General features: G+C 43.1%; 50 protein-coding genes and 1 tRNA gene (1 of these 51 running past the window's edge). 11 read left to right on the top strand and 40 right to left on the bottom strand.

All coding sequences use genetic code 11. From position 1 onward, the window contains the following. The 3 genes from R7P36_RS11300 to R7P36_RS11310 all read right to left on the bottom strand — a co-directional run bounded on the left by R7P36_RS11300 (window position 1) and on the right by R7P36_RS11310 (window position 3,403). Window positions 1-74 (bottom strand) — tRNA-Cys (locus R7P36_RS11300). A gap of 203 nt (window positions 75-277) precedes the next feature. Then, window positions 278-1,732, bottom strand: a complete 1,455-nt coding sequence (viaA, locus tag R7P36_RS11305; protein WP_213866315.1) for an ATPase RavA stimulator ViaA — start codon at window positions 1,730-1,732, stop codon at window positions 278-280. 9 nt (window positions 1,733-1,741) lie between these two features. Beyond that, window positions 1,742-3,403, bottom strand: coding sequence for an ATPase RavA domain-containing protein (locus tag R7P36_RS11310; protein WP_054576741.1), 1,662 nt, complete (start codon window positions 3,401-3,403; stop codon window positions 1,742-1,744). A gap of 269 nt (window positions 3,404-3,672) precedes the next feature. Between R7P36_RS11310 and R7P36_RS11315 the strand changes: the two genes are divergently transcribed. The 5 genes from R7P36_RS11315 to R7P36_RS11335 all read left to right on the top strand — a co-directional run bounded on the left by R7P36_RS11315 (window position 3,673) and on the right by R7P36_RS11335 (window position 8,465). Then, window positions 3,673-4,188: an NUDIX hydrolase gene (locus tag R7P36_RS11315; protein ID WP_017820203.1), complete on the top strand. Its 516-nt coding sequence runs from the start codon at window positions 3,673-3,675 to the stop codon at window positions 4,186-4,188. A gap of 22 nt (window positions 4,189-4,210) precedes the next feature. Beyond that, window positions 4,211-5,215 carry a low-specificity L-threonine aldolase gene (ltaE, locus tag R7P36_RS11320; protein WP_054578964.1) on the top strand — a complete coding sequence of 335 codons (1,005 nt, stop codon included), beginning with the start codon at window positions 4,211-4,213 and terminating at the stop codon, window positions 5,213-5,215. Window positions 5,216-5,293: 78 nt separating this feature from the next. Then, window positions 5,294-5,614, top strand: coding sequence for a c-type cytochrome (locus R7P36_RS11325; RefSeq protein ID WP_017633643.1), 321 nt, complete (start codon window positions 5,294-5,296; stop codon window positions 5,612-5,614). 212 nt (window positions 5,615-5,826) lie between these two features. Next, on the top strand, window positions 5,827-7,359 hold the full coding sequence (gene yfcC, locus R7P36_RS11330) for a putative basic amino acid antiporter YfcC (protein ID WP_005387492.1): 1,533 nt from the start codon (window positions 5,827-5,829) through the stop codon (window positions 7,357-7,359). Between the two features lie 110 nt (window positions 7,360-7,469). After that, a complete protein-coding gene (locus R7P36_RS11335; protein ID WP_054574303.1) occupies window positions 7,470-8,465 on the top strand; it encodes a succinylglutamate desuccinylase/aspartoacylase family protein in 996 nt (331 codons plus the stop codon). 206 nt (window positions 8,466-8,671) lie between these two features. On the opposite strand, the gene R7P36_RS11340 is transcribed toward R7P36_RS11335, so the two are convergent. Next, the gene (locus R7P36_RS11340; RefSeq protein WP_017820207.1) at window positions 8,672-9,205 is read right to left on the bottom strand and encodes a lipocalin family protein; all 534 of its coding nucleotides are present in this window, start codon (window positions 9,203-9,205) and stop codon (window positions 8,672-8,674) included. A gap of 304 nt (window positions 9,206-9,509) precedes the next feature. Here R7P36_RS11340 and R7P36_RS11345 point away from each other — a divergent pair, with 304 nt between their 5' ends. Continuing rightward, window positions 9,510-9,890: a cystatin domain-containing protein gene (locus tag R7P36_RS11345; RefSeq protein ID WP_005387498.1), complete on the top strand. Its 381-nt coding sequence runs from the start codon at window positions 9,510-9,512 to the stop codon at window positions 9,888-9,890. A 59-nt stretch (window positions 9,891-9,949) separates the two neighbouring features. On the opposite strand, the gene R7P36_RS11350 is transcribed toward R7P36_RS11345, so the two are convergent. From R7P36_RS11350 to tagH, 22 genes are all read right to left on the bottom strand, one after another. Beyond that, the gene (locus tag R7P36_RS11350; protein ID WP_115386666.1) at window positions 9,950-13,006 is read right to left on the bottom strand and encodes an AAA family ATPase; all 3,057 of its coding nucleotides are present in this window, start codon (window positions 13,004-13,006) and stop codon (window positions 9,950-9,952) included. 9 nt (window positions 13,007-13,015) lie between these two features. Further along, a complete protein-coding gene (locus tag R7P36_RS11355; RefSeq protein ID WP_017820209.1) occupies window positions 13,016-14,149 on the bottom strand; it encodes an exonuclease SbcCD subunit D in 1,134 nt (377 codons plus the stop codon). A 358-nt stretch (window positions 14,150-14,507) separates the two neighbouring features. After that, on the bottom strand, window positions 14,508-15,347 hold the full coding sequence (locus tag R7P36_RS11360; RefSeq protein ID WP_213895873.1) for an NAD/NADP transhydrogenase subunit beta: 840 nt from the start codon (window positions 15,345-15,347) through the stop codon (window positions 14,508-14,510). Continuing rightward, window positions 15,348-15,638, bottom strand: a complete 291-nt coding sequence (locus R7P36_RS11365) for a PAAR domain-containing protein (protein WP_005375969.1) — start codon at window positions 15,636-15,638, stop codon at window positions 15,348-15,350. A gap of 11 nt (window positions 15,639-15,649) precedes the next feature. Then, the gene (gene tssI / locus R7P36_RS11370) at window positions 15,650-17,485 is read right to left on the bottom strand and encodes a type VI secretion system tip protein TssI/VgrG (protein ID WP_017820211.1); all 1,836 of its coding nucleotides are present in this window, start codon (window positions 17,483-17,485) and stop codon (window positions 15,650-15,652) included. A gap of 49 nt (window positions 17,486-17,534) precedes the next feature. Beyond that, a complete protein-coding gene (locus R7P36_RS11375) occupies window positions 17,535-18,014 on the bottom strand; it encodes an Hcp family type VI secretion system effector (RefSeq protein WP_005375967.1) in 480 nt (159 codons plus the stop codon). A 208-nt stretch (window positions 18,015-18,222) separates the two neighbouring features. After that, on the bottom strand, window positions 18,223-20,790 hold the full coding sequence (tssH, locus tag R7P36_RS11380; protein WP_017820212.1) for a type VI secretion system ATPase TssH: 2,568 nt from the start codon (window positions 20,788-20,790) through the stop codon (window positions 18,223-18,225). A 10-nt stretch (window positions 20,791-20,800) separates the two neighbouring features. Then, window positions 20,801-21,766 (bottom strand): type VI secretion system baseplate subunit TssG, encoded by a 966-nt coding sequence (gene tssG / locus R7P36_RS11385; protein ID WP_005375963.1) that lies wholly within the window; start codon window positions 21,764-21,766, stop codon window positions 20,801-20,803. After that, window positions 21,763-23,586 (bottom strand): type VI secretion system baseplate subunit TssF, encoded by a 1,824-nt coding sequence (gene tssF, locus R7P36_RS11390; RefSeq protein WP_017820213.1) that lies wholly within the window; start codon window positions 23,584-23,586, stop codon window positions 21,763-21,765. The genes tssG and tssF overlap by 4 nt, the downstream gene beginning before the upstream one ends. Further along, entirely contained in the window at window positions 23,583-24,047 is a 465-nt protein-coding gene (gene tssE / locus R7P36_RS11395; protein WP_017635621.1) for a type VI secretion system baseplate subunit TssE, read from the bottom strand. The genes tssF and tssE overlap by 4 nt, the downstream gene beginning before the upstream one ends. A 7-nt stretch (window positions 24,048-24,054) precedes the next feature. Beyond that, window positions 24,055-24,849, bottom strand: a complete 795-nt coding sequence (locus tag R7P36_RS11400) for a type VI secretion system accessory protein TagJ (RefSeq protein ID WP_318122154.1) — start codon at window positions 24,847-24,849, stop codon at window positions 24,055-24,057. A gap of 10 nt (window positions 24,850-24,859) precedes the next feature. After that, window positions 24,860-26,371, bottom strand: a complete 1,512-nt coding sequence (gene tssC, locus R7P36_RS11405) for a type VI secretion system contractile sheath large subunit (protein WP_064369227.1) — start codon at window positions 26,369-26,371, stop codon at window positions 24,860-24,862. A gap of 52 nt (window positions 26,372-26,423) precedes the next feature. Next, on the bottom strand, window positions 26,424-27,917 hold the full coding sequence (gene tssC, locus R7P36_RS11410) for a type VI secretion system contractile sheath large subunit (RefSeq protein ID WP_005375950.1): 1,494 nt from the start codon (window positions 27,915-27,917) through the stop codon (window positions 26,424-26,426). Beyond that, entirely contained in the window at window positions 27,917-28,447 is a 531-nt protein-coding gene (gene tssB / locus R7P36_RS11415; RefSeq protein WP_005387524.1) for a type VI secretion system contractile sheath small subunit, read from the bottom strand. The genes tssC (R7P36_RS11410) and tssB overlap by 1 nt, the downstream gene beginning before the upstream one ends. A 15-nt stretch (window positions 28,448-28,462) precedes the next feature. Next, complete coding sequence (gene tssA / locus R7P36_RS11420; protein ID WP_017820217.1) at window positions 28,463-29,578, bottom strand: type VI secretion system protein TssA; 1,116 nt, start codon at window positions 29,576-29,578, stop codon at window positions 28,463-28,465. Further along, window positions 29,571-30,365 (bottom strand): PP2C family protein-serine/threonine phosphatase, encoded by a 795-nt coding sequence (locus R7P36_RS11425; RefSeq protein WP_017820218.1) that lies wholly within the window; start codon window positions 30,363-30,365, stop codon window positions 29,571-29,573. The genes tssA and R7P36_RS11425 overlap by 8 nt, the downstream gene beginning before the upstream one ends. Window positions 30,366-30,374: 9 nt before the next feature. Further along, window positions 30,375-31,070, bottom strand: a complete 696-nt coding sequence (gene tagF / locus R7P36_RS11430; RefSeq protein WP_005387528.1) for a type VI secretion system-associated protein TagF — start codon at window positions 31,068-31,070, stop codon at window positions 30,375-30,377. Beyond that, window positions 31,052-34,570 (bottom strand): type VI secretion system membrane subunit TssM, encoded by a 3,519-nt coding sequence (gene tssM / locus R7P36_RS11435; protein WP_213899566.1) that lies wholly within the window; start codon window positions 34,568-34,570, stop codon window positions 31,052-31,054. Before tssM ends, tagF begins: the two co-directional genes overlap by 19 nt. A 16-nt stretch (window positions 34,571-34,586) precedes the next feature. Beyond that, a complete protein-coding gene (tssL, locus tag R7P36_RS11440) occupies window positions 34,587-35,879 on the bottom strand; it encodes a type VI secretion system protein TssL, long form (protein ID WP_005375939.1) in 1,293 nt (430 codons plus the stop codon). 11 nt (window positions 35,880-35,890) lie between these two features. Next, window positions 35,891-37,216 (bottom strand): type VI secretion system baseplate subunit TssK, encoded by a 1,326-nt coding sequence (gene tssK, locus R7P36_RS11445; RefSeq protein WP_080276943.1) that lies wholly within the window; start codon window positions 37,214-37,216, stop codon window positions 35,891-35,893. Window positions 37,217-37,237: 21 nt separating this feature from the next. Next, window positions 37,238-37,693, bottom strand: coding sequence for a type VI secretion system lipoprotein TssJ (tssJ, locus tag R7P36_RS11450; RefSeq protein WP_005375933.1), 456 nt, complete (start codon window positions 37,691-37,693; stop codon window positions 37,238-37,240). Between the two features lie 11 nt (window positions 37,694-37,704). After that, window positions 37,705-38,898 carry a type VI secretion system-associated FHA domain protein TagH gene (tagH, locus tag R7P36_RS11455; protein ID WP_054578971.1) on the bottom strand — a complete coding sequence of 398 codons (1,194 nt, stop codon included), beginning with the start codon at window positions 38,896-38,898 and terminating at the stop codon, window positions 37,705-37,707. Window positions 38,899-39,210: 312 nt separating this feature from the next. Here tagH and R7P36_RS11460 point away from each other — a divergent pair, with 312 nt between their 5' ends. The 3 genes from R7P36_RS11460 to R7P36_RS11470 all read left to right on the top strand — a co-directional run bounded on the left by R7P36_RS11460 (window position 39,211) and on the right by R7P36_RS11470 (window position 42,369). Next, window positions 39,211-41,361 (top strand): serine/threonine-protein kinase, encoded by a 2,151-nt coding sequence (locus R7P36_RS11460; protein WP_318122155.1) that lies wholly within the window; start codon window positions 39,211-39,213, stop codon window positions 41,359-41,361. A gap of 446 nt (window positions 41,362-41,807) precedes the next feature. Further along, the gene (locus tag R7P36_RS11465) at window positions 41,808-42,143 is read left to right on the top strand and encodes an Hpt domain-containing protein (RefSeq protein ID WP_005375918.1); all 336 of its coding nucleotides are present in this window, start codon (window positions 41,808-41,810) and stop codon (window positions 42,141-42,143) included. A 34-nt stretch (window positions 42,144-42,177) separates the two neighbouring features. Further along, complete coding sequence (locus tag R7P36_RS11470; RefSeq protein WP_005375916.1) at window positions 42,178-42,369, top strand: hypothetical protein; 192 nt, start codon at window positions 42,178-42,180, stop codon at window positions 42,367-42,369. 70 nt (window positions 42,370-42,439) lie between these two features. Here R7P36_RS11470 and R7P36_RS11475 read toward each other — a convergent pair whose 3' ends face one another. From R7P36_RS11475 to R7P36_RS11490, 4 genes are all read right to left on the bottom strand, one after another. Next, the gene (locus tag R7P36_RS11475; RefSeq protein ID WP_005375914.1) at window positions 42,440-42,901 is read right to left on the bottom strand and encodes an ATP-binding protein; all 462 of its coding nucleotides are present in this window, start codon (window positions 42,899-42,901) and stop codon (window positions 42,440-42,442) included. Beyond that, a complete protein-coding gene (locus tag R7P36_RS11480) occupies window positions 42,882-44,111 on the bottom strand; it encodes a PP2C family protein-serine/threonine phosphatase (RefSeq protein ID WP_213899568.1) in 1,230 nt (409 codons plus the stop codon). Before R7P36_RS11480 ends, R7P36_RS11475 begins: the two co-directional genes overlap by 20 nt. Before the next feature lie 29 nt (window positions 44,112-44,140). Next, complete coding sequence (locus tag R7P36_RS11485) at window positions 44,141-44,401, bottom strand: hypothetical protein (RefSeq protein WP_017820228.1); 261 nt, start codon at window positions 44,399-44,401, stop codon at window positions 44,141-44,143. Between the two features lie 220 nt (window positions 44,402-44,621). After that, the gene (locus R7P36_RS11490; protein WP_005375905.1) at window positions 44,622-45,236 is read right to left on the bottom strand and encodes a glutathione S-transferase family protein; all 615 of its coding nucleotides are present in this window, start codon (window positions 45,234-45,236) and stop codon (window positions 44,622-44,624) included. Between the two features lie 284 nt (window positions 45,237-45,520). Here R7P36_RS11490 and R7P36_RS11495 point away from each other — a divergent pair, with 284 nt between their 5' ends. Both R7P36_RS11495 and R7P36_RS11500 read left to right on the top strand, forming a co-directional pair. Beyond that, on the top strand, window positions 45,521-46,096 hold the full coding sequence (locus R7P36_RS11495) for a TetR/AcrR family transcriptional regulator (RefSeq protein ID WP_005387553.1): 576 nt from the start codon (window positions 45,521-45,523) through the stop codon (window positions 46,094-46,096). Window position 46,097: 1 nt separating this feature from the next. Continuing rightward, complete coding sequence (locus R7P36_RS11500) at window positions 46,098-46,502, top strand: PPC domain-containing DNA-binding protein (RefSeq protein WP_042604124.1); 405 nt, start codon at window positions 46,098-46,100, stop codon at window positions 46,500-46,502. Window positions 46,503-46,600: 98 nt separating this feature from the next. Here R7P36_RS11500 and nirD read toward each other — a convergent pair whose 3' ends face one another. The 10 genes from nirD to R7P36_RS11550 all read right to left on the bottom strand — a co-directional run. Continuing rightward, window positions 46,601-46,936: a nitrite reductase small subunit NirD gene (gene nirD, locus R7P36_RS11505; RefSeq protein WP_017634206.1), complete on the bottom strand. Its 336-nt coding sequence runs from the start codon at window positions 46,934-46,936 to the stop codon at window positions 46,601-46,603. After that, a complete protein-coding gene (gene nirB / locus R7P36_RS11510; protein WP_318122158.1) occupies window positions 46,937-49,456 on the bottom strand; it encodes a nitrite reductase large subunit NirB in 2,520 nt (839 codons plus the stop codon). A gap of 10 nt (window positions 49,457-49,466) precedes the next feature. Next, the gene (locus R7P36_RS11515) at window positions 49,467-50,303 is read right to left on the bottom strand and encodes an ABC transporter ATP-binding protein (protein WP_213899569.1); all 837 of its coding nucleotides are present in this window, start codon (window positions 50,301-50,303) and stop codon (window positions 49,467-49,469) included. Window positions 50,304-50,314: 11 nt separating this feature from the next. Next, window positions 50,315-51,280, bottom strand: coding sequence for an ABC transporter permease (locus R7P36_RS11520; RefSeq protein WP_005375889.1), 966 nt, complete (start codon window positions 51,278-51,280; stop codon window positions 50,315-50,317). 80 nt (window positions 51,281-51,360) lie between these two features. Then, a complete protein-coding gene (locus tag R7P36_RS11525) occupies window positions 51,361-52,725 on the bottom strand; it encodes a CmpA/NrtA family ABC transporter substrate-binding protein (protein WP_005387573.1) in 1,365 nt (454 codons plus the stop codon). 265 nt (window positions 52,726-52,990) lie between these two features. Further along, on the bottom strand, window positions 52,991-53,572 hold the full coding sequence (locus tag R7P36_RS11530; protein WP_213899570.1) for an ANTAR domain-containing response regulator: 582 nt from the start codon (window positions 53,570-53,572) through the stop codon (window positions 52,991-52,993). A 73-nt stretch (window positions 53,573-53,645) separates the two neighbouring features. After that, window positions 53,646-54,563, bottom strand: coding sequence for a dienelactone hydrolase family protein (locus tag R7P36_RS11535; protein WP_054578976.1), 918 nt, complete (start codon window positions 54,561-54,563; stop codon window positions 53,646-53,648). Between the two features lie 229 nt (window positions 54,564-54,792). Then, window positions 54,793-55,746, bottom strand: a complete 954-nt coding sequence (locus R7P36_RS11540) for a glycosyl transferase family protein (RefSeq protein ID WP_054578977.1) — start codon at window positions 55,744-55,746, stop codon at window positions 54,793-54,795. Continuing rightward, window positions 55,743-56,648, bottom strand: a complete 906-nt coding sequence (cobA, locus tag R7P36_RS11545; RefSeq protein ID WP_054576758.1) for a uroporphyrinogen-III C-methyltransferase — start codon at window positions 56,646-56,648, stop codon at window positions 55,743-55,745. The genes R7P36_RS11540 and cobA overlap by 4 nt, the downstream gene beginning before the upstream one ends. A 20-nt stretch (window positions 56,649-56,668) precedes the next feature. Further along, a protein-coding gene (locus R7P36_RS11550; RefSeq protein WP_213899571.1) for a nitrate reductase crosses the window boundary here: on the bottom strand, window positions 56,669-57,671 show its final stretch. It continues 1,661 nt past the right edge of the window; 1,003 of the gene's 2,664 nt are visible here — the last part of the coding sequence; its start codon lies beyond the right edge, outside the window; its stop codon occupies window positions 56,669-56,671.

Genomic DNA, 57,671 nt, shown 5'->3' on the forward strand with positions numbered 1-57,671 from the left:
TGGAGGCGCCTCCCGGAGTCGAACCGAGGTCCACGGATTTGCAATCCGCTGCATAGCCACTCTGCCAAGGCGCCTTTTATTACGCTTCAGGGCTCTACCCCGTTGCGTTGGTGGCTACTTTACGGATTGAGAGAAGATAGTCAAACAAAAATATTTCATTTTCTGTTCGTTTGATTTCTTTTAAGTCAATTCGACCAAAGTTCGATCTTATTGGCTTAAAACGAAGCAATATAAATCTAGCTTTCAGTTCGTTTTGTCCCATGAAACATTAAGGCGTTTAATAGTTGCTGACCCTTTTTAGCAATCTTCCCACAACATTAGGGTGATAAGACCAAGTGTGATCAAACATCGACATTAATGCAGGATTTCCGTATTTCGATAAGCTAATCGCGTGAAAACGGTTTTTCTTCGCTTTGAGCGCATCCACTTTGGCCAGTAACTCGTCTTGTTGTTTTGGCGCGATAAAGTCGGAAATGACTACCATGTCTGCGTTTTTATATTTATCACCGCTCATCAAGTCGATAGATTTAATCAAAGTTGGCTCTAAGTCTGTACCACCATGGAAGCTATAAGTTAGAAAGTCCGCCGCCTCGCGCAGACCATCTTGTTTGGTTAGTTCGTAGGTAATGTGTTCCGTAGAAAAAATAATGACATAGCAATCACGTTGCTCCGCTAGTGCGATTTGCATCAGAGCATAAGCCATGGCTTTGGCGCATTGCTCAGGAAAGCCACTCATGGAACCGGACGCGTCCACACAAACAATGAAGGGGCCTTTTTCGATATCTACCGCTTTATGGTCAGGTCGGTGAGCTTTAACTTTACGTAACGTGCGCGATTTGCCTTGTGTACGATAGTTCATGAGCCGTTTATCAACTAAGTGTTTATAGAACACAACTTCAAGTTCAGGATACGCCAAAAACATCGTTTCGTTGGGAAGTAGCTTATTTAGATCATCGCTTTCGTGAATACCGACAATATCATCCGTCGCCTCATCACTTTTCTCTTCGACCAATTGAAGTTCTTCAGTGGGCGCACGATTTAGTTCAGGATCATTTACTTGCCCCGCCATACGACCGAGTTGCTCCGCAATTTCTTGCAAGCCTTGGTGCTTCTTCAGAAACTCAGCATGGCGTTTCATCACCGTTAAGTCTGTTTTACTCAACTTGGCAGATGCCATATCCCACAGGCGCCCTACACTTTCAGCGTCACCCGACTCCGTGACTTTATCCATATTACGCATGGTTTCCATACGTTGATACAGGTCATTCAGCACCTTTTCTTTATTGGCTTCAAGCTCGCTTACTTGCGCTTGTTTTATAGCATCGGTGAGGCTTTGGTACCATTGATCACAAAAGTAATGAGGGAACATAGGGTTATTCATCCCTTTGTTCTTTTCCATCATTCGGCGAGCTTGCATGTAAAACGCAGAGTGCCATTCCAGCTTTTTAATCACATCTTCGATGTTTTCAAAAAACGTTTCTTCATCCCAATGAATAACCTCTTGATATAAAGACAGCTCTTGTTGGAAACGCTCTGTCTCACATACCTTGGTGATCCGTTTTTTGACGCTGCCTCGCCACTTTAACAAGTGACCTTTGACCGAAGATTTAACACCTCGGTTTTCTGCCATCATCATGACTTGTGAACGCGCCATCAAATCATTAACTGCGCTATCGATGATGCCGGAGTCGGCCACCATCAGCGCGAGGTTAAGTCCGTCTGCACCTAGCATGTCGTCTCCTTATGAGAAAAACTGATTTAAGTTTTTAAAGCGTTGGATAACTTTTTCACTTTCTGCTTGGATTGATTCAAGTCTCTGACTGACCTGTTGCAGACTCGACTCCATTAGGCGGGGTAGTTCAGGATCAACAAAGCTATGCGGAAGCGCATCATGAAAGTTCGCTTTCACCTTGCGCATATGGTGTTCTGCCTCACTAAGCTGATTTACGGCTTTTTCGCTCTGCGTTAACCACTTTTGGTAAAGCTCTACATCCAAGCCCTCTTGAGTCACTAGGCTAACCAAAATGCCTCGGTTCGCGATATCACGGATAACTAGGTTATTCGCCGCGTCAACATCAAATCGTAAACGGCACATGTTGGTGTTTTGATTGACGTAACCATACACATCACCGCTTCCCTCTTTAATGACTCGATCTAACTCATCTTTGGGTACATAAACCCAGCGGCTATCACCTTTTTCTGATTCTGAAACCGACATGTTGCTTTGCAAGACCACCAATTTAACTAAGTTAACGGCTGCGCCAACTTTGTACATCTTGGCTTTAGAGGTATCAAAGCGCATGGTTTCTTTACGCAAAATGCCCGTTGCCGCTTCAGACGTTAACGTCATGCGGTAGGCATCTTCAAGTTCATGTTGAACATCAACCAAAGACTCTCGGCAGTACTCAATTTCCTGCTCCGCGTCTTGTTGATCAAATGCATGTTTTAAGGCGAACTCTTGAACCACTTCACGTACCACATCTCGCGATTCAGGACTGTTCCATAAACAATCTTGCAGCAGTAGAAGGTCAAGCGGATTTATTTCATCGCGACCATTAAAAAACGCGCTCGCTTTTAACAACTTCACGGCTTTCTTCCAGCGGCGGTCAGAGACATACATATCGGTATTGGCCACATCACCAAACTGAGCTTCAACTTTGCTTTCTAACATCGTTTTAAGCTGGAAAAGCTTTTCGAATGCATTGTCGGTTAACGTCAATTTGTCGAGCTGTTGTTGCCATTGATGATATTCTTCATCAGTTATCGCTAGGCCTTCTGGTACTTGTGCCTCTTGCGATGTGCCCACAGTCAACATCGACTTAAAGTTTTGTTTATTCTGAATTCGATTCACAAACACACGCACCAACATGCGGTCGTAGAGCGCATCCAATCCACTATCTTCATCGGGTAATTCATTGGAAGCCGATACCAACAAGCGCATTGGCACACGCTCGATATCGCTGCCATTTTTGAATGTTTTCTCATTAACCACTGTCAGCAATGTATTAAGAATTGCAGGGCCCGCCTTCCAGATTTCATCCAAAAATACGACTTGTGCAGTTGGCAAATACCCTTTAGTTAAGCGAACATAACGGCCGTTGTCTTTTAGCTCTTGGATACTCAGTGGCCCAAACACCTCTTCAGGGGTTGAGAAGCGCGTCATCAGGTATTCGAAGTAACTGCTGTTATCGAACGCTTGGATGAGTCGTTTGGCAATTAAGCTTTTTGCAATACCAGGGGGGCCTAAAAGAAAAACACTTTCACCAGCAAGTGCAGCAAGAAGGCAGAGCTTGATCGTATGTTCACGCTCATAAACGCCATCCGTTAACGCTTTCGCCAATTTATTGATGCGTTCTGAGAGAAGCGCTTTTTCGGCATTTGAGGCAAATAAGGTTTGTGTCATACGTTCTCCGGCTACTGAAGTGGTATTGCGTTAACATTTTTATACACTTGTTATAACTTTGTTACAAATGTATTTTGTCGAATTCCCCTTATAGCAGATGCTTTTCCCCATCTTGACGAAGCAATCAAAGTTTCCATTTATGAGACATTGCTCACTTAAAGTGCAAACGCTTTCGTCGTGTTGCAGTATTTTTTGCTTTTGTTTCCCACCATTTGTGGTTAATGTCGAAAAACGTCAAAAATGCGGTAACAGCTAGGGTTCATAACTGCATGAGCAAGATAATTCATAAATGGAAGCAAATTTCTCTGATTGAAGAAGACGTTATGCTTCCTACAGGACAGGCAATTACGCACACCACAATCCATCATCCGGGCGCTGCAGTGATTCTCCCTATTACAGCGGAGGGTGAGATTGTCCTTGTCCACCAATTTCGGCCTTCACTTAATAAATGGCTATTGGAACTTCCTGCTGGTACCAGGGAAGGCAACGAAGAGCCACTCTGCTGCGCCAAAAGAGAGTTAGAGGAAGAAACTGGGTTTAGTGCAGAGAAATTCACGTCTCTCGGCCAAGTCACCCCTCTTGCCGGATTTTGTGATGAGATACAGTATCTATTTGTTGCCGAAAAGCTCAACAAAACAAACCGTTACGAGTGCGATGAAGACGAAGTGATTGAGGTCGTCACCTTGTCAATCAAGCAACTCGAAGAAAAGATTGTCGATGGCACGATCACCGATGCCAAAACGATCGCTTGCTTAAGCAAAGCGCGCCTTTGCGGATATATTTAGGACTTTGACCAAGGAGACATTCATGGATTTTCGATCAGATACCGTTACACAGCCCACCCAAGCCATGCGAGAAGCCATGTTTAAGGCCCCCGTTGGGGATGATGTTTATGGTGATGACCCTACGGTCAATGAGCTTGAAAAATTTGCTGCGCAGCTTGCTGGTTTCGAAGCAGCTTTGTTTACCACTTCAGGCACTCAAGCCAATCTGCTCGGTTTAATGGCGCATTGCGAGCGGGGAGATGAATATCTATGTGGGCAACAAGCACATAACTACAAATACGAAGCTGGTGGCGCGGCGGTTTTGGGATCAATTCAACCTCAACCAGTCGAAAATAACCCAGATGGCACGCTACCATTTGATAAACTGGCTGCTGCGATTAAACCAGATGATTGTCACTTTGCTCGCACTAAGCTTCTCAGCTTAGAAAACACAATTAATGGTAAAGTACTACCTCTGTCTTACTTAGCAGAAGCACGTGACTTCGTGAATAAACATAACTTGCAGATGCATCTAGATGGCGCTCGCGTTTTTAACGCAGCCGTTGCACTTGATGTTCCGGTAAAAGAGATCGGTCAGTACTTTGATTCAATGACGATCTGTCTGTCGAAAGGTCTGGCTGCCCCTGTTGGCTCGCTACTGCTTGGTAGCAAAGACTACATCGCAAAAGCACGTCGCTTAAGAAAGATGGTCGGCGGTGGTATGCGTCAATCGGGTATTCTTGCCGCAGCAGGCAAACTTGCCCTTACCGAACAAGTGGAACAGCTAAAACAAGATCACATCAACGCAAAAACCTTAGCGGAAGGTTTAGCAGAACTGCCTGGTTTTTCAGTCAACCCTGAATTTGTTCAAACGAACATCGTGTTCGCGAAGCTTGATCCTCAAGTGGACATAGTAAGTATCGCTGCGAAACTAAAGGAACAAAACATCACGATAACCCCTGGAAATCCAATTCGTTTTGTAACTCATAAAGATATTTCAGCGAAAGACATCGACACTTTCTTATCAAGTATAAAATCTCTACTTTAATTTGATTTTGATCATTGAGCTTCCCCTAAGGGGAAGCTTTATTGTATCGGCATGATTTTTAGCGAATAGATAACCTCCATGCTCAGATTTGTACTTCTAATCTCTTTTATTTTCTCTTCCGCTATCCATGCCGAGCCGTTTGGTGATGCTGATAAAGGTAAAATCAAATCACCTAGCTGTGTCTATTGTCACGGTGTTACAGGCATCGCAACGAACAACACCTATCCAAGCCTTGCTGGTCAAAATGCTCAGTACCTTTACAATGCAATGAAATCTTATCAAGCCGGTGAGCGTAAAGGGCCACTTGCAGAAATGATGGCAGCACAGTTAAAAATGTTAAATGATGAAGACCTTCGTGATGTCGCTGCTTTTTATGCAGAACAGACAGAAATCAAGTGATTAGATCACCTGTAGATGTACTATGAAAGCTCGTGAATCATCCAAACTCAACGCATATTGAAACATTAACCCAACATTTGACCACAAAACAATCAAATTAACTTCACTTCAAATATTTGATGAATTTATAGTTCAACATAAGCATTAATATTGACTTTTTATTCTATTTTATCGATATTTCATGCTTTATTGAATTTGACGTGAAGTAAGTTATGTCTCACACACATGCGCAACCAGCAGACTCGGTTGCTACCCCTAAGTCGTGGCAGATGCCAGATACCCTCATTTTGATCTTCATTGTTGGTATTCTTGCTGCGATTCTTACCTACTTAATTCCTGCTGGTCATTTTGATAGCCAACAGGTGACCTACATGGTCGACGGTGCAGAAAAAACTCGCACAGTTATCGATCCTTCTTCTTTCTCTTATGCAACCGACGAAAACGGTGAATTGGTTTACAACAAGGTTGGCCTGTTTGCTTCTGGTGGTGGCATTGGTCTGATGAACTTCCCTTTCGAAGGGCTAGTTTCTGGCTCTAAATGGGGCAGCGCAATCGGCGTGATTATGTTCATGTTGGTTATCGGCGGTGCTTTCGGCGTTGTAATGCGCACAGGCACAATCGATAACGGTATCCTGCGCCTTATCGATAAGACCAAAGGTAACGAAGCGCTATTCATTCCAGTGCTATTTTTGCTGTTCTCGCTAGGCGGTGCGGTATTTGGTATGGGTGAAGAAGCCGTAGCATTTGCGATTATTATCGCGCCGCTTATGGTTCGCCTTGGTTATGATGGTATCACTACGGTAATGGTTACCTATGTTGCGACTCAAATTGGCTTCGCTACTTCTTGGATGAACCCTTTTTCCGTAGCTATTGCGCAAGGCATTGCGGGTGTACCTGTTTTATCCGGCATGACAGTACGCATGGGGTTATGGGCTGGCTTTACGTTAATCGGTATCGCTTTCACAATGATCTACGCCGCTCGTGTGAAGTCAAATCCTAAACTTTCTTACAGCCATCGCACAGACCAGTATTTCCGTCAGCAAGAGCTTGGCAATCAAGATTCTCGTTGGAACCTAGGTGACACACTCGTTATCCTTACGGTTATTGCGACCACGGTGTGGGTCGTTTGGGGCGTAGTCGCTAACGCATGGTACATCCCAGAAATCGCGTCTCAATTTTTCACTATGGGCTTTGTTGTCGCGATCATCGGTACGATTTTCCGCCTGAACGGTATGACGCTAAACTGCGCAGCTGATGCATTTAAAGAAGGTGCAGCTATTATGCTTGCACCTGCCCTGTTAGTGGGTTGTGCAAAAGGTGTATTGTTGATCCTTGGTGGTGGTACAACTGATGAAGCGAGTGTACTGAACTCAATTCTAAACAGTGCTGGCGGCGTGATTAGCGGGCTTCCTGACGTGGCTGCGGCATGGTTAATGTATGTATTCCAATCTATCTTCAACTTCTTCGTCACTTCGGGCTCTGGACAAGCGGCACTAACGATGCCTCTACTGGCCCCTCTGGCAGACATTGCAGGAGTTACGCGCCAAGTGGCAGTTTTGTCATTCCAACTTGGCGATGGCTTTACTAACGTTATCGTCCCTACTTCGGCATCTCTCATGGCAACGCTTGGTGTCTGCCGTATCGACTGGGGTGACTGGGCAAAATTCTGCTGGCGATTTATTCTATTACTCTTTACCCTATCAAGTATCGTCGTTATCGCAGCTCATATTATGGGTTTTGCGTAAAACGAAGCCAATTGGTAATTAAGGCGAGACATGTTCTCGCCTTATTAATATTCATGGTATGACGACGCTAAGGTTTTAGATTAGCTTATGGTTTTGGAGTGGTAACTTTAATGGCAACACAATTTCTCGATGACGTGATTCAAGGTCATCAAGTGATTCAATCTCTCAATGTAGCAGACCTAAATTCGGGCGAGCATAAGTTTTGGTTTCGCATCGCAACGAATGCTCTCTCTCAGTGGCAACACCTACCTGTGCTAGTGTTCAAAGGTGAAAAACCTGGCAAGAAGATCATGATTACCGCAGGGGTTCATGGTGATGAGTACAATGGTGTGTTAGCAGCGCAGAAAACTGCTCGAGAGCTCATCGGCACTGAAGTCGCTGGTACTGTCACTATTGTTCCAACCATTAACATGCCAGGTATGCTAAACCACAGCCGCGATTTCTATTCCGCAGACCCTGACGCGTCTCCTGCAAACTTAAACCGCTTTTTTCCTGGTGACCAAAACGGCAATGAGGCCCAACGTTACTTATATGCATTGTGGAATGATTTGCTCAAGCCAAATGCTGATTTAGCCATTGACCTTCACACTCAAACCAGTGGTGCGGCCTATCCACTTTACGTGTTTGCAGATTTCCGAATCGAGCAATCATTAGAAATGGCTCGCCTCATTAATCCTGATGCGATTTTAAATGATCCTGGAGATGCTGGCGTCCTTGAAACGGTTTGGAATAACCATGGTGTCCCAAGTATTACTGTTGAAGTAGGTATGGGGCGATACACCGAGCAAGAACTTATCAGTCGAACTGTAACAGGCATTTTTAATGTGCTGAAAAAGCATAACATTGTTGAAGGTGATATGGACCCTATTACGTCATGCTTGGAAGGAAACGAAATCGTCAGTGTGAAAGCGACACACGGCGGCTTTGTACTGCCTCATGTCAGTTTGATGAATTTTGTCGAGCAAGGCCAACTTCTTGCGATTCAATACGACAGCTTTGGCGCTGAGATTAAACGCTACACCGCCCCAACAAGCGGCACAGTACTTAGCCACAATGTTGAATCTATTCGAGCACCAGGTTCCCTGATCGTTCGTTTGATTAAGTAAACCATAACCGTTTGTTGATAGATCAACCTTTCGACGCTCACTCAAATTTATATAAGCCCCATCACGAGTAATCACAAATGATGGGGCTATATCCATTTTGACCACATTAAGTTACGCGGTAACAAATTACTGTTAAGCGAATGACAAACTGAGCTCTTAATTAGGAAGCTTCCCCTCTGTCCGCTTTTTCAGCCACGCTAATGAACTTAAAGCTGTCTTTGTTTCTCTTGTTCAACAAAAATGAGCTCGTCGATAGCGAAACCTTTCTCTTTAGCAACGTACTTAAAGCGCTCCACTACTTTCTCATCAACGTTAGGCGTTCTAGACAATAGCCACAAATAGTCGTGGTTGTAACCGGAAACAAACGCATAGTCATAGTTTTCACCTAGCTCAAAAACAATGTAAGAAGAGTATATTGGCCCAAAAAAGGAAACCTTTAAGTGTCCAACCGTTTTATCTTCAACAAAATAAGCTTTGCCTTCAGCTTCTGACCACTGTCGCTCTTCTTCGGAATATCCACGGTTTATCACCTTAACCCCACCATCCTCGCGAACCTGATACTCAGCGGTAACGTTGGATAAGCCTCGCTCAAATGAATGGTCTAGGCGTGCAATTTCGTACCACTTACCTAGATATGGCTCTAAATCGAAATTATTGACGGGTTCCACCCCATCCGGCTTTGAGGTACAACCAAATAAAGTTGCAAGTGACAAAAGTAAAAATATTTTTATCGATTTCATACAACACCTAAATTTTAATTAGTGATTGATTTTACTCTAGAAGATAACAAATCGATCACTAAGCCGCACCATCACCTTCATAGGTACACATCACAATTCTTCATCAATAGCGCGCTGAACACCGAAACCTCGTCATCTCAGCAAATCGATAACAAGATTGCTCTATTTTTGACTTACAAGCTGACCATGCTTGTACATTTTGTCAGCATTTAACCCTATGCATATAGAAACTTTGCACAACATAGACATTCGTAGGCATATCACCCTCCTATAATACGTTGCGTTATAGACAGAGGTTATTGTTATGAAATTAAAAACAGTGTCAGTTTGTGCACTTTTGGTGTTACTTGCAGGTTGTCAGCAGGAAAAACCGAGCGAAACGACACAATTAACGACCTCGGCAGATGTATGTAATGCACAAGGAAACATGCCAGGTGGGTGGAATGAGTTTAACGCGACCCCTGATGCACAAAAGGCAATGGCCTTTGTTTTAAAGAAAATGGACACAATAGCGTCGTTTAAACAAATACTGAATGTTCACGCGCAAATCGTTAGCGGCGTCAACTATGCTATTGAGTTTGAATTGGATGATGGCTCTGTTTGGAACACGATTGTTTATCGCAACCTCGATGGCGAATATGCGATTACCCAATCGCCAAAAGAAGGCCACTTTTGCGAACAGTAGCGACTTAGTCAGAAAGCCCCTAACAATAGGGGCTTTTTGATCTAACAGTAATCACTGAATTAGACAGCGAAGCGACATTGAGATTTAATCGACACCGTTGAACCAAGTCTTGATGGTTCAACATCAATCCTCTGCGCCATTTGCTCTTTCAGCTCAGAAACGTGAGAAATAACACCGATCATGCGCCCAGTCTGTTGCAGGTCCACTAGCGTTTGAATAGCAAGATCTAAAGACTCTGGGTCTAAACTACCGAAGCCCTCATCAATAAATAAAGTGTCTAAACGGATACCGCCACTATAGGATTGCACAACATCCGACAAACCAAGTGCCAGAGCAAGCGCTGCCATAAATGATTCACCGCCGGAAAGTGTCGCAACATCACGCGTTTTTCCTGTGTAGCCATCTTCAACCATTAAATCTAAGCCGCGACCCGCAGCGCCTTTGAAGCCCTCTGTTTTTCGAGCAAGAATATAGCGCCCTTTACTCATAAGGCTTAAGCGTTGAGAGGCCTGAATCAGCACATCATCCAACAGTACACCAAGAACAAAGCGATGTAGGCTAACCCTGCTGCCTGTTTTACCGCTAGCAACGTCGTACAACGTACCAAAGACTTTGTATTCTTCTTCTAACTTACTATTTTTCTCATGCAACACGGCAATATCTTTACGAACCTTTTCAAGACGTTCAAATATTGAGCGTGTGGTATCAAGTTGATTCCTTACTTCAATATATTGCGCCTGCAGAGTGGTTAACCTATCGTTAAACGACTCTAAATTAGGCCTTTCAAGATCTTTCAATGCATGATTTAAATCATGTAGTGTTTGCTCAAGCTTGGTTTGTGCCTGTTTGAAGCTGTCTATTTCTTGCTGCCAGGCTTGAAGTTCATCATCTCCCACTCGACTACTTAGATAATGGCTTTCATCCTCAAATTTACTCGCCTGTAGTGCCTCATTCCACGCTAATTCTGCTTGGCTAAGTTTTTGCTCTGACTCAGATAACCACTGCTTGTTCGTCGCTAAGTGACTTTCCGCATTTGATTTCTCCAATATCGCTTGCTGTAAAGCGGTTTGCGCCTTTTCTAAGCCTGTGTTCAAACTCAGAATTTGCTCTTTTGTCAGCAAAATTTCACGTTCAAGCAAGTCAGCGGAACTGTATTTTGGGTCAATAGAAGCTTGTAATTGAGCCAATTGTTCTTGGTTCGCTTTAACGGTTGATTCATTTGCCGCCATTTTATTCTGCAGCTCATGAATTTTATTTTCACCCACGACGCAGCGTTGATTAAGCTGTTCAACGTTCTTTTCTAGCTTTTCAATATCAATAGCTTGTAGACGTAGGAGTTGAGCATTGATCGCTTGCAAATCATTTTGAACCGTCGAGATCTCAGATGTAGCATACTCACCCAACTCCTCTTTCAACTGGTTACACTGATTCTGATACTGACTAATGACAACGTTATGTTGTTCTAGCTGATTGCTTAGTTGGTTCAACAAGGTTTGAGCTTCTCGCTCTTTAGCTCTAGCCGCCTGAACTTGCTCTTTTGTAACGGCTTCTTCAACAAACGTTGCGGGGTTAGGATGCGTTTCGCTACCACACACCGGGCATGCTTCACCTGCTTTTAGTCGCTGCGCTAATACTGCCGCTTGAGCGTTGTGCCACTTAAGCTCTATCGTATCAGCGGCTTGTTGACGCTGCATATAGCGCTGACTGGCTTCGTGTAGTGACTGCTGCTTGCCTACAGTTAGCGCATTGAGTTTAGAGAGCTCTAAAGTAAGATCATGCAGCTTTTGTAGATCCTGTAACAGCCGTTGTTTTTGTTTTATTTCCGCATCGATGCTGCCAATAAGCGCAACATCAACTCGTGCTTTCTCTAGCTCCTTCTGTCCCTGCTGGGCCTGTAACGTTAACTTATCTTTTAGTTCTATGTACTGTTTTAACGTTGCTTCAAATTGTTGTTTTTGTTGATAACCCGCCGTTATTTTACTTTCCAAATTGTCTTTCTCGACCAACTTGTTTTTCATACTTTCAAGCTGATACTGCAGTTGCGTTAACTGCGGGACCTTTGCCGCTGCCTCTTTTGCACTTTGCTGCAAGTTTTCTTGTTCTCTCGCAACGACATTAGCTTTTTCGAGACTCTCTTCCAAAGCTACGATTTTTTGCCTAAGCTCTTGCGTTTGAGCTTTTGCATTTTGTAATGAGATGTAGGGCAACTCTATCTTATTGGCATTTTTAGCGTTTTCTAATTGCTGTTGACGAGCTTTTATCGAATCTGCGTGTTCTAGATGCAGCTTGAGTGCGCTTTCTGCTTGCTCTCGTTTCGAAAACTCTCCATTCAAGGTTTCCGCTTTTTGCAATTCAGATTTAGCAGTATTGAGCTTATCTAACGCTGCTTGCTCATTCTTTTTATCAGACTCTAATTGCTTAGTTACTTGTTCCAGTTGTTGTAATAGTTCTTGTTCAGAACTCGCTTCTGCAACTTGTAAAGCACCTCGAATTTGATTATCAAATTCGCCTTTCGCTTTACTAATTGCACTCGCTTTATCTTTGAGCGCGTACTCAATTTTTTTATATATGTCAGTTTGAAAGAGCTGGCCAAAAATTTCTTCACGCTCTTTAGAGCTAGCAAGCAACAGTTCTCGGAATTTTCCTTGAGGCAACACCATAACTTGACGAAATTGAGTTTCATTCAAGCCAATAATATTGCTAACTTCAGTTTTAACCTGAGTCGTCTTGCTGGTGATAAGCGTTTCAGTCTCACCGAGTTCATAAAGAGCCGCAGTGTGCTTTTTAATCGTCATCCCTTCACCACGGGCCTTGGGCGCTTCCTGCTCAGGGGATCGAACAACTCGGTATTGTTTGCCGTGTAACGAAAATTCGAGAACTACTTCGGTTGGTAAGTCTTGCGCGGATAAGTCACACCGCATCTGAATACCTTGTCGCTCATTACCTGTGGTTTCACCATAAAGGGCGAAGCAAATGGCATCTAAGATCGACGTTTTACCGGAACCTGTAGGACCATTAATCAAAAATAGAGGGTTACTGCCAAGCTTCTCAAAATGAATGATTTCAGTTTTTGCAAACGGACCAAAGGCTTGCATGGTTAGTTTAATTGGTTTCATCTTTGGTCCCTATTGCTGTGATAATTGCTTAATAATGTCAGTAACAGCTTGCTCTTGCTCTTTAGACAACTGGCTATCTTGCGCCTCAATAAAAAAATCTCGGAACATATCAATTTCGCTTCGCGCCAACTTTGCTTGCGCCATTTCCTGCTCTACCCCAATTAACATGCCAGGTTTCTCAAGGTGTAAAACGTTTGGATACACTGAACGAAGTTTTTCCATTGGGTTTAAAATCGCATGTTTATCCATCAAACGAACTAACAAATAATCTTCATTCTTGGGGTCTGTTTTCCCTTGCTCAATAACTTTATCCAGCTCGCCCTCTACAATACGCATTTCATGAGGAGCCGTAAGATCAATATGCTTTGCAGAAACGAATCCTTTCTTGTCCAGTTCAACTAACGTGAAACCTTTTCTCTGGTTCTGTTCACCAAAGCTATACTTCATGAGAGAGCCAGAGTAACGGATATGCTCTGCGCCTTTCTTTTGAGGCTGATGCAAATGACCAAGTGCGACGTAGTCAAAATCTAAGAAGTGTTCATGACTCACGCGATCAGAACCACCAATAGATAATGGTCGTTCAGAGTCTGACTCGATAGCCCCATCAACAAAACAGTGACTCACGAGCACGCGCTTTTGCTTAGAGATAAAGCGCTCTTTAATTTGCTCAACAAGCAATTGATGAGCCTCATCATGAGTGGATACCGAGGCTTTGTAGGCAAACCTGACCTGTTCAGGGTCGTTATAAGGCATACCATAAAACGCGACCTCGTCCGCAGAGTCCGTTTTTATGATGATGGGAGTGAGCATATCTTCAAAGTTGCTAACAATATGGAGACCTGCATTTTTCATTTGCTCTGAGCCGAAACCTAGCCTTTCTGCACCATCATGGTTGCCAGATATAAATATCATTGGTGTTTCTAACTCGGTACAAATGCGTTTCACGACTCGATCTAACAGTTCTATTGCAACCGTTGGTGGCACCGAACGGTCATAGATATCTCCCGCCACTACAACTGCATCGACGGGGTTGCGTTCAATATAGTTAATCAGTTGTTCGAGTACTGCTTGTTGATCTTCGAGTAGTGATACGTTGTGGAATTGTCGACCAAGATGCCAATCTGAGGTGTGGATAAACTTCATTCGAATTCACTTTCCGCCAATTCTATGAGTAGGCTTGCTTCTGTCAGAGTCCATGTACCGTTTATAAAAAGGAATGCGTCACGGGTGGGATCTCGAACAAGCCAAAACTCAAGTTATTTTATATCGGTAAGGATATCTTGAGTCGAACAGCTTTTCATGTGGTTTGTGTTCTATGGCTGGCTATTTAATCAGAAAGCGAGAAGAACACTGTAAAAACGCGGTGAGCAAAGCTATTTTGAAAAGCAAGCTGCGCCTAGTCATTGTCCAAACATCATTAAAGGGCCAGTTTCGAGTCAATCCCCCATAACATTTGCATCACTAAAACCTCAGCTACTAGAAGGAAAAGCAATAGCCAGACCTATTCGCTACGCCAATTGTATATTACTCCTACCGCATAGCCATCTGGCTCGATGTCGGCTTGCAAAACGTGAAAGTCTGGGCAGGGGCTGCTTCTTTGAAGCTCATCAATCACTAACGCTTTTAAAACTCCGCCACATGCACCCAATCCGCCAAGTTTTATATCAACAAATTGATACTGAGTTTGATCGGTCACCCACGGAGACAAGAATTGCATTGAGTTTAACCATTGCGGCTCTTCCTCATTAACGGATAAATACAATTGACTGAGTGGATGTTCACAACTTACTCCTAATTGCTTAAACACCTTGTCCACGGCGATGCGTTGTTGTTTGGCATCTAAATCAATTCGAACAACATCAGGCACAAGACCTGAATGTCGAAAAAAACACTTGGTTAAAATGATAGAGCTTTGAGGTTTGACATGCCCTTCTACATCGCTCGTAACCTCTATAGCCAGTATCCAAGTCGCTTGCGTTTCATTAACTTCACGATTTATCCGATTTAGTGCCATCAAAAATGCAGCTTGGCCATAAGGATAAAAGTAAATTTCAGTATTGACAGTTTGGCCAACGAAAATAGAAAGCTCGCTTATCAATGCTTTAAGCAAACTTTTGTCCACCGAAGATGGTAAAAGAACACAGAGATTCCCCTTGATATCAGCTTGCTCAAGACTCTCGCGCTCAGAGCGCACGAGGCTTAATATATGCTCATCTATTGATTGAGCAAAGTCAGGGGGTCGGATTTCCTCGGACAATCTAAAAGAATCATCAGCTATCTCGCGAACGGTGTGTGAACGGCCATTAAAGGATAGAAGATGCGTTTGAAATGCGAGTGGCATCTAGCCTCCGATTAAAACCGTAGGCATACCAGATAGAATTTTGCCACCATGAGACGTTGAATCGCCGACTCTCGCGGCTGGTTTACCGTTGATTGTTACGCTAGAAGAACCTGCAGAGATACTATCCGGAGGACCGATACAAATAAGCTTGTCGCCTTGTCTTGCCGCAGGTATCCCGCCAATCGTTACGTTTGGTGAACCAACAACGACGGGACCACCGACATGCGGTATCTTTCCTGTTTTTTTAGGGCAAAGATGAAAGCTGCCCAAAATTGCGGCTGGTTTACCCACTTTAAATCACCTTAGTTCAATGAAATTTGCCCAGCTTTAAGAGCAATAGCTGAGCCGTTAATGGATATTTTATTACCTTTGATATTGATTTCTCCAGAGCTAGACATCTGAATAGAAGCACCACCTACTTTGATCTCGACGCTCTTTCCTGCATTAAAAGACAGTACTTCACCCGTTTCATTCGAAAAGTTTTTACCTACTTTCAAGCTCGCGTTCTGACCAACCTCTTGATTAACATCATTGGTCACTTTTTCGGTTTTACTGTTTTCAACGGCGATATCAACACAGTCTTCAACTAGCATTTGGAACAGTTTTTCAGCATGAAGATAAATGTGCTCTTCACCAGGCTTATCATCGAAGCGCAACTCATTAAAATTGGATGTACCTTTTTGTACAGAGCGTGATTTATAACCACTCTGAGAACTTTGCTCTGGTAAAGCGTAAGGAGGGAGTTGACTACCGTTATATAGTGACCCCGTAACGATTGGTTGATCAGGGTCTCCGTTGACAAACTCGACGATGACCTCTTGTCCGACTCTAGGGTGAAACACCGACCCCCATCCGTTACCTGCGATATTTTGCGCAACACGAATCCAACATGAACTATTTACATCGTATTTACCAACACGGTCCCAGTGAAACTGAACTTTGATACGGCCATGTTTGTCTATGTAAATTTCACCATCTTTGTTCCCCGTAACTATTGCAGTTTGCAAACCTTTCATCTGAGGTTTCGGATAGTTAACTGAAGGACGAAGGATTGTCTTTGAGTCAACACAACTAAACGAGACTTTGACACCTTGCGCACCGGTGCCACCTTGACCAGTCTGGTTATAAACAGCAGCAGACAAAAAAACAGAAGACAGTACATATTCTTTGCCAACTCGAGATTTATCTTCATGTTTTTTAAACTTGAAGCACTTGCCTACGCTGAATGTTCTGCACGTAGCCTCGCCACGACACAAATATGCATTTTGCTGTAGTGCTTCTATTGCATGCGTGTTTCTCAGTGCGTATTGATCATTGCTCTCCATTTCACCCATGTATTCAAAATACTCGCTTTCAGGCACTGTAAAAAAATCACTTTCACCCTTTGCAGTATTTTTAGGATTCGAAGAAGGCTTGAGCATGTTATAGCCTGACTTTTGACTCGCTTTAGTAGTCAGAATTTGCGTTTCATGCCAAGAAGAAATGTGGCTAGATTTCGCCGTACCTGTATCAAAATCGACTAAAAACTCAGTACCCGGCTTATAAAAACTGATGTCATCAAAAATATTGAGCGTATGGGCAGACTTAGTATGTGTAAAACAAAATGATAGCCCCTCTTCCGATAACAGACGTCGAACAAATTCAAGATCTGATTCTTCATATTGTACTTTGTACGTGTATTTAGGATAGGACTTGGTTAGCTCAAAACTAAAGGCAACACTATGCTCCGATAGTACTTCAGAGATAATTTCCTTTATATCTTTATGCTGAAATATTCTGCAATTTTTTCGATATTCAGCGAAACGTAATTTAGGCTCTATTAATAATTCTATGTTTTTATAATTTTCGCCTTTATGTGTATTAGAAACCCTTTTCCCTTCTAATCTTGCAGCAGAAACGTAACCATGCATATAACGAGGATTTGAAGAAACATCCTCATTATTTTCAAGGGTAATGGTAACTTCCTTACCAATAATTTCGTTTAACTCACTTCGTTGATCATTAAAGTAAGCTTTAGCACGCAATGAAAAAAGTTCTGAGATCTCTTCTTTATACTCAAACGAGTTTAGTATGATGGCATCTTTACCGAATGGGGAAGAAATTCGGATGAAATTGTTATCTTGAGTTGCTCTTTTCATTAAATACTTCTTTCAAAAAAATGCGGAGGAATACTCCCCCGCATGAAAATTACATTTGTTGACCTTTAACACCGCTGTAGCCGTATACCAATGGAGCAGAAGTGTTGTTCTTATCGTCAGTAGGAGTCACTGTCATCATCATTTCTGTGTAAGAAATTGTGATAGTTTCAACTGGACGATCGTCTTGGATAGAAACTGAGTAGTTAGAAATCATCGCATCAGTCAGTTCGATCTTCATGATCTCTTCAACCTTCTCACCCTGCTTAGTAATATGGAAAACCGCTGGTTTACCTTTACCAATCGTCGCTTCTTTAAATAAGTCAGGAGAAGAACGGTCTTGAAGTTTAGTGATAGTCAAATCATATAGACGAGTAGCGCTCGCTTCACGGTCCATCGCTGTACCAGTGTATGATGAGATCTCACGACCTACACTCCAATCTACAGATAGTAGTGTAATCAAATCTTTGTATTGCTCGGCTGTTGCCTCACCCTTAATATCTGCGTATTTAAGATACGTATTAGACTGCATGCTAATCTCCTATAGCATTATTAATTGACATATATCGTAGTAATTTAATTATCTGACGTTTGGTGATAATTAGTGATTAATGTATCAAAAACTTCATTTTAAATACGCCCTGTTATATCTTTAAATAAGATTTAATTTAAGCGTTTTTTATAAAAAATAATAGTTAATATGAACCAACTCCCAATTATTATTGAGAGTGTAAAGGATGTTAAACTATTGAGACATCAAGTCCACTAGTTGTACCTTTAACAATAATTTCATCAAACGTCTTATCATTAAGAATTGCATGCAATATTTCATGAGAAATCTTCGGAAGCAATGTATTTTCTATGGTTGTTTGTACCACACGCGCACCACTGCCAGACTCATTGCTATTGTCTACAATATCATTAATTAGTTCCTCATCAAAAAACAGGTCAGCGTTATAGTGCTTACGAATACGAGTCGTAATTTTATCCAACTTTAATTTTGTTATTTCTATCAATACTTTTCTTGATAGAGGCAAATAAGGTAATACGTTCACACGCCCTAAAAATGCAGGTTTAAAGTCGACCAACAAATCATCGCGTAAAGCATCTTTTAGTGCTGACGGCTCAGGAGATAAATCAGGATCAGAATACAAAGACATCGTCGTTTCGGTCCCTGTGTTCGCGGTCATAATAATAATAGTGTTTTTAAAGTCTATATCTCGACCTTCACCGTCTTTAATTGAGCCTTTATCAAACACCTGATAAAAAATATCTTGAACACCAGGGTGCGCTTTTTCCATTTCATCGAGGAGAATTACACTATAAGGTTTACGTCTAACAGCTTCAGTCAGTACACCTCCTTCTCCATAACCGACATAACCAGGAGGAGAACCTAATAGCAATGAGACTTTATGCTCTTCCTTAAATTCCGACATATTGATAGTCGTGACATTTTCTTCACTACCATACACTTTCTCTGCAATCGCCAAAGCCGATTCGGTTTTACCCACTCCGCTTGGTCCGGTTAGGAGAAATACACCATTTGGTCGTGTCTCATCCGTGAGCTGCGCACTCGCGGTTTTTATCACTTCAGACATGAGCTCTAAAGCGTGATCCTGCCCGACAACTCGCTTACACAAACTTTCTTTCAAACCCAATACTGCTTGGATTTCATCATCCTGAAGTTTACCTAGCGGTATACCGGTCCAATCCGAAATAACTTCTGCGATTAGCGCTTCATTTACATGCGAAAAAACTAAGGGCTGTGAGTTAGCGGAAAGGTTATTTTCAAGCTCTTGTAACTTGTCTCTAGCAGTTTCAGAACCCTCCTGGATTATTTGGGTTCTAAGTGACTTAGCTTCATTTACCCATTCTTTTTCTTTTTCCCAAAGTACTTCTAATTCAATAATGTCATTAGATAGCGCATCAATCTCTTTTCGGACACCTTGCAGCTGCACATCAAGAGATGCTCCTAGCCGACTCTCTTGGCTAAGATGCTCATACTCAGCTTGCTTTGCTTTAAGTTTGTTTCTTTTCGCATCTAGGCCTCCCGGTGTAGATGACTGACTTAACGCAACTCGAGAACAGGCCGTATCCAAAACAGAAACCGCTTTATCTGGCAGTTGACGACCATTAATGTATCGAGCTGACAGTTGGACCGCTGCATTGAGAGCTTGGTTAGTGATATGAACATCGTGGTGTTGTGCCATTACATCAAGTAAGCCTCGTAACATTTCGATCGCGAGTTCAGGGGCAGGCTCATCAACCTTTACGACTTGAAAACGCCTAGTTAAAGCTGCATCTTTTTCAAAATACTTTTTATACTCTGCCCACGTTGTTGCTGCGATCGTTCTGAGTTCACCTCTCGCTAATGCTGGCTTCAGAATATTCGCCGCATCACCTTGGCCCGCTTGCCCACCACCGCCAATTAGGCCATGAGCTTCATCAATGAACAATATAATAGGCTGTGGAGCGTCGTTTACTTCCTTAACAAGGTTCTTAAGCCTGTTTTCAAACTCACCTTTCATGCCTGCGCCGGCTTGCAGTAACGCCAAATCCAGAGACTTAATTGCCACATTTTGCAGAGCGGGAGGTACATCGCCATCAATGATCTTTTGCGCCAAACCTTCAACAACGGCTGTTTTTCCAACACCAGCTTCTCCCGTAAGAATCGGGTTGTTTTGTCGGCGTCTTAATAAAATATCGATCATTAGGCGAATTTCATTATCTCTACCAATCACCGGATCTATTTTACCTTCCCTAGCTTGCTCAGTAAGGTCTGTTGTAAATTGATTCAAGGCGGAATTCGCGTTTGACTGCGCTAAGTCATTCGATCTTGATTGAGGCGCATTACTTTCTTTAAAGTTCAATAAGCGAGATGGTTCTATCTTGTTTAGTTCAGGACTAATCGAACCAGCCATGTTGACTAACGTATCATCAGACAAGTAGGCAAATAAAAGATGGATGCACCCCAACTGTTCTTGATTGAATTCAATGGTTGCAGACAACAAGGCATTTTGCATAACAGTCACCGTATGAGCTGATAGCCCAGGCACCGACTGGCATCCTGTTTTGTATTTTTCTAATGCCTTTTGAATATCGGTTTCAACCTTGATTTTATCGACATCAAATTCGTCAAAAACTTCAGAGTAAATATCGTCAGGATGGCGGATAATCATCATTAACCAGTGAGACATTTCAATACTGTGATGAGTTCGGGAGCTTGCCATCGCAGCTGCCTGTTCAAGTGTTTCCTTAGCCTGAGGAGACAATCTTTCGACCAACGCTGAAAGTGAGAGTGAAGCCATTACATTTCCTTTAAATAGTAATTGTTATAGTTCGATCTTTTGTACGTTCGTGTTTTTTAAGCACAGAACCAATACCTAACTGCCCCTGCTGTTTCGATAAACAAGCTTGTGGTAGCAAACTATGTTTGGTGGTGAGCTGCCACTTCAGTTGTTTATGTTTTCCAATCAACTCATAAGCAGCGTTCTTAATGATTGCTATATTGGGTTGGTTAGGAAGCAATTTACTAACTAGCTGTTTATCTTTTGGCAGAAATTCTATTGTTGTCCCCGCGTTGATGTTCCATGCTTTCGAACCCAAAGACGCTCCTAAACCAAGTTGAGCAAACTGCCCTTCAGGCATAGTTCGGGATGCAAGGCGTGTTTGCTCTTCTTTCGTAAGGTGTAACCATTGTCCTTGAAATTCATGAACTTTTACTTGGCATCCAGATAAACATTCAAGAATACTTTTCAGTCCACCTTTACTTCTCACTGGTGAAGCAAACACACCACCATAGTGCCGGGACAGTGAACTCCCTTTCCCAGTTAATGCCGATTTACAGCTTTCTAACGGCGAACGCGCGCCCTGCGCATGCGCACGAGACTGAACAGTCAGCTGACTCAGTTGCCAACATCGATAATAAAGAGATAATAAGCGATGATTGAAAATATCGTAGAAGTCCACCATAGCCGTATCGCCTTCTTTTTGGCGATGTAAAGCTAATTCACTATAGTGCTGGGGAAGCACACCTTGCTCACCCGTTAGGCCTATTAAATTGGTCTCAATCTCTAACTTGCTGTCATCTATATTTTTCAGTTCACAAAGCTGAGCATTTTCAAAACCTAATGATGGATTAACCTTTAAGTTTAGCTTTTCATGCTTCGGTAACGCATCTGTTCCTATTTGCGCCTCTGCTTGCAGAACTTCGTGTTCAATAAGATGAATCGCTTCAAACAATGGATGTTGCTTTAATTCTCGATAAAATTGTTCCGCGCTCATAGCAACACCTTATCGCCAGTTAATGCGGGCCATAGGTGGAAAGACTTTCCCGTGGACTTAATTCTTATTTCTAACTGCGTAAAAATGTTAATTTCAGCATATTGCGAGAAGTAAACAGATAAAACACTACCTAAGAGAAAGATCTGCTCTTTAGGTAAAATTTGATCAGAAACCGTCAAAATAATTTTTATACCGTGCGCAAATCCAACTTTGCCTTTCTGACTAATTCTTCCTGTAGTAGGCTCAAACTCTAACTTAGTTAAAGCATCGATTACCGCTTTCGTTTCTGCTGTCCCAGAAAATGCATAGAGATTAAGGGTCTGCTTCAAAGTTGCTAAACCATCTTCCTCGGTAAAATGGTTTAAAGTTAAAAGCTTAGTTAACTGCCATCGTGTGCTTTCATCCATTTCTGGCCGAATAGTTTCTGATAAAGAAACTAAACAACGAACAGATTCGAAATTGTCATTTACCTCCGGTAAAGATACTTGCGGCAGCCCACCTCCAAATGGAAGTTTCTGCGCTAAGTTGCGGTTACAGCACTCAGCTTCCACGTACATTAACCAGTTTTCCCGGCTATCCGGGCTGAACAATTGATGTTTTTTATCAACAAAAGAAATGTAAGTTTCTCTACCTGGCTCATCATACCCACCAGCCCAGTTCTTATCCTCACGTCTCATCAACCAATAAATCTCACTAGTGTTTGTATAATGCGTGTGCTCACCAGCGTGATAACATGGCAAATTGTGGTACGTTTTGTTCCAGTTTCTCAACGTTACGTCAGAAATTGAGACAACCTCATTACTTTCAGATTCTTGGTATTGCGGAGACAAGTGGTAATCGTATTCAGTTGGTAGAATACGCTTAGGCTCCATAATACTTTTAAATAAGTTGATTACAGGCACACAACCTACCATTAAGCTTTCTTCGTCCACTTGCTTTGGAAGCCAGTCATCGTTGGTATCAAAGTAAAAATACAGTTCGACTTGCTCTCCAAGATCTAGCTCAGATAATCCAAGTTCGGTGATATCAAAGAACATAAACTTCTCAGGAAAGTGCAAATACTCAACAAGTAATCTTGCTCCTGAAAAGCTTCTTTTACTGTATGGCACAACTTTCTCATCTTCTGAAAATCCTACTTCAGAAAGATGTCTTTTGGTTAAAGGACGAACTTCTTTGCCATCCACAACAACAGATAAACCAATTAGGTTTTGAAACAGCATTTGGTAGAGCTTAAAAGTCAATTGAGATTGACCGTTTAAATAGAAGCGCAGCCGTTCTATCCCCATTTCACCAAGAGGAGTCTCTTCATCTTGAGCCGTGAGCTGTACTTTCAAAACTGAATGAGCATTGCTTTCCCATCGTGAGCCAACTGGCTTGAAAGGCGCATTTTTAAAAACGCCAGAGGTCACATCAACAGGATACATTCTGACCGGATAACAAGTTCTAAACTCGCATTCATGATATCCAGTAGCACCGATAACAACTCGCTCGCCTTCTTCTACATCAAAATAAGAGGAAGTGGAGTTAGAACAGCTCATTTTAATGACTGACATTGACGGGATTGGGGCGTGAAAATCCGGATATAACTGTCCCATCAAAGACTCTGTAAACTGAGGGTAACTATTGTCTAAGCTTTGTCTAATCCTTGCTGTTAGAAATGCGCAGCCTTCTAACAATCTTTCTACGTGTGGATCGTCAACCTGTTCCTCACTAATACGAAGTCTCGCGGCAATCTTGGGATACTGCTCACCAAACTCTTGCCCTTTGTGACGCAAATAAGCTAACTCGCGATTATAGTACTTGAGAAACTCTTCACTCATTTTGCTCTACTCAGTTTCATACCTAAATTTACCGGCTCTACTTCAGAATTGAATCGCACTTCATGAATACTGTTATCAATTAAGCAAGTGGCATTTATCTGTAACCTCAATACCCTATCAATAGCGTTTTTCTCGTCTGAAATCTGGACATGAGGGTTCCTTAACCTCGGCTCAAACTCTTTAATTGCATCATGAACGATGTCGCAAAGCTGATTCTGCCCTTCTTGGCTGCTATAGGGCATTGAGGAAAAATCTGGCAGCCCATAATTCAATATTGAATAACGAACCTCTAAAAGATCATCAGGAATGTTTTTCCATCCAATACGACTATTCAGCATCGACTCTAGATCTCTAAGTAAGCTGCTCAACATCTGTTGCTGGCTTGCAGGGAAGTCTTTCTCATCTCGAGTGAGAGGATCACTATCTATCAATTTGTCGAGCAGAGAAACGGTTAAAGACATGATATTTCTACGCTATTTGTTTCTGTTCTAATAATGTAGTCAAATCACAGATTGGAAGCGCCGAATCACCGACTAACCAACATTTTTGACCCAAGCCAACAAAAGATTCTTGCTCACCAATCTGCTTCCAATCCGTTTCTCGACCTAACTTTTGCGCATCGGTCTCTGAGTCAACATATGTCAACGGCATATGGCCTTCGCCTTCACCAAGTCCATCGATATCAAACTCGACAGGTCGCCAAATACTCTCTAACAATGAAGTAGGTGCTTTAACTTTTAGCGTATGGATGCTCGATATGGGTACAAGAAAATAGTTACCTGCTGTAGAAAACAGTTCAATGTAACCACCTAAACGATCATCAATATCTCTAGCATCTTCGTAGTTTGTGCCGTTTACGTTAAACCCTTTAATAGTACGATGCTCTTCAATGCGATGCGATAGACGTGACGCTTCTTCGTACTCTTGATTTCCGAGAGCAAGATTAAATCGAACAAGCTCTTTAGTTAATTCCTCATCACCTATTACTTTGGCACTAGCCGCACCATTGATAAAATCCTTTCTAGCTTGAGCTGCTTTCACTAAATGTCGTAGCTGACTTGCACCAGGCAGATACTCAGGAAACAATTTAATCGATTGCATGAGCTGAGCGTCCGCACGCTCGAAGTCCCCATCAATGCAAAGAAGCTCAATGAAGGAACTTCTCAAGCTCGCATCTTTAGGTGTTGCTTTAATTTCATCAGTTAATTGCTCTAGAGCGTGTTGCAATAGGCCTTGGGACAAAGCATTTTTCCATTGAGTCATTGTTATTTCCTTACACCATGTGCTCTGGTGATAATTCGGTAATTAATTTAATGCTAGATACCATTTGATCGAGTTGAAAATGCGGTCGCAAATGGATAACTGAGTAATAATGTCCAGGAGTTTCTCTTTTCTCTCGAACTGTAATTTTCGCTTCATTTAGGGGATATTTAGCTCGAAGCTCATCAGACGCTTCATCTGATGCGGTAGTGTACTGATGTAACCAGCGTTGAAAGTCACGCTCTAGGCTTTCTGCATCTTGATACCCACCAATTTTGTCACGCCCCATAACCTTGAGATAATGTGCGACTCGCGATACACACAATGTGTATTGCAACATCGATGTCAGTTTTGCATTCGTTGAAATATGCTTTTCTGCGTATTGTTTGGGCTTGTAGAGAGATACATTCGAGGTCATCCCTACCATATCAGTCTCAGGTATTGGAGAAATAGAAATAAAACCGCACTCAGACAATTCTTGTTCTTTTCTCTCAGAGATTTTCAAGTTTAACGGACATCTTTCACGATCATTCTTGCCGTTAACACGCATCTTGCTCCTTGTAGGAGCGACGATAATGCCCTGACTGTAATCGCCTTGTTTAATCCCTCGCATATGCGTGAACCAACCATGTTCCTGAAATGCTCTAATTGATACGGCAGCAAAACAGTACGCACTACTCCCCCATAGCAAATCTCGGTTGGAGTCGTAGATGTGTTCTTGAAAATTGAATTTATCATTCCGCGAGCCATCACTTTTGTATGGCTGACGGAACAAGACGTTAGGTGCAGTCAAACCAATAAATTTAGCGTCATCGTTATCTCTCAAACTACGCCACTTTGCATAATCTTCCTGTTCAAATTGGGCTGCTATATCTCTTATCGCAGAGAGTTGAGCGAAACTATCAACACCAAACATCTCTGGCGATGCAGACATGATAAATGGGCTGAATGCTGCAGCTGCAGACTGAGAGATCTTACTCAACACAGACAGATCTCTATCAAAATAATTTTTACTAGGATCACAGCGAAGCTGATAATCTCCAACCACCACACCAAAGGGTTCTCCCCCTGCCATGCCATATTCATTTTGATAGAGCAACTTAAATAGTGCTGATTGGTCAAACTCGATGGCTTTTAAAGCATCTTTACTGATTTCATTCCATGTCGCCGTTAAAACCTTAACTTTTACAGAGTCCGATGAACGAGAATCAACCTGTTCACATAAATACCTAACTCCAACCCACCCCCTTTCGAGCTGTTGAAACTCAGGATGATGTAATATTTCATTTAGTTGAGATTCTAATAGCTCATCAATGCGGTTAATTGTGTTCATCACACTATGACGAAAGCTGTCCAAATCTCTTGAACGTGTACCTTCTAGCCAAATTCGCGCTGACGCTACAAGATCAGAAGATTCATTGAATCGAGTCAACCACGGGCTATCAAGTTCAGCATAGCCTCCGGTACTGAACTCATGTTTTAGCTTGCTAGGGTCGCGAAAGTTAAGTGACACTGCTAATTCCATCTAGAACATAAAGATTGGTCATGGCTGGCCTTTCGACCAGCCAATTCATTTCTTATCCACCTGACTGAGGGATCTTTGCCACAAGTCGCAAAGATGTGGTCAGTTCTTCCATTTGTAACCAAGGCTTCAGCCATGCTACGGCATTGTAAGAACCAGGTGCGCCAGGAATTTCCTTAACCTGAACACGAGCGTCTGCTAGAGGGTATTTCGCTCTGATCTCTTGACCACCGCCTTCAGAAGCATTGACGTAACCTAGGATCCAGCGGTTCAGCCAAGACTCAACGTCTTCTGCTTCCATAAAGCTACCAATTTTATCTCGAGCCATTACTTTCAAATAATGCGCAAAACGAGATGTTGCCATCATATAAGGTAGGCGGGCAGAAATGGCCGCATTGGCCGTTGCTTCAGGGGATTCATGGTTCGCTGGTTTTTGACAGGTTTGCGCACCAAAGAACACTGCATAGTTGGTGTTTTTGTAGTGACAAAGCGGTAAGAAACCAAGCTTACCAAGCTCCGCCTCACGTCTGTCGGTAATACCAATCTCTGTTGGGCACTTCATATCAGGGTCGCCATCATCACTCATGAAGAAATGCGTTGGCAAGTTATCCACTCGACCGCCGCCTTCTGCACCACGGATGGCAGTACAAAATCCATATTTTGAAAATGCGTCGGTTAACTTAACACCAAGAACATACGAAGAGTTCATCCAACAGTAGTCGTTATGTTCAGCGTTAACAGCAATACCTGAAACAGGATCTACTTCGAACTCTTCAAACCCAAACTCTTCGACTGGAGCGGTAGCTTGTCCGTATGGCAAACGAGCAAGGACTTTTGGCATCGTCAGACTAACGAAGCGCGAATCGGCACTCTCGCGGAACGAACGCCATTGGGCGTATTCTAGTGATTCAAATACCTTATCTAGGTCGCGTGGTTTTGACAACTCAGTCCACTCATCAAAGCCGAATAGTGCTGGTGAAGCCGCGGACAAGAATGGAGAGAAGCCAGAAGCCGCTACATTTGACATTAGGCGTAACGACTCAATATCTTCTGGGTGGTTGGTAAACTCATAGTCTCCAATCAATGCACCATACGGTTCACCACCAGCACTACCAAACTCAGACTCGTAAACCTTTTTAAAGATCTGGCTTTGATCAAACTCAACAGCTTTGCTCAAGTCTTTATGTAGCTCTTTCTTGGTCATGCTCATCATGCGAACTTTCAGAGTAGAGCTGGTCTCTGAATTCATCACTAGATAATTTAAGCCGCGCCAAGAACCTTCGAGTTTCTGTAATTCTGGGTGATGCATTACTTCAGACAACTGATCAGAAATCTGCCTATCGAGCAAATTAATCGCTTCACGAAAAGTTACTGTTAGGTTTTTGTTCCAAGTAACTGTCCCTTTCATTGCTTCTTCAGCGAGCGTTTTAATCAGCTCCTCAGCACGAGAAGCTTCGGTCTGCTTAGTCGCACCAATAGCTTGATCTAAGAATGAAGTTGTCTGTTCATTAACTGTTGGATCTAACTGTTTTTCAGCTTCAGTCGTCATTATTCCGCTCCTTCAGTACTGTCTGACTTCGCTTTCTTGTCAAGATCTAACTCGCCTGCAAGTCTTGCCAGATTGTCCGTATTGTTCAAAACATCCTCTAGGATATTTTCAAGCTCTTCTGAGCGGTCAACTTTTGTCATCAAATCACGCAGTTTATTACGCGTTTCCATCAATTGGCGTAGTGGATCAACTTGATTTACGATCGCAGCAGGCTCAAAGTCTTGCATTGATTTAAAGTTTAAATCGACCTCAAACTGTGAATCGTCATTCGCAAGCTTATTCGCAACTTTAAACTTCACCGATGGATTCATTTTTTTGAGTACATCGTCAAAGTTATCTCGATCGATCTGAATAAAACGGCGGTCTTTTAATGGCTTCAACGCTTCTGTGTTTTGACCAGCGAAATCACCCATTACACCTACAACAAAAGGCAGTTCTTTCTTAAGAGTTGTACCTTCAGTTTCAACATCATAGGTAATGTGGACACGAGGCTTCCGTACTCGTGATAGTTTCGAGTGGATACTCGTCATACCATTCTCCCTTTATTAATTTTCATTTTGTTCTGCTATGCCAACCAAACGGAAGTAGCTTTTCTTTGCATCCCCGTCGGAGATAAGTTCCGCCAGTAACTCCGGCAGAGGCATCCCACACCAACGAATGATCTGTTCGATGGAGTAAGAAACTGGTGAGTGAGGTTCACTCTCTCGGAAGAAATCAGCTACTTGCTGCAATTGTCTAATTGCCTGCTCTCGTGATTTCATGTTTGTCGCTAATAATGCATCACAACTTTGTGAACTTAACGGTTGTTCAGAAGAAGATTCATCAAGATCCTCTAGCTCTTCAATCACTGCTTGTGGTTGATTAAAACGATCTCCAAGAAGGTGCCTTAATGCCGAGTGTATTGATTCAAGTCTTTTTGATATATAAGAACTAGGAGTCACATCACCGACCGCTTCATCTAATCGCTGACTGAATTCATTAAATGATTCCGTAGCGAACTCCAAATCCGTGATTAATTCTCGATAAAACGTATCAGAAGTCGACTTAACCGTAGTTATAATTTCAGATAGCTCAACAGCCCCAAGCTCGACTCGATTTCGGCGCTTATCTTCGTCTAAGCGCTCAAGCTCTATAGCTTGCTGATATTCCCAATAGGCATAAGCTTGCTCCACGCCTAAGTCAGTCAATGGTATACAAGCAATTGGAAAAATAAGTGTTCCTTCACTATCGATACCATTGAGGCCAATAATCGCCGATATTCTTGTCTCAATACCATCTTCATCAGGCATTGGGTACAGATCATCCCAAAAGTTCTCAATTAAACTGGTTGCGAGTTTGTAGCCAACGCCCATACCACGAAAACCATACAATCGAGTTAGGGCTTCTATAAGCCAGGCAACAAATTCCAAATCTTTAGACTGATTCGTGAGTATTTCTGGGACATCTTCAATAAATACTCGCCATAAATTACTGTGGGTATAGATACTTTCTTCTTCTATAAGAGCATTACGTTCAGCGTTGCGGGCGGCCATACGCTGATCTTTCAACCGATAGTAAGCAGACTGTGGTGATACATCCTCTCTAGGATCAACACCTGTAGGATTTTCTTGAGATATAGGAGCCAACGCTTGTTCATACCAATCAAACATTTCATTACTCATAAGCTCTCCCTCTTAGAAAGACAGGTATTGTCGCGTCTTCTCTAGCTACTGTTTCGCACTCCGTTTGCGCTTGGCGAACTTTGATCAAAGCACAAGTTACGTTATCACTTGCGCCCCGAACCAAAGCCGAATGCATGAGCGCTAATCCAGCTTGGTTGACTGAGTCTGCATACAATGTCCGATGAATTTCATCACTCGTAAGTTCCTTAGAGAGTCCATCGCTACAGAGTAGAAACTGATCGCCGTCAGCCAACTGCCCTGAAACTTGATCAATAGTGACACTTTCGTCGACCCCAACAGCTCTGGTAATAACATTTGCAAGAGGGTGAGATTCGGCATCTTCAAATGCCAATAAGCCCTGATCCACTAAGTCCATGACTTGACTATGATCACGTGTTTTTTGGACAAAATTACCACTTCTAAGCTGGTAAATTCGGCTATCCCCCACCCAAAGGCAGTGGTAATACCCATCCTGAATAAACAACAAAACAAGTGTTGTTCCCATCGTTTTACCGTCTAAGTGATTTTGTGCGTATTGGTAAATTTCTAAGTTCGCTTCTTGAACCACTCTTCGGATATCATCGATATTAGTATTGGAGACATCCTGCATGTGGCGCGCGACTCTATCCACTAGCATCTGGCTTGCTATATCGCCAGCACTGTGTCCACCCATTCCATCGGCAACCACCCAAATATGCTGCTCTGTCATATCCAACAGAGCATCCTCGTTATAAGGGCGTACTTTTCCTGCGTGCGATTTAGCAAAGGTAAAATAGTTCCAATTCATTCTTCTATCCTACCAATTCCACTTTTTCCAGCCGCCATCAAGCATGGCTGAAAACTGACCAATTGAAGGAAATCCACTAGTAATGAACATGCATGGTTCAACCTTCGTTGAACCTTCAGTCCACCAAAAACATGGTTTACTCAATTTTTCTTTAATGAGGTAATTCAAAAGCGTATTTTGATCAGTATTGCCGTGATCATGAAAAACTGTAGATATTTGGCTTTGATAAAGAAACTCTAGAGGCCTCACTTCACTTGTTACATTCGCAACGAGGTCATTTTTTTCTTGAGTACTCTTATGCCAAACATCAAAGACAAAGTCGTCCTCAAGTACTGAAAGAGCAAGAGCGGCACTGTCCTCTGTCCAAGCTCTGTCACCCCAATATTGCGCAGCTTCACCTTTTACGGCACGAGCTATAGTAAAGAAAAAGTATCTACCGCATGCATCAACACTAGGAATCATGCTACCAATGTAGGTTGAGTCTTCTAAATAGCTAATATCCAAAGCAAAGTGCCACACAGGAGCCGTTAAAAAGTGCTCATTCCAGCTTTCACCCAGTTGTTCCCTGCTGACTGCAATAACCGCCTGTTGCCAATCATGCCAACGCTCCGAGAAATCTTGTGATAAACCATCTTTCACAAAGTCCCCTTTTGCGGGCATTTTACCGATATAGCCCCAGCCTGATGTTATAAGGTTCGTGGACATCTGAACCTCTCCATTTCATTTGACCAAAAAGGATTAATGGCACTAGAAGGAATAAGCTCTAGCTGCACCTTATTTCCCTTTAAATCAATCATAACTATATTGTCTTTACGCGATTCTGGCCTTGCTTTAAGTGATTGATCCAAAAGCTTGAATATGCCCCACTCACCTTCATAGGTATGCGCAATTTCGCGTTTAGATTCAGGTGGTGTGAACACAATTCGAGTCTGATCTTGACCGGCAGGCCAACTCAACGATTTAGCTCTTGCTGGTCCATGCTTATAAACCAAATCTTGTCCACCCAACTCTAAGACAAATCGAGTAATGTGCTGGTCTAGATAAACAGGCTTCATCCCAAACTCTACGCGTAAGGAATTATCAGATTCAAAGAAAGACTGCCTGATACGTTGCGCTCTTTGAAAGACCATTAGTGTTTCTGGGCGAACTCCAATTTCCTTTTCTAATCGCCAACGACTTTTCGAAGTATCCACAAACGGTTCGAGGTATTCTTGGAAGAATGCGTCAAGCGTACCTCCATAACCAAAGAATCGCTTAAAGTCTTTCAATCTAACTTCTCTGCTCGCGTTGGGCTCGAATGGATATCTGCCAGCAATAGTCCGCTGATAAGGGCGGACCACTTGTGTTACCCAAAGTTGATTTAGATGATCCTTCGAACCGCTCTCCGCAAACTTAACCGACTCTTGAGAAAGCTCACCTAGCCATTGATTAAATGGTCTCGGCAAAAGTTCTTTAGCACGAGCAAAGGAAGCTGCGACATCTTGTGTAACGGTTCCATCTAAAATACTTTTGTAGGCAATTTTCTGATTGTTACCAGAGCTTGATAAGTCACTTAAATACGAACGCAAGTTAACCATTGCTTGTTGAATATCATCAAAGTCTTGCTCACCAAGGCGTAAGATCTCTGAAAAATGCGATTCGACTTCTTTACCTGGCAAAGCAACATTGAAACCGTTTTCTTCAGGTAAATACATGTCTAGTCTATCTGCCGTATTTGAAAACTTAACTTTGGCAACTTTACCAGCAACTTCAGAAGCGGCTTTTTGATTTTCTGACAATGATACTTTTGATAGAGCAACCTCTTTTTGGATTGCTCTCAACAAAGATTCGATTGGTCTTTCAACTCCAGATAAAACCCTCGCTTGCTCTGTCGCAAGTTCTAGGCTCGGAGCCTGCTTCAATTGAATATCTTCGATCAACGTTTTCCATTCATTAACATAATCTTGATAGTATCGAGACTGAACGCCTTGGATGGCACTATCTTGATCAATTTCATGAGCCTTAAGATCGTCACCATAAACCCAGTTCTCTTCCATTAGGCTTTTTACTGTACGGTTGATCTGAATCTGAAAAATGCTATGAAAACCATTGTACGTGTAGAAACCCGAAATGCCTTGTGATAGCGGTTTTCCACTAGCTCGCTCGAACTGCTCAAGCCCTTTAGGTCCCAATACATCAGTCAAGCGAAATGAAGGTACATGACTCTTAGAAAATTGTATTTTCATTCGCTGATAAGCACGTTCAGGTAGAGACATTTGAGTCAACACTTCTCGAGCACTCGTCACGGCAGCAGTGTTGTAAGTAAAGCCTTGTCCATCGTTGCCTAATAAATATTGAGTGTGCTGTAGCAAACGTCTTCTTAAGTCTGCGTTTAGCTCACCCGGATATTGACGTTCGAAATAAAAGTTAAACCAAGCCAACACTTCATCTTGTTGATATTTGTCTGGATTGAATAACATCAAATACGTTTTTAACGTTTCGTACAAATACTCACGATGCTGTTGATTGCTCTCCATTTCTGACACCAAGCTATCAAGAAGCAGAGGGGCGTAATATTGGGTCAAAGCATCAGAATATGCATTGTTTGCCGCCTGAGACACTTTGTCTCCTTGATAGAGACCAAACCTCTTTACAGAGTCGGCATCACCGTAGTCGCTTTGCTTTCCGAGAGGAAGCGTCATCAACCTATCTAATGTTTCTACAGCTGAAACAATATCCGCTTCAAAATCTAAACTTTGAGCGCCAATCATTGCATCAATATGGCTCGCTTGTTCATTGGTATCGACAATTAACTGTGAGTTCCACTTATAACTCATAAACCAAAGCGCAGAAGCTCCTAGCAGTAGCGTTGTACATCCAATGTAAACACCTCGACGCATCCAACCTGACTGCTTTTGATAGTGACGATTAACTGTTCCTAACAGTTGCTCTTTGAAAATAACCTTGTCAAAAAGATTCTTTACGAAATAACTATGAGAACCAGTCTGACTCTTTGCTAGAGCTAAACGATTTAACCCAAGTCCATTGGTTGATTCATTCATCAGCTTATCGACTGGTAAGCCTTCTTGAACCGAACTCAACATAAACACACCACGAATCAAGGCAGGCTCTTCAAAACTGTTTTGTGCAAAAATTTCAGCTAAAAACTCGTCAAGATTAGCTTGTAGCACTCTTAATTGCTTTGGAAATTCAAAGATAAGCGCGCGTTTATCTAAATCGTCCTCTGTTTCAAGTATTCTAAGCATACGGGCATCAAGGCGCTCCAACATGCCATGAAATTCTTTGTTGAATAGAGAAATAACGCCTCTTTCATCATCCACTTCACGAGGGAACATGAAACCAAATAATTCCTCTCGCTCTTCCTTACTTAAATCGGCAAAAAACTCATTGAAACCGGCAACTAAATCCATTTTGGTGAGCAATACGTAAATCGGAAACTGCATGCCTAACTGGTTTTTCAGTTCTTGAAGTCTCGACTTAATTGCTCGAGCATGAAGACTTCGCTCGGTTCGAGTCTGAGACATCACGCTGGCTAAACTTATCGTAACAATCGCACCATTAATTGGTCTTTGCGTTCTATACTTTTTCAACAATCCTAAGAAACCATGCCACGCTTTAGAGTCGACCTTTTCTTGACTGTCTTGTGTCGTATACCGGCCAGCCGTATCTATAAGAACTGCTTTATTTGCAAACCACCAATCACAGTGGCGAGTGCCACCTACACCGGCAATAGAGTCAGAGCCAAGGCTGTCTCCTAATGGAAACTCTAACCCCGACTGCTTTAATACGGTTGTTTTCCCCGTTCCAGGAGGGCCAATCAACACATACCACGGTAAGTCATACAAGCTTCTCTTGCCTTTGTGTGTTTTCGTCACTACTTTGACAGCTTGCTCAATACGCTCGCGCATTAAGTCAATTTCACTTGCCGCTTCTTTATCTGATAGGCTATCAACCTCAAGCAACGTTTGAATACTTTCGTCTTCTTTCACCTTTTGCTTATGCTGCTTGGTAACGTTAAATATCGCCCAAAGCAACACCAACACTAGAATAGTGACTAGCCGTTGAAAGTCACTCTTTAGGGGCTCATATCCCGCTATCGCAATAAGTGGACCAACAACCCAAATGAAAATAGAACAAGCAGTGACACCTATAAGACCGAGAAACCATCTTTGAGTAAATATTCTGCCAATTTCTTTAATACGCATCTCTATCTACCTATTATTAATTCGCGACAAGAAGGTCGATTTCAATCCGGCGGTTAATAGCTCGGTTTTCATCACTACTGTTTTCAACTAATGGTCTTGCATCCCCCAATCCCTCGGGTATCACTCGCCCTTCTAATGCACTATTCGAGATCAGTTGTTCAGACATAGCAGTGGCTCGAGCTAATGATAGGTGCCAGTTCGAGGGATATTTACTCGTGAAAATAGGCCTATCGTCGGTGTGACCAGTAACAATGATCTTGCCTTGGGTCGACTCCAATGTTCTCGCAAGCTTAGAAATAACGGGTTGGATGTAAGCGACAACATCAGCACTACCTGATTCAAATAGATCTTGAGACTTTAACGAAATTCTTACCCTGTCTTGCAGCGGCTCAACATTGATTAGCCCCTTACCGATCTCAGTTGCTAGATACATTGAAATCTTTTCTGCAATTGGCGCTGATTTTGATTCTGACGTTGCATCTTGGTTAAGTTGTTGCGGTTGAATCAAATTGACTAATTGAGAAAAGGTGCGATTGGATGCCTTATTTAGCTCATAACTAAAATACATATATATGCAGACCAATAGTGCCGCCGTTACAGAACATACAACCCAAAGAGGAGCTCTATCAGAAGCCTTTGAGCCATTCAAAATGTGTTGGTCGATACTATTGCTTAGTTCCTGAGGGACTCCTCTCCCATAAGTCTTAAGAGTAGCAATAACCTGTCTTCTCAATTTCCGGTGCGATTCCAGTCCATTTTTTTCTAAACGGTATTGACCCAGAAACCCGAGAGATAAGCACACATACATTAGTTCAAGCAAATCTAAGTTCACATCTGGTTTCGCCATGCACTTATCAAGATGCTTAAAGAACGCTTCCCCACCTTGACTGCTAGCATAGAAGGAGCTAAGTAATGAATCGTGACTCCAGAATGAATTCCCACCCCAATTGGTGTTAAGGACAACTTCATCTAGTGAACAGCATAAACAATAACGAGCTGTATCAATGGTATCCAAATCAACGTCATGCTGACGTAATCGGTTCTCATAATCTCTAAGCTTTTGTGCCAATGTCTCTTTTAGAAACAACGGATCGGAATGAGTCGCTGTCGAGCGAATTTGACCGATAATAGATAACAGGCCATTCGCCTCTGCTAGTAGAGAGTTATTCCCATAAGCGACCACTGAATCATTGTTCACCAATTCAGGACTTTTTGAGATAACTACGGTATTATCCACAGACTTTTCTGATTGTGGTTTCGATGCGGGTGCTCTTCCACCCGGTGTTGGTTTTACTATCGTTTGTTCCATACAGAGCGCGCCTATTGATTAATACTCCAAAGCTCAAGTTCAGCATTCGGAAAATGCCCTGATAGGTGAAGCGCAATACCGCCACTATCTTTTAGCCTCATCCAAAATGGCCCTTTCTTGACAACTTCGAAATAAACATAGCCCGTTTGGTAAGGAATCTGTCTCGGGACGACACTCAACGGCACTACGTTTATACCGTTGATCTGATTATTAATTAGATCGCGAATCTGTTCTGCCGGGCCAAACTTGAGTTGCGCTGGGACCAGGCGTCTTATTTCATCTGTTGTGGTGTCTGCTTTAATTGCTAGCACAAATTGGCATGACTCAAGCAAGCGTTTATCTGGAAGCGGCGTCACTTGAATACCGTATTGGCGAGGCTCCAACGGAAGTTTGGTCGCAGTTTGGTCAAGGACAACACTGAGGTACTGACTGAGTATCTGATTCAACTCGCTATAGACACTTGATACATCTAAGTGATCATACGCAAGCAAACTTGGGACTCTTTTAGTTTTATTAGAAAAAGTGGCTAACTCACCAATGTAACCTTTAAGTGTCGTCGCTAATTCCAGTGGATGTAACCTATCTAACTCACTGAAATGCTTTAACTTCGCCTCATATCGGTTCAGCATTTGGAGCATGATGAAATCAACAGCAGATGCCGATGCAGATTTACCCTTAATCAAGCGCTGTGCAATAACGTCAGCACGCATCTTTGTCATCGCGATAACGTTACGTAGATAAGCTGACATAACTTTGTCGCTAAGGAGGTTGATAAGCGGAGGAACGTACTCATCGTCTAGTATAACTTCCCCTTCAGGAGTTACCTCTTTGATCCTTAAGATAGGTAACTCCACATAACCCGCTAATTTGTCATTACTCGCTTTCAACTCTAGGTTAAGGGCTGCAACTTGGATGGTTTCTTCATCTTGTCCTGTAAGGTTATCTATCACGTCGATATCTTGAAGTACATAACGAGAGACGATCGATTCGCTTACATCCGAAACGTTTTTACCTGTAACACTTGAAAGAGGGAGAGTTATTTTTACTAACGTATTTTCAGTGTTTTTATCAATAAGTAGAGGCGAAACTGAATCGTTGGATATTAACGTATTAACCAACGTCATATCTGGCAAAACAGCTTCAAGATGCTCAAGTTCAATAAGACCATCTTTTAGCGCGTGTTTTTTTACTCGACATTTCCAAACTCCCCAATTGTAAGCCCCACCTAACTGATGTAAGCCCTTGAATTCTTGAGAGGTTGCGCGTTCTTGTTGTTGGAAGTGCTGGGGACGTAAAAACATTCCTTCGCACCAAGCCGTCTTGGAGTATTGCGTCATTTATAATTAGCCAACTAAACGTTATTTAACGACCAAAGACAGATCTTCTAACAATACTTGATATGTGTTGTAACCGGTCTTATCCACTTTAATGACTTGTCGCCAATTTGAGTTTTCAATATCTCGAAACGCTACGACAATGCCTAAATATTCTGTCTTTGGAGACATACTTGCTTGATATGTTTCTTTCTGACCTGGAGTTAATGAAACTTCATATTTATTCACTAAATCAGGTCCTAAGACTTTTTCACTTTCTTCATAAATAGAAAAAAAGTCCTGGCTTTCGAAAATGGTATTTGACGTTAATTCAAATACATACACCACTACAGGAGAAGGCCTGCCGTTTGAATCAGGATTAATGTTATGACTTGCTGCTATTTCTAAATCTGAGTATGGATCAACAACTAGGTTCGCTGCTGAGCACCCAAATAAAGCTATTGAAATTAATAACAAAATATATTGGTAAAACTTTTTCATCACCCTAATTCCTAGCCTTTGTTTTTTAATGCTAATTCATAGTGCTTAGCGAAGTCTTCTAAATAGAACGGAGACTCTTTATTGATAATATCATCGGATAGCTTTTCATGAATATCCTCAAACCTCTTCCAACTTTGAGCATATTTCCTAGCTGGAATAACCTTATTAATAACCGTGTCTTTCGCTAAAGCATCTGAGTATATAGAAGTAGGTTCAACAAGTGACATAACACTCGAAACCGTACCTTCAACACCTTTCATTAAGGCTTGCTCATGACTTTCGATGTCATTAAATGCTTCTTTAATGGCTGCATTTGGCTTTAAGAAGCTAGCGGTTTGACGGTTATATAAGTTATGAATCGCATCTTCTAAGTTTGCAGAAAACTTTAAAGGGTTATTTTCTGACTTACGAAATGCGGTATGACTAAGTCGATTTGTTTGTTTAAACACTGCTCTGTTATGCAGTGTTTCCATTAAACCAACTAGCATCAAAGAAAATGACTCCCCCAGTTGTTCGAACCATTCCTCTCGGTTATCGCTGGGAATCATCATTGGATCTATACCCACCCCTCTAACAAAAGCCGCAAGTTCACCCCCATTGGTATCAAAGTTGGGAGTCGATAGGTGTTCTGATTGTCGGTTAACTTTCGGTAAAGTTTCAGATACGGTGCTCTGTTTTTCGGGCTTTGGGATATCAATAAAATCATCGACTAAACCAATATCTAGCTGAAAATCAGAAGGAACACTTTCGTTTAAGAGTTCACTAGCACTAAGGCCTAGGTCAACAAATTCTGCTTCCGATGGACTTGAGACTACTTCAGGGGGTGCGCTAGAAAGACTTTTACTTGTCTCAAGACTGACTACATCTGTATCTGTTTGAATAGAAACTGAAATTTGATAATCCCCTAAGCTAACCATATCGTCATCGCTTAGTGCTATTTCATTTCCTTGACCCACAGGAGTTACAGCATTATTTACAAAAGTACCATTAGTTGAGAGGTCTTTTATCAAGTATTTGTCACCAAACTTAATCAGTTCTCCGTGGGTTCCGGATACCACTCTTTCAGGATCTGGTAGTGTCCAATCACATTGTTCAGACCTACCAAATGTAACCTTGGCATGTTCATCACTTGATTCAAACACGAACTCACTCTCAATCTCTGGAGTAAATTTGTGAAAACTTGTTATGGTTAAAACCAACTTCATGTAAACCTCGCCAAAGACCTGCTAGATATTATTTTTAATTTTATTATTAACTACTTTCTTATTAACAGTAAGATTAATAAAAATCTTAATACTGCCATTGAAAATCATGCACGGAATAATGAATCATTTTTTTATCAAAGCAATCACGTATTGTTCAACAATTTTAATTATCCAACCAAGTTCAAATTTTTGACACTTAGACTTTCATCAATAAAAAAACGAATGTTAGTTTGGCCGAGAAATTCTAACATAATGACTTTTCATTGAGCAGAAAGGTATATATTCCCCCATCATTTATACGGAGTTCTTGTGATGGAAGACAGTAATAAAAACAATTCTATAAATAACGAAGAAAGCGGAGATAAAACTAAAATTGTAAAGACTCAAAAACGAGACAATGCAATTAAATCAACCAAACTCACTAATAATGAAACCTCCGTTAAAAATAAAAATGAAACAAATACAAAACTGTCTCAAAAAGAAAACACTCCGTTAGTTAATAAGAAAAAAAACAATAAAGATGACTCATTAAATAATAACAAAGATGTTATTAACGAAAGCGTAATAGGAGCGACCGTTAAAAATCGGTATGAAATTGAGTCGGTTATTGGGCATGGTGGGCTTTGCGATGTTTACTTAGCTAAAGATAGGATTCTTGAATCTTCAGGTTCAGAAACACCCTACGTTGCGTTAAAAATATTACAGAAAGAGTTTGCTTCTCAACCAGAGACTGCACGCATGTTAATACGTGAAGCTCAACAAACTCAAAGGTTAAGCCACCCTAATATCATTAGGGTTTTTGATTTTGGTGTTGATGGCGAAATATACTTTTTAGTTATGGAGTATATTAACGGAGAAACATTAGAGAGTTTAATACAGCGTTCTAGGCCCCATGGGCTGAAGTTTAATGCAACTTTATCAATCCTAAATCAGGTACTCGATGCACTCTCATATGCTCACTCTCTTGGTGTAGTGCACGCCGACCTAAAGCCCGCTAATGTGATTTTAACGTCTGAGGGTAACGTTAAGTTGCTTGATTTTGGTGTATCTAAAACTCATCAATTAAAGCAGGATCAATATGCGGCTAAACGTAAATCCGAAAATGTTGAAACGCTTGGTTATACTCCCAACTATGCATCACTCAACCTGTTATCCGGTAAGGAACCGAACTTAAGCGACGATATGTTTGCTCTATTTTGTATTGCTTACGAGCTATTGAGTTGCAAACACCCTTACGCAAGAACTCCAGTTAATGAAGCTCTCAAAAAGAAGATCAAGGTCTCTAAACCAACTAACATGCCTGCATCTAAGTGGCCAATATTTTCAAGCGTATTTTCAACTGGCATCATTCCGAACGAGCTGACCCCTGAGCAGTTGAAACGCAAATTGAATATGCGCTATTGGCCTATCGCTAGCGGCGCGGCAGCGAGTATATTATTAGTTAGCGGCATTGTATTTGGTTATCAGCAGCAACAAGAAACCATCGCCAATTTGGAAACCGTTATTAGCAAGCAAAATGATCAAATTGCCGGACAAGAGTGGCAGCTTGATACGCCAGCAGAAAAAAGTTTGGCACTGATTGATAGTGAAAAAAGCTTACATCCAGTCGTTAAGGCTGGCTTATTACGCTTACACAAGACCTATATTCTCAGCGAGTTTGAATCTGAAATTGATCAGGTTTTGAATTCTGATGCCAACAACTACCCGAATTATGATGAAATTGAGTCCATACTTGATAAAGCAAAAACCTACTACCCTGACTCACATAAAATAGAAGTTCTTGCCTTAGATATTCAGTCAAGCAAGCACTCCACGTTACTTTCGATAGCAAGGCAAATCAACAGTCAACTTGAAAAGTCTCGGTACAGTAAAGAAGACGGCAGTAAATCCATCTATGAGCTCAAGGATGAGTTAAATCAGATTCATCAAGGTTATCCTTTCACGCCAAGTTCGTTATCTAGCGATGTTTTCGGTCAGCACCTCACTGAAGCACTCCAAAAGAAAGACGCAGCTGCACTTGTTGCTCTTATTAAGGTTGGGAACACCTTCTTTTCAAACGTAGAAGAGCATCAAGAGAACTTACAGATAAGTAATGCGATGAAAGATGCAGTGCTGGAAATGAAATTATATGAGACAGCGCTAGATTCCAGCAGCCCTCTACCGTTTCCAGAAGATGCCGCTAGAATCCTGTTCCAAAAAGAGTTTGAAAACTTTTATTCTCGCCTAGAAAAGGCAAGGACGACAACTCATCTCGATAACTTGGTGAAGGATGTGGATCTGTTCTCGAAAAACTTTCCTATTGGTTTTCAGGATGTTAACGATTTAAGATTCAAAACTGCTGATAAATACTTACGCTTCTCCGATATATTACTTAATAAGCGAAGGACTTCAAGCGCAAGACGCGCTATGAAGAAAGCCAACGAGCTTATGAAGCAAATAGAACAGGACTCTAAGCAAAGCTAGTAATACAAAAGGGACGCGAGTCCCTTTTTTGCCGCAGATCACTTGCCAATATGCAACTAGATTGCTAATTTATACTTGTACTTAATGAGGAGAGTTAGCCTTGACTGAAGGAATAGTCAAAGTTGGCGAACGTCTGGCGTCCGTATGTAACGATAGCCTTAAACTAGGACTGCAAGACACTTACCGACTCGGCGTTTTACTTGGAAACGTCCCCTTTGCTACTTGTGTTAAAAACACGCGAGTTGAAGTTTTTTCATCCCTACATTTCGACCATTGCCGTTTGGATATAAGTCAAAATATCTTTAACAATGACTTTCTTTTTGTAAGTTTATCTCAAGCGACAAGCAAACTATTTCTGCTCAAATACTGGTTATGCCATTCATACCTTCGGCTAAGCCTTCATTATCCGAAACATTCCTCTACCGCAACGTTTAATAGGGGTATACATGATTAATTTTGATGTTCTCAATACATACATGGATAACGACGTAGATCTGATCGTCACTGTTTTTTCTACATACCTTGAAGATCACACGAATGATATAGAGCGTATAGATGAGCTATATACAAGCAGATGTTGGTCAGAACTCTATCTATTAGCGCATAGTTTAAAGGGCATTCTAGAGAGTTTCGGAGAAGACACCGCGGTCATTGCGTTTCAAAGAATAGAAGAAAAAACCAGAAACGATACAGCGCCAGATAGCTCAGATATAGCTATAGTTACTGAAGAGCTAGCTGCAATTAATCAACAAATCTTCGCTTACTTGAAGAATATGCAATAAAGAAATTCAAGGCTTAACTGGGGGAAATATGGCAATGAATAATAGCAATTTCAGGGAGTTGATTGAGTCTCTCAAAGACCTAACACCAACTCAAAAAAGGTACTTACTTAGCCGTACAAAGATGGCGCTAGATGATGAAAATAATATGTTAAACATCAGTGATATTCTAACACCAGAAGAGTTGGAGGCGTTACTATCACCAGCACCAACAACGAATACAAAATAACAATGATATACAACGCAACCGTCAGATTAACGCTAGGGACCAAGTGAAGCAAATCGACTTTGCTTGGTTGTTAGTTTCTCTCCCAATTCCTTTTCACTACAACAAACGTATTGTTTTCGAAACCTTTTTCCAATTTAAACAGGTCAGATAATTGAGCGACTAACATCAGTCCGCGACCAGAGGAGGACCAACTATCGTCATCCATTAAGTTAGGTGCCTCAATCTGTTTATTTTTATGTTGGATGAACGTCTTCTCATTGATCGGCGCTCCGCAATCAGAGACTCTCAGTTCCACGAAACCGGACACTTGGTCATCCCCAACCCTACACTCCACTTCAATTGGCAGGCCTTCTATTTCACTGTAAGAATGAATATAAGCGTTATTCATGAGCTCAACGACACAAAGCTCCAATGATTGAATTGCATTTAAGGGGATTTGATGACCCATCAAAAACCGAACAACGTCTTTGCTCGCACTTCGTGAGTGAGTAAGGGAGCTCCCGTAAGTTCGTTTAAATTCGCTCTTTGACATTCTTTTCCTTAAAATCGAGCCTCTCACCATGCCATTTTACCTGTAAAAGGCTGGCATCATCATCAAACTCATCTTCGTTGTGCCAAGATTGTACTTTTTTAAAGACGTCTCCCACTTGATCTTCAACTGGCAGCGTGCAAACAGCTTTTATACTCGATGCCAATCGTTGTAGTGAAAACATCTCCTCACCCTGCCTCGCTTCAATCAAGCCATCCGAATAAAGCCACAATGCATCGCCCTCATCCAGATTAATTTGGTTACCGATATATTCCATCGGCTGCATTGCACCAACGATAAAGTTATCGTCACCTATCTGTTCCATCGTTTTCGTACTCGCTCGCCAAACTAAGATCCTGGGGTGGCCAGCCGTGCAATAGCTAAGTTGCCCTGATTTTGTGTTAAGAATGGCGTAAGCCATAGTAAAGTAAAGTTGACTGTTTCTAGTTTGCTGATAACGCCGATTTAGCCGTTCAATCACAGATGCTGGCTCACTTACGCAATAGCCGTCATCTCTCAACTCCATCGTGATCGAATCAGGCCCCTGACTTTGAGATAGCGTCTGTTGAATAGAAAAAGCCATCAAAGCTGAAGAAATACCATGACCAGAAACATCAAATACATAAAACGCAACATGTTGTTCATCGAGCTCCAAATACCCCAACATATCACCACCAATCTGGGAGCATGGTTTGTAGACATAGCTAAAATTTACATTCTGAATAGTTGATTCAGCAGGGAGTAGTTGCTCCATCAGATGACTAGCAGACTGTAGGTCTTGGTGAATTGTTTGATAGGCCGCATCTAGCTCTTTATTTCTCTCAACGAGTTTGTTGTGCAGTTCTAAAGTACGAAACCCCGCACGGATTCTGGCCTGAAGTTCCTCTACAGACGTCTTCTTATCTACGAAATCATCTGCGCCAGCATCAATGCCTTTCACGATCGAACTTTGGTCATTTCTAGAAGACAGTAGAACAAAGAAAATGTAACGTTCGCTAACTTTAGATTTTAATTGGCGACACAATTCAATACCATTAATTCCAGGCATCATTAAATCACTCAGCACAAACTGAATATCAGGGCGGTGGGTTAGCACCTCAAGCGCCGCTCTTCCGTCTTCAACTGCAACCACTTCATAGCCCTGCTTTTCCAATGCACTGCTGATGTAAAGCAGTACTGTTTTACTATCATCGACCAAAAGAATGGGTTTCATCTTCCTCCTTAATACGGTTGCTTTACTGGCTAACGCAAAACACTAGTCACTGACTGCTCATTTCTAAAACGGCTGTAGTCTTCGGCTAATAATTGGTGTTGATATCGAGTGTAAGACAACGCTTCATTAGAAATTAGTATCTGATGCTCTTTTTCGATTAACTGACTTTGCAGCCTTTCAATCTGTTCATTCTGCTGTGTGTAATTGAGGTACAGTGCGAATAGACCAAAAACCGAAACCATTAACAGGGCGATTAGAATATTATTGATAGTTTTCACTTGAATACTCATGACCTCTCCTTGTCTATTATTAGACTTTCCATGATGAAAGAGAGCGTCTACGGACCAAGAGCCCAAGGCTCTAAAACGCAACGAAGCAAATTGAGGTTGTTTTTCCAATTATAGGCGATAGGAGAAAAAATAAGAAAAATCTGAAAAAATTTGAATATCCTGCTGAGTTAAGAATCGGTAAGGTGGTAGCAGCGAGCTATCATCCACTCGCTGCAATACATTAACTCTGAAATGCAGGTCTAGCTAAAATTTGGTTATACCATCGAGCAATGTTTGGCGACGTCGATAGCACATCAATTTCTAGGCCTTTAATTGCGAAACTGATCAAAATAAAGCCTGTTATATCGACGATAGTAAAATGGTCTACGGCGATAAAATCATTATGTTCAAGGCGCTTGTCTAAGACAGGCAGAAATTCGTAGACGCGTTGTTTTGATTCTTCGCCCCATGCTTCAACGCAACGTTCTCTGTCTCCATAAACTCCGGTCATGTTTCGAAACGCCTGAAATGCCGCATTTAGTCCTTGGAACTCCACCACACGATGCCACATTTCCACCTGAGCACGTTCGAGCTGGTTAGCACCAAACAGCGCCAGATCATTTTCAAACGCTTCATCTAGGTAGCGACAAATCGCCACGCTTTCACAGATCGTCGTACCATCATCCAGTTCCAGCAGAGGCACTTTGCCATTCACGCTTTTCGATTTAAACGGTTCAGATAGGTTATCGCCCTCACGAACGTTCAGCGCAATTCGCTCAACCTCGCCACCGATTTCCTTCAGAAAAATGCTAACTCGCTTACAACTTGGAGTCATTGCGGTTTCATAGAGCTTCATTTCACATCCTTTTATCTTTTTCTAACCGATTGGTTAGGATATACTGTAGTCAGTTTATAAACGATCAGTCAAGAACTTCACTATCAAAAATTTTCAAACAGTTGTGGGTCTGTTTGCTGAGCGAGATTTTTGATGCCGTTTGTGAGTTCACATGAATTTGGAGGCTGATACCCAAGAATAGATGGGTATTCATCATATTGGTTCAGTTCGAACGCTAGAGGTTCTCTGTACTATCCCTCCAAAGCAATTTAATTACCCGATAAGCAGGCCCAGGCAGGTAATTTATGGCAAGAAAAGCCAACTTCGACCGAGATGAAAAGCTTCTCGTGGCTATGGATGTGTTTTGGCGCAAAGGCTTTGCGAACACGTCTATCTCAGATCTCACCGACGAGTTGAACATCAACCGCTTCAGTCTTTACAACACCTATGGTGACAAGCAACAGCTCTACTACGAAGCGCTCGATACTTACTTAAAAAAGGTCTCGCTACCGTCACTGAATGATTTAGAAAAAGACGATGCGTCTTTACCTGAGTTGGAATCGTTCCTTAAATCTTTTGCTGAGCTGCAACGAAAACGCAGCTGCGGGTGTTTTATCCAAAATGCGTTGATTGAGCACGCTGGTGAAGACGATGATGTACTGCGTAAAGGGCATTTCTTATTTGACCATCTTATCGACATCATTGCAGATGCGCTGACCAATGCACAAAAAGAAACCTTAGTGCCGAAAACGCTTAAACCAGAAGAGCTTGCTCGTTTTGTTCTCAACAACATGCAAGGCATGCGCGTGCTTGGCAAAGCCAAACGTTATGCCGATTTGGATACGGCGCTTTCCTGCTTGCTGGTTTTGATTAGGAAGTGACATGTCGATTGAAGTGATAGCGGTACGTCTTACCAAAGGCATGGACTTAAAGCTGAACCTAGCGAAATTGGTCGAGCAGTATGGTATCAAAGCAGGCTCGATTGCTTCATGCGTTGGTTGTGTCTCTGACCTCAACCTTCGTTTGGCAGGTGCAGAGAGTACGTTAACCAAACAAGAGCCATTTGAAATCGTCTCTGTGATGGGAACCCTAACGCCTGAACATCAGCACGTTCATATCTCGGTGTCTGATCGTGAAGGACGAGTCTGGGGCGGGCATTTAATGGAAGGCACGGTTATAGATACCACCGCAGAATTGATCATCCATTCTTACTCAGAACTTGAGTTTACCAGAACGATGGACGACTCGACCGGCTATACCGAACTGCAAGTGAATCCTTCCAAATAGTAAAAAGCTCCAGAGCAATACTGTGCTGTCTCTGGAGCTCTATTCGCTTGTCTCTTACGCTAAAAATTCACTCATACAGAGCAAGCTAATTTCGAGGATCATTCTTCGACTATATGACAAACCTGATTATCGTCGACCGTTACTTGCCAAGTTTTTAGACCGTGCGCTTCGTCTTCTAAACACTGCCCGCTCTTTAAACTGAAGTGCTGTTTATACAGTGGTGATGCAACACACATCTCACCATCAATATCACCGACAATCCCTCGACTCATCACATTAGCCTTACCAATTGGATCCCAATCTTGAACGGCGTAAACACCGCTATCTGGAATGTAGAATAGCGCAACGTGCTCGCCTTCAATCAATACAGTAGCACCGATAAACGGCATTAAGTCATCAAGCTGACACAATTTCACTTTGGTTAAAGCTGCCATTTACACCTCCTGTTTCACTGGAATACGCTGACCGCGCACACGTTGGTACGGCAAGACTTTGCTGCCCGACGTGCTGTTCAAGAAAGGACGGAAGCGTTGCAATTTCTGAGGATTATCCAACGTACTCTTCCACTCACATTGATACGTATCTACGACTCGTGCCATTTGTTCATCCAAAGAATCACATAGGTTGAGAGAGTCATCCAAAATCACTTGTTTAAGGTAATCTAGGCCCCCTTCCATGTTCTCCATCCACACCGACGTGCGCTGCAAGCGATCTGCGGTGCTGACGTAGAACATCAATACTCGGTCGATCATGGTGATCAACTCTGATTTGGATAAGTCAGATGCAAACAAATCAGCGTGTCGTGGTCTCATGCCGCCATTACCACAAACGTATAGATTCCAGCCGTTTTCGGTGGCGATCACCCCAATGTCTTTACTTTGCGCTTCTGCACACTCGCGAGTACAGCCCGATACGGCAAACTTAAGCTTATGGGGCGCTCGCAATCCTTTGTAGCGGTTCTCTAACTCAATGGCTAACCCAACCGAATCATCAACACCATAACGACACCAAGTAGAACCGACGCAAGATTTCACGGTGCGCACCGATTTGCCGTAGGCGTGCCCTGTTTCAAAACCAGCATCAATCAAGGTTTGCCAGATTTCAGGAAGCTGTTCTAACTGCGCACCAAATAAATCTACGCGCTGACCGCCAGTGATCTTGGTGTACAGATCGTATTGCTGAGCAACTTCACCTAGCACGATAAGTTTGTCTGGTGTGATTTCGCCGCCCGGAACACGAGGCACAATCGAGTAAGAACCATCTTTTTGCAGGTTTGCCATAAAGGCATCATTAGAATCTTGCAGAGATTGATGCTGTGGCTCCATGATGTGTTCATTCCACAAAGAAGCAAACACAGATGCCGCTGTCGGCTTACAGATATCACACCCATGCCCTTTGCCATGCAGTGCAATTAAGGTGTCGAAGTCTTTGATCTGTTCCACTTGGCAAATATGGAACATCTCTTGGCGGCTGAGCTCAAAGTGCTCACAAAGGTGGTTGTTAACCTCTACCCCCATGGCTGCCAGTTGAGTATCCAATACCGACTTCACCATATTGCTACAGCCACCACAGCCAGTACCGGCTTTAGTGTTGGCTTTAAGGTCCGTCAGGTTGGTAGTGCCAGCTTGAATCTCGGCAACTAAGTCGCCTTTTGTGACGTTGTGACAAGAACAGATGATGGCGCTGTCTGGCATCTCTCCATCTAACATTCCGGTATCAAACAGCAGGTTCGCCGCGTGGTCTGGCAGGACCGTTTTGTTCAAATAACACTGTAAGAGCGCATCGTAATCGCTGTTGTCACCAACGAGAATCGCACCGAGCAATTGGGTACCGCTCGCATCAACCACCAGCTTTTTGTAGATACCTGCAACCGCATCTTGCAACACCATTTCCTGTGCGCCTTCAGTTTGCATTTGTGCATCGCCGATAGACGCCACATCCACCCCAAGCAGCTTGAGTTTGGTGCTCATGTCTGCACCTTTAAAACCTTCGCTCGGCATACCAGTCAAGACATCGGCAGTGGTTCTCGCCATGGTGTAACCGGGAGCGACCAAGCCAAAGATCTTCTGCTCCCAAAGGGCACATTCGCCAATCGCGTAAATGTTCTCATCGCTGGTTTGGCATTGGTTATTAATCACAATGCCGCCTCGCTCGCCTATTTCTAGCTCAGCCAGCCTTGCCAACTCATCTTGAGGACGAATGCCTGCGGAGAAGACAATCACATCCACTTCGAGAGGATCTTTGTCTTTAAACACCATACGATGCTTAGCCGTTTCACCATCACAGATTCGTTCCGTACCCGTTGAGGTGTGAACGGTTAGCCCTAGCGCTTCAATCTTCTCTTTTAGCACTAAGCCAGCACCATCGTCTAACTGCACGGGCATCAGGCGGGGAGCAAATTCAATAACGTGAGTTTCTAACCCCAATAGTTTAAGTGCGTTTGCCGCTTCTAAACCCAACAAGCCGCCGCCAATCACTGCGCCCGTTCTTGCGCCTTCACATGCTTTTTTGATTTGTGAAAGGTCATCAAGCGTGCGATAGACAAACACGTTGTCTCGGTCTTTACCTTCAATTGGAGGCACAAACGGGTAAGAACCGGTCGCGAGCACAAGTTCGTCGTAACCCAGCACATCTTCACCATCAAGGAGAATGCGCTTTTGCTCTCTGTCGATGCCTGTTACTTGGCTGCCAAGTACGAGTTGGATGCCATGCATGTCGTACCATTCTTGGTTACTCAGCATCAAATCATCATGAGACTTACCCGCAAACAAAGAGGACAACGGTACACGGTCATACGCGATAAAACGCTCTGCACCAATCACGGTAATTCGGTGCTCCAAATGCGCGTTTTTCTGCACTAATTGCTCGACGAGGTGTTGCCCAACCATACCGTTACCTACCACAACGATGTGGCTCAATGCGTTCTTTACTGGAATCGTTAAAGGACTGTTCATCGCTGCCTCCTTATGCCGTTTGCGCTGCGGTTTTGGGTTTGTCTTCTTTCGAAGCAGGAATCTCGACTTTGGATTGCTTCTCGTAAAGGAACTTCAGCACCGCTTGTCGACACTTCTGATACTGCGCATCATCTGCCAGTGCGACACGCTCGCGAGGACGCGGTAGATTCACTTCCAACACTTCACCAATGGTCGCTGCCGGACCGTTAGTCATCATCACGATTTTGTCGGATAGCAGCACCGCTTCATCCACGTCATGTGTAATCATGATGACGGTATTGTTTAACTCGGCTTGAATCTTCATCAGTGCATCCTGTAAATGCGCACGAGTTAACGCATCCAACGCGCCAAATGGTTCATCCATCAGTAGAACCTTTGGTTGAAGTGCCAGTGCTCTGGCGATGCCGACTCGCTGCTTCATACCGCCCGAGATTTCATCCGGCTTTTTGTGCGCAGCATGCTGCATTTGAATCAACTCTAAATAGTGGTTCACTTGTTCCTGAATCCACGCTTTGCCCTTTTTGCCGGCGATTTGTTTTACTGCGAGCTCAACGTTTTGATATACGGTGAGCCAAGGTAATAATGAATGGTTTTGAAACACCACTGCGCGGTCAGGTCCCGGTCCTCCCACCTCTCGTCCATCGACGATCACGCCGCCATCTGTTGGCATGTGCAGCCCTGCGACTAAGTTCAATACCGTTGATTTACCACAGCCAGAGTGGCCAATCAGCGATACAAACTCACCTTTATTGATTTGTAAATCGACGTTCTTAAGCGCGATGAACTCGCCATCTGGCGTTGGGAATCGCATCCCTAAACGCGTTAGATCTAATAATGCTTTTTCCATGATCTTTTCCCTTATCTCAACGCTTGTTGTTTATTCCAAGACAGCCACTTTTGAAGTTGCAGCATGCCTCTATCGAGCATCAAACCGATAAAACCAATAGTGATGACTGCCACCATGATGCGACCCAATGATGCCGAGCTGCCGTTCTGGAACTCATCCCAAACGAACTTGCCCAACCCTGGGTTCTGAGCGAGCATTTCTGCCGCAATCAATACCATCCAAGCGATACCTAAAGAGAGACGTAAACCGGTGAAGATCATTGGAATGGCAGAAGGTAAAACGATGGTGCGAATGTGCTGCCACCATGAAAGTTGAAGCACTTTACTCACGTTGATTAAGTCTTTATCAACGCTCGTTACACCCACTGCGGTGTTAATCAGCGTCGGCCACAAGCTACACAGCGCCACAGTGATCAGTGAGTTGATGAACGACTTAGCAAACATCGGGTCATCACTCACATAAGTGGCACTCACCACCATAGTGACGATAGGCAACCATGCCAAAGGTGATACGGGCTTGAGCAATTGAATGATTGGGTTGAACGCTTGATACAGTCCTTGATTCAGACCAAGCACGATGCCAAGTGGAATCGCGATAACCGTCGCCAGCAAAAAGCCCGCGGTTACGGTCACTAAGCTTGTTATGATTTGGTCGAAGAACGTCGGTTTACCTGTGTAGGGACGAATCTTCACTTCCGCGTCTGGATTCTTGGCTAACTTCGCCGCATTACGTTTTTCCTGACGCTCGATAAACGCTTGTTCTTTTTCTCGCTCTTGCCAATGGTCATCGACAAGGTTGCTGAACTGCTGAAAAGTTTGCACAGGTCCCGGTAGCGTACCTAATGAAGTTTGCACTTCTCTCGCTGCTAAGTGCCACATTGCCAAAAAGATCAGCAAGCCAATGACGGGCAAAAGCACCAGCCGACTTCGGTTCACTACCTGCTTAGCAGGAAAAAGGGAAATGACATTACTAGACATACTCACTCCTAAGAAATTTACATCCTTGTTATTGCGGGCAGACTCACCTGCCCGCTGTATTTTTTGTAGGACTGCTCATCCTAAACTTTGTCTTTTCCTTTAAGCCCGATAGAGAACTTCTCTAGATATTTATTTGGCTCGCGACCGTCATAAACGATGTTGTCGATAAAGTGTGTTTGTGGCGCACGGAAACCATCTTCAGCACTAAAATCTGGGAAGTCTTTTTTGCTCAACACACCATCTTCAATTAGCGCTTGAGCTGCTTGTTGGTAGATATCTGGACGGTAAACCTCTTTTGCGACATCCATGTACCAATCATCGGATTTCTCGCTTGAGATTTGCCCCCAGCGGCGCATTTGAGTCAGATACCAAATCGCATCGCTGTAATACGGATACGTGGCGTTATGACGGAAGAACACGTTGAAGTCTGGCACGTCTCGTTTGTCGCCTTTCTCGTATTCAAACGTGCCCGTCATTGAGTTGGCGATAACTTCGGCATCCGCTCCAACATACTCACTTTTTGATAGCATCTTCACTGCTTCTTGGCGGTTGGCATTGTCGTTTTCATCCAACCAATGTGCCGCTCGAATCAAGGCTTTCACTACGCGAATGTGTGTGTTTGGATATTTCTCAGCCCAAGCTTTGGAAACACCAAATACTTTCTCTGGGTTGTTCTTCCAGATCTCGTAGTCGGTCACGACTGGCGTACCAATGCCTTTGAATACAGCTTGTTGGTTCCATGGTTCGCCTACGCAGTACCCTTTGATCGTGCCCGCTTCCATTGTGGCTGGCATTTGTGGTGGCGGTGTAACACTCAAAAGAACATCAGCATCCAGCTGGCCACTGTTATCGCCTGATTCTGGGGCATAAAAACCTGGATGGATCCCACCCGCTGCTAACCAGTATCGCAACTCATAGTTGTGCGTCGATACAGGGAACACCATGCCCATATTGAAAGGTTTGCCTTTATCCAGATAGCTGTCGACCACAGGCTTCAGAGCATCCGCTTTGATTGGGTGAACAGGTTTGCCATCTGGTTGTTTTGGAATGTATTGCTTCATCTGCTCCCAAGTATCATTGGAAACCGTGATTGCGTTGCCGTTCAAATCCATACTGAACGCGGTAATCACTTCTGCTTTTGTGCCGACACCAATCGTCGCGCCCAATGGCTGACCAGCAAGCATGTGCGCGCCAGCAAGCTCACCGTCGATGACTCGGTCTAAAAGCACCTTCCAGTTTGCTTGCGCTTCTAAAGTGACGTACAAACCTTCGTCTTCAAAAAAGCCTTTCTCATAAGCAACCGCCAGCGGTGCCATATCGGTTAACTTAATAAAACCAAACTTCAGGTCTTCAATTTCTGGTTCACCCAACTCTGCCTTTACGCTGACCGTGGTGAATACCGATAACGAAATTGCTGACACTTTCAGCATCGAACTCCATTTCATTGGTTTGCTCCCATAAAAAAAGCGCCACTACTCCGAAGAGCAGTAGCGCCGTTGCTAAGTCTACAATTACCGCCGTTGATAATTGAGATAAGCGATTCAACAATAAACCCAATTCTACTAATCCAATTACTGTGCCAACTTATTTTTTACAGTAAATACAATAAATTAGATTATTCCACCGTTTGTTATTCCCTCTTATTGCTTGCTGATAGTGCAACACGCACCACGTTAGAAAATGCACCCTAACCCCAAAGTGGTAGGTCGACTAATCCAACACTTCCAAAGTTGTTATCAAATTTTTGGCAACTTGTGCGAGCGTTTGGCTCGATTGCATGGCTGAATTTCTAAGCGCTTTGTAAGCCTGTTCTTCATCAACGTTGTGCATCTTCATCAGCAGACCTTTGGCTTTTTCCACCAGCTTGCGCTCTTCAATCTTATGGGTCAGCGATTCAATTTCCGATTGCATACTTTCGAATTTCGCTCTCACCAATGTCGCATGTTCAATCCAAGGCTGAAGTGCAAATTCACTATCGTGCGGCATGAGCACATAGTCCATTTTTTCTGATAACCGATTGATATCATTGGATGACAATTGCTTTAAGACGATAAGAAGTGGTGCCGATTTTCTGCGGCAGAAATCGACGATCAAACGCAGTTCGGCCGTCGGCTGCTGCCATCCAACCACAACGCTTGCTGACGGTTCTCGTTGCACTAACGTTTCTAGTTGTGCCAATTGGCAACCCATGATGTTGTCGTAATCTTTGCTCAATAAGCCGGACAATCGAGCCTGCTCTTGGAGGCCATCACAGCATACTATAATGGGTGTTTTTGACGTTGATTGAGTCATGCACATTCCTTGTTTATATCTCACTCACTAAGAGAGACATAACAAGGAATGTGCCAACTAAAGTTGAAGCGTTTTAACTAGAGGCGAGATGTTCTTTGAAGAAGCCGAGTGTACGTTCCCAAGCGAGCGCCGCTTCTTCCGGTGCGTAGCGTGCTGTTGAGTCGTTATGGAAGCCGTGGTTGACGTTCTCATACATTAACGCTTGATACTGTGCGTCGGTTGCGATCAATTGCTGCTCATAAGCAGGCCATGTGTCGTTAACACGCTTATCGAGCCCTGCAAAGTGAATCATCAACGGCCCTTTGACTTGCTTTTGGATCTCTTGAGCCGCAGGTGTTCCATAGAAAGGCACACCTGCATCGAGTTCTTCTGGCATAACTGCTGCGAGCATGTTGACAATGTATCCACCGAAGCAGAATCCAACCGCGCCCAATTTACCGTTTCCACCCTCGTATTGTTTGAGGAAGTTAGCGGCTGCAATAAAGTCTTGTTCGATCTTGGCTCTGTCCATCTCTTTCTGCATTGCGCGACCTTCATCGTCGTTCCCCGGATAGCCGCCGAGTGGATAAAGCGCGTCTGGAGCGAAAGCAATAAAGCCGTCTTTTGCAAGTCGCCTAGCCACGTCTTTGATATAAGGGTTCAGACCTCGATTTTCATGAATCACCAACACGGTCGGCGATTTCAAGGTCTTCTTCTGTGGCATCACCAAATAACCACGCCCTTCTCCATACCCATTTGGAGATGGAAAGGTTTCGTAAGTTGCTTTGATGTCAGGATCGTTAAATGAAACTTGTTCTGCGAGTGCGTAATTCGGGGTTAGCGCGTCAACCAGTGCTGTCATGCTAAAGCCAAGCACAGCAAGGCCACCCAGCCTATTTAGAAACTCACGGCGCGAGATTTTTCCGTGGGCGTATTCGTCGTACCAATCGAAGGCTTCTTGCGGGATCGGATGAGAAGCCTTTTCACTAGGAGTGGTATGCTTTAGAACCATTATCCATGTCCTCTGTGTCTTACCATATGGGATTTTCTCATTCTCAAAAGCGCAGCGAGAAACGAACGCGATTGAGGCTAAAACTGCGGTTTCACCACTCTGATACGGAGCAAGGTGGTGAAACACATCATTGGCGAGCTAGGATCTTTTACCTTCTTCAAACAATAGATAATGGATTCAGATTCAACAACTTTGCGTCGTTGGTTTTACATTAATTGACAATAGTGCGTCATTGCTGGGCGCAATAGGCTTGCCAGTAAGAGAAGGCTCGTTCGAATGCTTTTTCTCTGTCGTGCATTTGTGCAAATAGCACCACTGTCATGGTGGCAAGAACCGTATTCGCCATTTGGTTCATGTCATCTTCTGACGTCCCAAACGGGCAGTTCGCAGGCATTGTCACCTCAGACAGCATTTGCTCCGTCCAGTAGTGCGATGTCACGCCGCTTGTTTGGCTTAACCAGACCGTTTGGCTTACTTTCGGGTTGTATTCTGACTCACCCGATTGTCCTTTGAAGGACACAACAGCATGAGCGGTTTGACCAATCTCGTATTCGACTTCAGCATGAAGTTGTTGGAATCCAGGATGGAAGCTACCACGAATACCAACCGTCGCCTGCCCCGGATTCAATGCTCGAACCACAGTATTAATCGGCGTTCTAAGCCCATAACGATTCTTCCAACCGATCATGGTTTCTGCTTGAGCCGCAAACGCACTGAGCGGCAGATACACGATGTTTTGTGTTTCTAACACACGTTTTGCGTCTTCGGCTGATTCCGCTTTCTTGATAGCAAACTTGTCGAGGTAATCTTCAGCATGCAAACGACCAGATTGACGGTCGTGATAACCATGCATCAGCACTTTATGGCCATTATCGGCGAGGATCTTCGCTGCCAACAGGTGCCAAGGTTGACCTGCCGCTTCACGTTTACCTGCATAACATGGCCAGTCGATGTCTGCACCAATAGCAGGCATGCGGGATTGGAATGCTTTCACAAAGCCGGCGATTTCTTGTTGAGTCTCGTTCTGTACACGAATCAGCATCAATAACATTGCCATCTGATCGTCATCGCACTCACCGTTTAGGTATTCATCCATAACTCGAAACGCTTGGTCAAAGTTCAGTGGTTTTCTACCACGTTCGCCACGACCGACTGTTCTGATACACTCCAAAATGCTGCTCATATTCCCTCGTATTCCGTCACTGACTGTACGGTTTCTATTAATTGTTCGCGCAGTTTGACAACTTCTCCCATCACAATCAATGCTGGGCTGATGCCTTTAAGTGTAATCGATAACTCATTGAGCTGATTGAGTTGGGTAACATGCACTTGTTGTTGAGGGCTGCAACCATGAGTGATGATCGCGACTGGAAAATCTTCTCTCAAACCAGAGCCTATTAAACTCGTTTGTATTTGCGATGACTTTTCTAACCCCATATAGAAGACTAACGTTTGTCCGCTTTGCATCAGTTGGCTCCACGCTTCAAATGCGCCTGTTACCACTTGCCCCGTCACAAAGGTAACGCTACGAGCAACGCCACGATGAGTCAGCGGAATCAAGCTGTTTGCTGAACATCCAATCGCAGCGGTAATGCCGGGAATGACTTCGTACGCGATTGAGTGTTTGACGAGTGCTAACGCCTCTTCACCTCCACGGCCAAATACAAAAGGATCTCCCCCTTTTAAGCGTACAACTCGCTTTCCTTGTTGAGCGAGCGATACCATCAAGTCACAAATTTCTTCCTGACCAATACTAGGTTGTCCGCATCTTTTGCCCACGTAAATCCAATCGGCTTGTGGCGAAGCCAACTCCAAAATATCTTTGTTAACCAAACGGTCGTACAACAGTACCTCTGCCGACATAATCGCTTTCACAGCCTTTACCGTTAACAAGTCAGGATCGTGCGGCCCTGCTCCGACAATCGAGACAAAACCTTTGTGGTTCGCGTCCAGGTCTAGTGAATGGTCTTCTAAAAGTTGGTTCAGTTTGCTTGCTTGATCATGCTTAGAAAAGCGAGACGAGCGTTCTTGTTTCTGACTCGCTTGTCCTTTCTTAAACCAAGACTTTTGATAAGGCGCTTCCATGTGCTTATCCTCTTTATGACTTACTTTATTTGAATAGCCAAACTTTGCTGGTTCGCTTGCTGTTTGCCCTTTTGATGCTGATGGCTGTCGACCATTTGTTTGATTTGAGAGACGCACGAGCCACAGTTAGTACCGCATTTGAGTTTGTTTTGAAGTTGGGTCACTGACGTGCAGTCTTGTTTCTCCATCGCGTCATGTATTTGTTTATCGGTAACGCGGAAACAACTACAAACCAGTTTGGCGCTACTTTGCGATTGAGTGATGGTAAGCAGTTGCGATAGCTCCATCGGTTTGCCAATCAAGCCGGTAAAGTTGGTGTAGTCGGTTTGAATCGGTTCACTAGACACCACTAAAACAGAACGAATGATACGAACCTCTCCAACAAGGTCGTAATCCACTGCTAACCAACCTTGGGCAATATCTATCGTAATTCTGCGGCTCTTTTCCGTTCGACAAAAACTCTGCTTCTTTGGTCGCTTATCGTGTGCAAAGCGCCAAATGCCCAAATTGCTTTCTGCTTGAAATGCGCTGTAGAGAAATTTACCGGAATCAAACTGTGTACCGATGAACATACCGTAGGTTTTTACCGCCGCATCTTGCACTTCAACATAAGACGACTTAAACGCAGGCTGCCCGGAAATAGGGTCTTTTGCGCTGTTTACTATCGCGTTAACACTGCTTTCACCGCCATATCGACCTGCCCAGTGCATTGACATAAACAGCTCCTGAAAACCCAAACCTTCATCAATGGCAACTTTGGCATAAATACCGGTGTTTGAAGTAGGCTGAAACAGCTTGGCGAGTTGTCCTGCTTTTAAGCGATTTTGAGTGGCAGAGAGTGTGTTCATGTACACGGTTGGCTCTAACTCTGAGGCGGCTAGGTGGGCGATATGCCCTGTGCGCGTCATGGTATGCCATTGGTCACGTTGCCTGCCCGTATTGAGCCACCAGCCTTTTGTTCTTTCTAAGCGCGTTGGAGATTCACTGGTCACGACAAAACGCGCTTTTCCATCTGGGTGTGAA

Origin of the sequence: Vibrio sp. 397 (assembly GCF_033339395.1) — a bacterium.
GTDB lineage: Bacteria > Pseudomonadota > Gammaproteobacteria > Enterobacterales > Vibrionaceae > Vibrio > Vibrio alginolyticus.

Bases quoted from the DNA above. Each gene is read 5' to 3' on its own strand.
- ltaE (WP_054578964.1), top strand. From the start codon at position 4,211: ATGGATTTTCGATCAGATACCGTTACACAGCCCACCCAAGCCATGCGA.
- R7P36_RS11540 (WP_054578977.1), bottom strand. From the start codon at position 55,746: ATGAGCAGCATTTTGGAGTGTATCAGAACAGTCGGTCGTGGCGAACGT.
- R7P36_RS11375 (WP_005375967.1), bottom strand. From the start codon at position 18,014: ATGCAGTCTAATACGTATCTTAAATACGCAGATATTAAGGGTGAGGCA.
- nirB (WP_318122158.1), bottom strand. From the start codon at position 49,456: ATGAACAGTCCTTTAACGATTCCAGTAAAGAACGCATTGAGCCACATC.
- R7P36_RS11495 (WP_005387553.1), top strand. From the start codon at position 45,521: ATGGCAAGAAAAGCCAACTTCGACCGAGATGAAAAGCTTCTCGTGGCT.
- R7P36_RS11515 (WP_213899569.1), bottom strand. From the start codon at position 50,303: ATGGAAAAAGCATTATTAGATCTAACGCGTTTAGGGATGCGATTCCCA.
- yfcC (WP_005387492.1), top strand. From the start codon at position 5,827: ATGTCTCACACACATGCGCAACCAGCAGACTCGGTTGCTACCCCTAAG.
- R7P36_RS11460 (WP_318122155.1), top strand. From the start codon at position 39,211: ATGGAAGACAGTAATAAAAACAATTCTATAAATAACGAAGAAAGCGGA.
- nirD (WP_017634206.1), bottom strand. From the start codon at position 46,936: ATGGCAGCTTTAACCAAAGTGAAATTGTGTCAGCTTGATGACTTAATG.
- tagF (WP_005387528.1), bottom strand. From the start codon at position 31,070: ATGTCCACGAACCTTATAACATCAGGCTGGGGCTATATCGGTAAAATG.
- tssC (WP_005375950.1), bottom strand. From the start codon at position 27,917: ATGACGACTGAAGCTGAAAAACAGTTAGATCCAACAGTTAATGAACAG.
- R7P36_RS11465 (WP_005375918.1), top strand. From the start codon at position 41,808: ATGATTAATTTTGATGTTCTCAATACATACATGGATAACGACGTAGAT.
- R7P36_RS11310 (WP_054576741.1), bottom strand. From the start codon at position 3,403: ATGACACAAACCTTATTTGCCTCAAATGCCGAAAAAGCGCTTCTCTCA.
- R7P36_RS11500 (WP_042604124.1), top strand. From the start codon at position 46,098: ATGTCGATTGAAGTGATAGCGGTACGTCTTACCAAAGGCATGGACTTA.
- R7P36_RS11345 (WP_005387498.1), top strand. From the start codon at position 9,510: ATGAAATTAAAAACAGTGTCAGTTTGTGCACTTTTGGTGTTACTTGCA.
- R7P36_RS11325 (WP_017633643.1), top strand. From the start codon at position 5,294: ATGCTCAGATTTGTACTTCTAATCTCTTTTATTTTCTCTTCCGCTATC.
- R7P36_RS11520 (WP_005375889.1), bottom strand. From the start codon at position 51,280: ATGTCTAGTAATGTCATTTCCCTTTTTCCTGCTAAGCAGGTAGTGAAC.
- tssJ (WP_005375933.1), bottom strand. From the start codon at position 37,693: ATGAAAAAGTTTTACCAATATATTTTGTTATTAATTTCAATAGCTTTA.
- tagH (WP_054578971.1), bottom strand. From the start codon at position 38,898: ATGAAGTTGGTTTTAACCATAACAAGTTTTCACAAATTTACTCCAGAG.
- R7P36_RS11475 (WP_005375914.1), bottom strand. From the start codon at position 42,901: ATGTCAAAGAGCGAATTTAAACGAACTTACGGGAGCTCCCTTACTCAC.
- tssE (WP_017635621.1), bottom strand. From the start codon at position 24,047: ATGTCTTTAACCGTTTCTCTGCTCGACAAATTGATAGATAGTGATCCT.
- R7P36_RS11470 (WP_005375916.1), top strand. From the start codon at position 42,178: ATGAATAATAGCAATTTCAGGGAGTTGATTGAGTCTCTCAAAGACCTA.
- tssB (WP_005387524.1), bottom strand. From the start codon at position 28,447: ATGACGAGTATCCACTCGAAACTATCACGAGTACGGAAGCCTCGTGTC.
- tssG (WP_005375963.1), bottom strand. From the start codon at position 21,766: ATGAGCGCGGAACAATTTTATCGAGAATTAAAGCAACATCCATTGTTT.
- tssI (WP_017820211.1), bottom strand. From the start codon at position 17,485: ATGAAAAGAGCAACTCAAGATAACAATTTCATCCGAATTTCTTCCCCA.
- R7P36_RS11530 (WP_213899570.1), bottom strand. From the start codon at position 53,572: ATGACTCAATCAACGTCAAAAACACCCATTATAGTATGCTGTGATGGC.
- R7P36_RS11425 (WP_017820218.1), bottom strand. From the start codon at position 30,365: ATGAATTGGAACTATTTTACCTTTGCTAAATCGCACGCAGGAAAAGTA.
- R7P36_RS11480 (WP_213899568.1), bottom strand. From the start codon at position 44,111: ATGAAACCCATTCTTTTGGTCGATGATAGTAAAACAGTACTGCTTTAC.
- R7P36_RS11315 (WP_017820203.1), top strand. From the start codon at position 3,673: ATGAGCAAGATAATTCATAAATGGAAGCAAATTTCTCTGATTGAAGAA.
- cobA (WP_054576758.1), bottom strand. From the start codon at position 56,648: ATGGAAGCGCCTTATCAAAAGTCTTGGTTTAAGAAAGGACAAGCGAGT.
- tssL (WP_005375939.1), bottom strand. From the start codon at position 35,879: ATGGAACAAACGATAGTAAAACCAACACCGGGTGGAAGAGCACCCGCA.
- R7P36_RS11400 (WP_318122154.1), bottom strand. From the start codon at position 24,849: ATGACTCAATGGAAAAATGCTTTGTCCCAAGGCCTATTGCAACACGCT.
- viaA (WP_213866315.1), bottom strand. From the start codon at position 1,732: ATGCTAGGTGCAGACGGACTTAACCTCGCGCTGATGGTGGCCGACTCC.
- R7P36_RS11535 (WP_054578976.1), bottom strand. From the start codon at position 54,563: ATGGTTCTAAAGCATACCACTCCTAGTGAAAAGGCTTCTCATCCGATC.
- R7P36_RS11485 (WP_017820228.1), bottom strand. From the start codon at position 44,401: ATGAGTATTCAAGTGAAAACTATCAATAATATTCTAATCGCCCTGTTA.
- tssM (WP_213899566.1), bottom strand. From the start codon at position 34,570: ATGCGTATTAAAGAAATTGGCAGAATATTTACTCAAAGATGGTTTCTC.
- R7P36_RS11335 (WP_054574303.1), top strand. From the start codon at position 7,470: ATGGCAACACAATTTCTCGATGACGTGATTCAAGGTCATCAAGTGATT.
- tssH (WP_017820212.1), bottom strand. From the start codon at position 20,790: ATGGCTTCACTCTCACTTTCAGCGTTGGTCGAAAGATTGTCTCCTCAG.
- R7P36_RS11490 (WP_005375905.1), bottom strand. From the start codon at position 45,236: ATGAAGCTCTATGAAACCGCAATGACTCCAAGTTGTAAGCGAGTTAGC.
- R7P36_RS11525 (WP_005387573.1), bottom strand. From the start codon at position 52,725: ATGAAATGGAGTTCGATGCTGAAAGTGTCAGCAATTTCGTTATCGGTA.
- R7P36_RS11355 (WP_017820209.1), bottom strand. From the start codon at position 14,149: ATGAAGTTTATCCACACCTCAGATTGGCATCTTGGTCGACAATTCCAC.
- tssC (WP_064369227.1), bottom strand. From the start codon at position 26,371: ATGGAATTAGCAGTGTCACTTAACTTTCGCGACCCTAGCAAGCTAAAA.
- R7P36_RS11360 (WP_213895873.1), bottom strand. From the start codon at position 15,347: ATGCCACTCGCATTTCAAACGCATCTTCTATCCTTTAATGGCCGTTCA.
- R7P36_RS11340 (WP_017820207.1), bottom strand. From the start codon at position 9,205: ATGAAATCGATAAAAATATTTTTACTTTTGTCACTTGCAACTTTATTT.
- tssK (WP_080276943.1), bottom strand. From the start codon at position 37,216: ATGACGCAATACTCCAAGACGGCTTGGTGCGAAGGAATGTTTTTACGT.
- R7P36_RS11350 (WP_115386666.1), bottom strand. From the start codon at position 13,006: ATGAAACCAATTAAACTAACCATGCAAGCCTTTGGTCCGTTTGCAAAA.
- tssA (WP_017820217.1), bottom strand. From the start codon at position 29,578: ATGAGTAATGAAATGTTTGATTGGTATGAACAAGCGTTGGCTCCTATA.
- tssF (WP_017820213.1), bottom strand. From the start codon at position 23,586: ATGAGTGAAGAGTTTCTCAAGTACTATAATCGCGAGTTAGCTTATTTG.